The organism is Frigoribacterium sp. AC512 (genome assembly GCF_979258295.1).
In genome coordinates this window covers 513,695-570,187 of sequence record NZ_OZ409850.1, presented here as the reverse complement: position 1 = coordinate 570,187, position 56,493 = coordinate 513,695, and the positions used below count along the sequence as shown (strand labels likewise).

Here is a 56,493-nt window from a genome sequence, read left to right as displayed (position 1 = left end):
GACGCGCCCGCGTCGGTCGGCTACCGCGACTGACCGGCCGGGCGGACTCGTACCTCGGCCGGGACGGACCGGCGCGGCGCCAGGACGGGGGCTACGGCCGTTCGTCGACGATGGCCACGAAACGGCTGCCCACACCGGCGACCTCGCTGCGCGCCGTGCCCTGCTCGGGCTCGGGCAGCTCGTCCACGCCGTGGTCGTCGCAGCTGAGGTGCGTCCACGAGGGCCACCACTTCTTCGGCCGGGCGGCCTCGTGGTAGCCGCACACCACGCAGGCGAGATCGACCCAGACGGGCTTGCCCGTGCGGTTCGCCCGGGACTGCAGCAGCCACGCGGGCGGGGACTTCTCGAGCGCGAGCAGCTCGTCGAGCGTGAGCCTCGCGGGGATGCCGTGCCGCACCGCCATCTCGATCGGGATGTCGAGCTGCAGGGCAGCGTCTCGTCGCGTGATCATCGCGCCCAGCCTAGAGGGCGACCAGCACCTTCTCGAAGCAGATCGAGTTCGGGAGCGCCTCGACATAGGGCTCGTAGGTCGGGATCGGCCGGTAGCCGACCCGCTCGTAGAGGCGGACGGCCTCCGGCTGGCGGTCGCCGGTCTGGAGGATCAGCCGCGGTGCCCCGCCTGCCCGGGCGACGGCCTCGACCTCGGCCATCAGCACGCGGCCGAGGCCACGGCCGCGCTCGGCGGAGTCGACGATGACGCGCTTGACCTCCCACTCGCCGTCGAGGTCGCGCAGCACGGCGTGCGCGACGGCACGGCCCGCGTCATCGGTGACGAGCACGGTGGCGTGGACCTGTTCGGGGTGCACGCGCAGGGCGTCGTCACGGGCGGCCGTGACCGCCGGGTCCTCCACGACGTGGGGGTCGGAGTAGCGCTCGTTCATCTCGGCGTCCATGCGCGCCCGGAGCTCGAGGGCCCGAGGGTCGTCCCACGCGACGTGCTGCACGTGCAGCGCTGCCCCGGACGAGGCGGCGGGGACGCCGGCCTCGTGGGCTGAGGGCTGAGGGGAGACCGGGGCAGGAGGAGCGGCGTTCGTCACCGAGACATCCTGCCATCGCTGCCCGGACGCCACCTGCACGACGTGCACGACGTGCAGGTCGTGCCGGGGCCGGGGCCGGTCGACCGGCGCGCGTGAGCCGGGGCCCGCTAGCGCAGGCTGACGCCCCGGGCGGCCATGAACGGCACCGGGTCGGTCGAGGCACCGTTGACGCGCGTCTCGAAGTGGAGGTGGCAGCCGGTCGAGTTGCCGGTGGAGCCGACGAGGGCGATGAGCTGGCCCGCGACCACCGACTGGCCGTTGCGCACCTTGATGCCGCCGTTGACGATGTGGCCGTAGGCCGTGCTGAGGCCGCCGCTGTGGGCGATGCGCACGTAGTTGCCGTAGCCGCCGTAGGCACCGGCGTAGTTGACCGTGCCGGAGGCCGCCGCGTAGATCGGCGTGGAGCAGCCGGGCGCCAGGTCGATGCCGTCGTGCAGCTTCCACTGGCCCGAGACGGGGTTCACGCGGTAGCCGTAGCCGCTCGAGATGCCGCCGCCGCTGGGCCGGACCCAGCCGGAGCCGGATCCCGACCCGCCGCCTCCGCCGGACGACACCGGGGGCGCCGCCGGAGCAGGGGCAGGGGCGCCGGCGCTCGGGGCAGGGCGCGCGGCGGCAGCCGCCGCAGCCGCGGCCGCCGCGGCGGCACGCTGCTGACGGAGCTCCTCCGCCTGGCGAGCGGCCTCGGCCGCAGCGGCGGCCTGCTCGGCGGCGATGCGCTGGCGCTCCGCCTCGACGCCGGCCTCGTACTGCTCCTGGGTCTGTGCGGTCGTGTCCTGCAGCACGGCCAGCTGGGCCTGGAGGCGCGACTCGTTCTCCTGCTGCGCGGTCACCGCGGCCGTGGCGGCGTCGGCCGCCGCCTGCGCCTCGTCCATCGAGACCTGCGCCGTGTCGCGGAGGCCGACCAGCGCCTCCTTCGCGACCGCAGCCTGGTCGCCGAGCGACTGGGCCACGTTGCGGTCGGAGACGGCCTGCTCACGGATGCCGTCGGCCTGCTCGGTGATCTTGCTCATGGCGCCGAGACGGTAGAGCAGGTCGTCGGCGGCCTCGCCGTCGCCGACCAGCTGCGTCGAGACGTCGCCGCCGCCGGTGCGGGCGAGCTGGGCCGAGACCTGACCGGCGCGCTTCTCGCTCTCGTCCGCGATGGCGTTCTTCTCGTCGACCTGCGCCTGCAGCTCGGCGAGCTTCGCGGCGCCCTGGTCGGCGAGGTCCTGTGCAGCCTGGAACGCGGCGCCCAGGCGCTCGGCCTCGGCCTGTGCGTTCACCGCGTCGGACTGGAGCTGGTCGAGCAGCCCCTGCAGCTCGGAGATCTGTACCTGCTTGGACGACTCGTTCGCCTGGGCGGCCTTGACGTCGTCCCAGGTGGGGTAGGTCGCCGCGCGTGCGGGCGAGCCGCCGACCACGACACCTGCGACCACGAAGACGAGCGCGAGGAGCATCGTCGAGACGACGGTGAACGCGCTGCGCGAACGCAGGGCCGGGAGCAGCGGTGCAGGCGGCAGAGAACTCACGTGGTCGTGTCCTGACTCGAGGGGGGCGACCTGCGGGGAGCTGCCGGTCGGCAGCTCGTCACCGAGGTCGGATGCGTGACCACCCTACGGCGGAAGAGGGCGAGGGTAAACCCGAGGTAGAAGGTTCGCGTGTCACCCAGCGACCCCCAGAGCTGGGGCCACACGACTTCACTCGAGTCACACGAGTCACAGGAGCCCCCGTTCTTGTCCCCCGTCCAGGCCCGACCGACTGCCTCCGATCAGGCGGCGTCGCCGGTCGGGTCGGACGCGGACGGGTCGGCGAGCAGGACGCCGCCGACCGGCTCGTCCGCCCACTCGACGATCACCCAGCCGTCGGACGGCGCACCCTCGAGCACCACCACGCCGGTGTTCGCCAGCTGGTGGGCGCGCACGAACGCCGCGTCGACGTTGGACGCCCGTCGCCCGGCCCAGCCCCGGATCGCGGCACCGTGGCTGACGACGGCCGCGACGTCGTGGCCGCCCGCGACGGCCTCGTCGACCGCCCCGTCGAAGCGGGCGAAGAACGCGTGGCCGTCCTCGGCGCCGGGGACGCGGGCGTCGAGGTCGCCGTCGACCCAGCGCAGCACGGTGCCGAGGTAGGTGGACACGGCCTGCTGGTCGGAGCGGAGCTCGAGCTCGCCCGCCTCGACCTCGCGGAGGCCGTCACGGACGGTCGGCACGAGGCCGAGGGAGGCGGCGAGCGGCGCGGCGGTCAGCTGCGTCCGCACCATGGTGCTGGTCGACAGCGCGCCGATGCCCGCCGCGGCGAGTGCCTCGGGCAGCGCGGCGGCCTGCTCGAGGCCGAGGTCGGTGAGGCCGGGGCCGGGCACGGTGGTGCCGAGCTCTCCGCGGACGTTGTCGGGGGTCTGACCGTGTCTGATGAGGTAGAGGCGCATGGCTCACCACCTTACGGACGGCCGCCGACGCCGCCCCGGGCGCGGGTCAGCCGGCGAGCACCGCGTCGGCGCGCTCGCGGGCGGCACGGACCAGCGCGGCCGAGCGCTCGTCGGGCCCGGTCGCCCAGGCGAGCGCCGCCTCCTCGGCCATGCCGTGCCGCACGTGCCGCGCGACGAGCCGCCGCAGCCTCTCGGGCTGCGGCACCTCCACCCACCAGGCGAGGTCGAGCTCGGCGCGGGCGCTCCGCCACGGCTCGTCGTCGACGAGCAGGTAGTTGCCCTCCACGACGACGACCTCGACGTCGGGGCCGACCTCGATCGAGCCGGCGACCGCCTCCTCGAGGCCCCTGACGTAGTCGGGCGCCCAGACCGTCTCGCCGGGCTCGACCTGTCGGATGCGACGGAGGAGCGCGAGCCAGCCCGTCCCGTCGAACGTGTCGATCGCGCCCTTGCGGTCGAGCCGGCCTAGGCGCGCCAGGGTCGCGCCGGCGAGGTGGAAGCCGTCCATCGGGACGACGACGGCCGGGGTGCCGGCCGCGACGAGCGCCTCGACGAGCAGCGTGGCGGTCGTGCTCTTGCCGCTGCCCGGCTCGCCCGCGAGGCCGACCACGACGCGACGACCTGTCTCGGCCCGGAGACCGACGACCATCTCGACGGCGGCGTCGACGGCGAGCGGCTCAGGACCCGGGGCCGGCAGGCCGGTCGGCGACGTCACGGCGGCCCGGCTCGGCTCAGGCGCCGGGCGTGGGCGTCGCGCGCCGCGCCGAGATCGCCTTGCGGAGCACGGTGATCAGGATCGGCAGCACCGAGACGAGCACGATCACGATCGCCCAGACGTCGATGTGGTCGGCGATGATCGGCACGCCGCCGAGCAGCGAGCCGAGCACCGTGAGGCCCACGGCCCAGAGGAACGCGCCGATGACGTTGAACGCGAGGAACGCCGGGTAGCGGTAGCCGGCCGTGCCCGCGGCGAGCGGCACGTAGGTGCGGACGATGGGCACGAAGCGGCCGAGGATGAGCGAGAGGCCGCCGTACTTGGCGAAGAACGCCTCGGCCTTGGCGAGGTGGGCCGTCTTCAGCACGCGCGCGTCGGGTCTGAACCAGCGCCGGCCGAAGCGGTTGCCGAGGAAGTACCCCACCTGGTCGCCGAGGAACGCGGCGGCGAAGGCGCAGAGGGCGATCAGCCAGACCGGCAGCTCGAGGGCCTCGTGCAGCAGCCCGGCCGTGAACAGCAACGAGTCGCCCGGCAGGAACGGGAACAGCACGCCCGACTCGATGAACACCATCAGCGAGATGCCCGCGAGCGCCCAGGGGCCCAGCGCAGGCAGCAGCGCCTCGGGGTCGAAGAGCAGGAAGCCGCCGGAGGCGAGGGGCAGGGAGGCGAGGAGGGTGGCTGTCGTCACCGGGCGAGTGTAACGACAGCGCGCTCGCGGGTGCCTCCTCCCCCGGTGGTCGCAGGCCGCCGTCGGCGGGTGTCGTCCGGTCGGCGGATGTCGGCGGCCGTGCCCCTCTCCTAGTCTCGACGCAGGTCGGCAGCCCCCGGACGCGACGATGCATGCCCGGGGCGACGACACCCGCACGACGACGAGAGGCACCCACCCATGATCGAAGCTCGATCACTCACGAAGAGATACGGCTCGAAGGTGGCGCTCGACGACGTCAGCTTCACCGTGCGACCCGGCGTCGTCACGGGGTTCCTCGGCCCCAACGGCGCGGGCAAGTCGACCACCATGCGCATGATCGTCGGGCTCGACCGGCCCACCTCGGGCTCGGTGACGGTCAACGGCCGCCCCTACGCCGACCACCGGGCTCCGCTCCGCGAGGTCGGCGTGCTGCTCGACGCGAAGGCCGTGCACAGCGGCCGCAGCGCCCACGACCACCTCCTCGCGATGGCCGCCACGCACGGGATCGGCAAGGCCCGTGTCCGCGAGGTCATCGCCCTGACCGGCCTCGAGTCCGTCGCGAAGAAGCGCGTCGGCGGCTTCTCGCTCGGCATGGGCCAGCGCCTCGGCATCGCCGCCGCGCTGCTCGGCGACCCGGCGACCCTCATCTTCGACGAGCCCGTCAACGGCCTCGACCCCGAGGGCGTGGTGTGGGTGCGGACGCTCGCCCGCCACCTCGCCAGCGAGGGCCGCACCGTCTTCCTCTCGTCCCACCTGATGAGCGAGATGGCGCAGACCGCCGACCACCTCATCGTCCTCGGCCGCGGCCGGGTCCTGGCCGACGCCCCCGTCAGCAGCGTCATCGCCCAGGCGTCGGGCGACGGCGTGCGCGTGCGCAGCCCGCACCTCGCCCAGCTGTCCGACCTGCTCCGCAGCCGCACCGAGGTCGTCGTGACGACGACCGAGGACGGCGCGCTCGACCTCCGGGGCGTCACCGCCGCACAGGTCGGCGAGGCCGCAGCCGCCCAGGGCATCGTGCTGCACGAGCTCACCCCGATGGTCCGATCGCTGGAGGAGGCCTACATGACCCTCACCCAGGACTCGGTCGAGTACCACGCGGGAGGCACAGCCCACGCGGGAGGCACAGCCCACGCGGGAGGCACAGCCCACGCAGGAGGCGCCCCCGCGGCCGCCGACGACGCATCCGCCACGACGTCGGGAGCGACGCGATGACCACGACCACCACGCCCCGCCCGACGTCCCACGCCCACACGGCGGGCTCAGGCGTCTCGTTCGCCCACGTGCTCCGCTCGGAGTGGATCAAGCTCCGCAGCCTCCGCTCGACCGCCTGGTGCTTCGCCGTCATCGCCGTCCTGCTGATCGGCTTCGCCGCCCTCGGCGCCGCGCTGTCGTCGGTCTTCACCGGCTCGGAGGCGACGCCCGACCAGCAGCAGTCCGTCGCGGTCACGATCATCACCTTCGGGTCGCCCTTCGCCCAGCTGGTCGCCGCCGTGCTCGGCGCCCTCGTCATCACGGGCGAGTACGGCACCGGCATGGTCCGGTCGACGTTCACGGCGGTGCCCCGTCGCACCCCTGCGCTCGTCGCCAAGGTCGTGCTCGTCGGCGCGAGCACCTTCGTCGTCTCGCTCGTCGCGCTGGCGATCGCTCTCCTGGTCGCGACGCCGCTCCTCGCGGGGCAGGGCGTCGACGTCGACCTCGCCGACGGCCGACTGTGGGTCTCCGTCGTGGGCGCCGCCGCGGCCGTGGCCTTCACCGCGATGATCTCGTTCGGCCTCGGCGCGATCATCCGGAACGGAGCCGCCGGCATCGCCGCCGCCATCGGGGTCGTCTTCGTGCTGCCCATCATCTTCGGCATCGCACAGGGCCTCATCGCCAAGGGCTGGGTCTACACGCTGAACGAGTTCACGCCGCCCCAGGCCGCGACCCGCCTCTACGATTACCCGCTCGACGGCACCTCGATGCTCACGATGCCGGGCGTCGACGGCTCGCTCGTGCTCGAGCCGTGGCAGGCGCTGCTCGTGCTGGTCGGCTGGGTCGTGGTGCTGTTCGCGATCGCGCTCGCCCTCGTGAAGCGACGCGACGTCTAGTCCGCAGCCGCGCCTCCTCGACGGCAGGGGCCGACGCGACCACCCGGTCGCGTCGGCCCCTCGCCTCGTGCCCGCCTGTCGTCAGCTCGGCCGGCTGCTCGGCCGGCTGCTCTGCCGTCCGGCCCCTGCCGTTCACCTCAGATCGGGAATGAACGACGCCTGTCGAGCGCTGCACCGGTGTCTCGACGGCGAGACACCGCCCCCGCGACCCGCCAGCCCCCCAGGGAGATCACATGACGAGCGACACCGCCGCGTCCACCGCCGCCGACACCGGCTCGGTCGGCGCGACCCCCGACGGGGACGACGCAGGCCTCGCGGCCCGCAACAAGCTCGTCATCGGCCTGCTGCTCGTCAGCGCCTTCGTCGTCATCCTCAACGAGACGATCATGGGCGTGGCCCTGCCGAGCCTCACCCGTGACCTCGACATCACCGTGACCGCCGGCCAGTGGCTGACGACCGGCTTCATGCTGACGATGGCGGTCGTCATCCCGATCACCGGGTTCCTGCTGCAGCGGTTCAACACGCGCCCGGTCTTCATCACCGCGATGAGCCTGTTCAGCCTCGGCACCGCCATCTCGGCGATCGCGCCCGGCTTCGGCGTGCTGCTGCTCGGCCGTGTCGTGCAGGCGTCCGGCACGGCGATCATGATGCCGCTGCTGATGACCACCGTGCTCACGCTCGTGCCCGCGGCGACCCGCGGCCGCACCATGGGCAACATCTCGATCGTCATCTCGGTGGCCCCGGCCATCGGGCCGACAATCTCGGGCCTCATCCTCAGCGTCTTCGAGTGGCGCTTCATGTTCATCCTCGTGCTGCCCATCGCGCTGGGCGCCCTCGCCCTCGGCGCCGCGCGCGTCAAGAACGTCACCACCCCCCGCGCGGTGCCGCTCGACGTCTTCTCGGTGATCCTGTCCGCCTTCGCGTTCGGCGGCATCGTGTTCGGGCTCAGCTCGATCGGTGAGGGCGCCGAGGCGGCCGTGCCGGCGTGGCTGCCGATCGGCGTCGGGGTCGTCGCCCTGCTCGCGTTCGTCCTGCGCCAGCGCGCGCTCCAGCGTGACGACAAGGCGCTGCTCGACCTCCGCACCTTCCTGTCGCGCACCTTCACCACGTCGGTCCTCGTGCTCGGCGTCGGCATGATCGCCCTCTTCGGCACCCTGATCGTGCTGCCGATCTACCTGCAGAACGTCCACGGCCTCGACCCGCTGGCGACCGGACTGCTCCTGCTGCCCGGCGGCCTGCTGCAGGGCGTGCTCTCGCCGATCGTCGGCCGGATCTTCGACAAGCACGGCCCGACCGTGCTGCTCGTGCCCGGCACGATGCTCGTCAGCGCGGTGCTGTGGTTCCTCTCGACCGTGTCCGAGTCGACGCCCATCCCGATGGTGCTCGGCGCGCACGTCGCCCTCAGCGTCGGCCTCGCGCTGATGTTCACGCCGCTCTTCACGTCGGGCCTCGGCTCGCTGCCCGGCCGCCTCTACTCGCACGGCTCGGCGATCGTCGGCACGGTGCAGCAGGTCGCGGGCGCGGCCGGCACCGCCGTGTTCGTGACCGTCATGACCCTGGCCACCGTGTCCGCGGCGAGCGGCGGGGCGGGCGACATCGCCGCCGCGAGCGCCGGCGTCCGCGCCGCGTTCCTGGTGGGCGCGATCATCTCGCTCTTCGCCGTGGTCGGGGCGTTCTTCGTCCGCAGGCCCCCGGTGACCGAGGGCGCCGAGTCGATCGTCGCGCACTAGCCGCACCTCCCACGACCGCCCTCCCCGACCACCGGGGAGGGCGGTCGTGCGTCCGGCGCCGGGAGTACCGTCACCGGTGTCCGTGCATCCTCTGCACGGATGCACACCGCGCACAGGGGAGATCACCATGAGCAGTTCGTCGTCGACCACGGCCCGAGGAGGTGGCGGCAGCGTCCGCAGCCTGGTCCCGGCCCGCATGGACCGCCTCCCCTGGACGAAGTTCCACTGGACGATCGTCGTGGGGCTCGGCTTCTCGTGGGTGCTGGACGGCCTCGAGATCCAGATCGTCGCCTCCGCCGGGTTCCAGGCCGACCTCGGCCTGTCCGCCGCACAGGTCGGCTACCTCGGCACGATCTACCTGCTCGGCCAGGTGGCCGGGGCCCTGATCTTCGGCCGGCTGAGCGACACGCTCGGCCGCAAGAAGCTCTTCATCCTCACGCTCGCGATCTACCTGGTCGCCAGCGGCCTGGCCGGGCTCTCGCCGAACTTCGCGTTCCTGGCCGTCTTCCGGTTCATCGCCGGCATGGGCATCGGCGGCGAGTACGCCGCGATCAACTCGGCCATCGACGAGATCATCCCGTCGCGCTACCGCGGCCGCGTCGACATCGCGATCAACGGCACCTACTGGGGCGGCGCGGCCCTCGGCTCGGCGGCCAACCTCTTCCTGCTGAACACCGACTACTTCGCCGAGAACGTCGGCTGGCGGATCGGCTTCTTCATCGGCCCGGTGCTCGGCCTGGTCATCATCTACCTGCGGCGGCACATCCCCGAGAGCCCGCGCTGGCTGATGACCCACGGCCGGGAAGAGGAGGCGGAGGCGACGGTCACCGACATCGAGCGCCGCGTCGAGGCCGAGGGACGCACCCTCGAGCCGGTCAGCGACGACCAGGCGCTCGAGGTGACCGACCAGGGACGGATCCCGTTCAGCGTCATCTTCCGCACCCTGATCAAGGACTACCCGAAGCGCACCCTCGTCGCCGCGACGATGATGATCACGCAGTCGTTCCTCTACAACGCGATCTTCTTCACCTACGCGCTCGTCCTGCAGAACTTCTACGGCACCGACCCGGCGTCGACGCAGTACTTCTTCTTCCCGTTCGCGATCGGGAACCTGCTCGGCCCGCTGCTGCTCGGCCACCTGTTCGACACGTGGGGCCGCCGTCAGATGATCTTCCTGACCTACGGGGTCTCGGCGGTCGTCCTCGCCGTGTCGGCCGTGCTGTTCCACATGGACGTCCTGAGCGCGACGACCCAGACCGTGTTCTGGTGCGTGTCGTTCTTCTTCGCGTCGGCGGGCGCCTCCTCGGCCTACCTCACGGTGAGCGAGATCTTCCCGCTCGAGCTGCGCGGCCAGGTGATCGGCTACTTCTTCGCCCTCGGCCAGATCGCCGGCGCGGTCGCCCCGACGCTCTACGGCTCGCTGATCGGCGACGGCACCGACCGTGGGCCGCTGACGGCGGGGTACTTCCTCGGCGCGGGCATCATGCTCGTGGGAGGCGTGATCGCCTTCGTCTTCGGGGTGTCGGCCGAGCGGAAGTCGCTCGAGTCGATCACGAGCCCGCTGTCGGTCGTGACGCCGGGGAAGTCCGGCGGCGGCGGGAAGTCGTAGCGGTCGAGACCTGACCCGCAGGGCCGCACCGTCCGGGACAGGCCGTCAGGGCCCGGCCGTCAGGGGGCGGGCTCCGGCACGCTGATCACGGGCGGCACCGCGGCGAGGTCGGGCAGCAGGCCGATGTCGACGAGCACCACCTCGCCGGCGAGCGCGGCGGCGGGGTCGATCAGGAGCCCGGCCTTGTGGGCGCCGAAGGTGACGGTCAGGGTCGCGGGCAGCACGATCGGGTCGGGCACGGAACCGTCGTCCGGGCCGATGCCGCTCGGCACGTCGACGGCGACGACGGGCAGGCCGTCCGCGGTCGTGACCCAGGGCAGCAGCGCCGCGACGACGTCACGAGCGGTGCCTCGCAGGGCCGGGTCGGCGCTCGTGCCGGTGCCGAGCACGCCGTCGAGGAGGACGGCCGCGCCCGACTCCCGGAGCCGGGCGCCCGCCTCCTCGACGGTCGACCACCGGGCCGGGTCGTCGACGACGGCACCGGAGGCGCGGGCCGCGGCCAGCCCCTCCTCGTGCAGCCGGGTGCCGGTCGGGACGACCGTGACGGCGCAGCCCGCGTCGGCCAGTGCGGCACCCGCGAAGAGCGCGTCGCCCCCGTTGCTGCCGCTGCCGACGAGCAGCACGACGGGCGCGGGCCACCGGTCACGGGCCTGCAGCAGCCGCTCCACCTCGTGCGCGAGCCCGGCGCTCGCCCGCTGCATCAGCGGCTCGCCCGCGTCGAGGTGCGGCTGCTCGGCCGCCTTCACCTGTGCGGCAGTCCACCCGTCGATCATCGCTCCATCGTGCCCGCCGCGCGTCCGTGCCGCCCGCCCGGCCGCCCGGCCGCCCGGCCGCCCCGACCGCACCGACCGCACCGACGGCGGATCATCGAGGCGGCGCCGGGGCGCGCGGGACGCGTCGAGGACTCAGGAGGCGCGCGCCGGCGGGCAGGAGCCGCGCCGTCGCCGAGCGACCTGGCGACGAGGACGCCTGAATCGTCGACGAGTCGCCGCGCTGCCAGACTGGTCCGATGCGCGACCACGTCCAGAACCCCGTCGACGGCACCGAGATCGCGTACGAGGTCGCAGGCGAGGGGCCGCCCCTGCTGCTCGTGCACGGCTCCGGCCTGTCGCGCGGCGCGTGGCGCGGTCTCGGGTACCTGCGCGACCTCGAGCGCGACTTCACCGTCGTCGCCCTCGACCTGCGCGGCCACGGCCGGAGCGGCGCACCGCACGACGCGGCCTCGTACGACATGGCCCTGCACCGCGGCGACGTGGCGGCGGTCCTCGCCGTGACGGGCCTCGCGCCCGTCCACTTCGTCGGCTACTCGTTCGGCGCCCGCGTCGGCCTGTCGATCGCCGCCCACGAGCCCGAGCTGCTCCGCACCCTGACCACGATCGGCGGCAGCTGGGCACCGATGAACGGCAACATCGGCGCCACCTTCGCCCCGGACTGGGAGGAGGCGCTCCTGACCGGGGGCATGTCCGCCTTCGTCGAGCGCTGGGAACGCACCATGGGCCGTCGCCTGGACCCGGCGACGCGCCTCGCCTTCATGAGCGACGACCCGCTCGCCCTGGCGGCGTTCTTCCGGGCGGCCGAGACGGGCGGCGGGCTGACGGCGAAGCAGCTCGACGACGTGTCCGTGCCCACCCTGCTGATCGCGGGCACCCGCGACGAGGCACGGCACCGCGAATCGCAGGACGCGGCCCGCCGGATGCCGACCGCGGCGTTCTTCGAGCTCGTCGGGCAGGACCACGCGTCGTCGCTGATGCCCGTCGACCAGGTCACCGACCTGCTCCGCACCTGGCTGGAGGCCGTCGACGCCTGAGGTGCGCCCCCGTGGCGGTCCGCCCCGCCGCGCGCGTCGCGGTGCGCCCCTCCGCGCGCGCCGAAGCGCACATCGCGGCGCACGTCGCGGCGCACGTCGCCGCACGCGGCCCCGTCCTGCGATGATGGACGCACCATGGGCATCAGTCGTCGAGCGTTCCTGACGGGGTCGGCATCCGGGGCCGCCGTGCTGCTCCTCGCGGCCTGCACGACCGACGGCCCCTCCCCCGCGCCGACGACCCCGACCAGCACGCCGACGCCCACGCCGACCCCGGCCGCCACCCCCTCGGCCGGGCCGACGCCGTCCGCGTTCCGCCGCAGCAGCTGGGCCGACGACCCGTTCGCGCGGGGCTCGGGCAGCTACCTCACCACCTCGTCGTCCGACGACGACCGCGCGGCGCTCCGCCGCCCGGTCGACGACCGGCTCTTCTTCGCCGGCGAGGCCACCGCGAGCACGGCTCCGGGCACCCTCGGCGGAGCCCGCGCCAGCGGCTTCGACGTCGCGGACGCCGTCGCCGGGGTCGCCGAGCAGGGCGAGCGCATCGCCGTCGTCGGCGCCGGGATGTCCGGTGCCACCGCGGCGCGGAGCCTCGCGGCACGGGGCTACGACGTCGTCGTCGTCGAGGCCCGCGACCGCGTGGGCGGCCGGGTCGCCTCGTACACCGGGGGCGACTGGCCGTTCCCCGTCCAGCTGGGCGCCGCCTCCCTCGACGGCGAGGCGGCCACAGCCCTCGTCGCCGCGCTCGCCCTCGACCGGGTCGACACCGTGCGCCTCGGCGAGGTGCTCGAGGTGCGGTCCTCCGGCGGGCAGGCGACCTCGCTCGCCGGCGTCCCCGAGCGTTCCTTCGCGTCGGCCGCCGGGTGGGCCGACGACCAGGCCGCGTCCGTCACGGTCGCGCAGGCCGTCACCGGCGCCGGCGCGGGGCCCGAGCAGCAGTCGCTCGAGCCCGACGCCACGGGCGTCTCCGACGCCGCCCGCCTCCAGTTCGTGATCGACGAGGCGCTGCCCGTCCGCTGGGGCGCCGGGCCCGACGACCTCGCCGAGCGACAGGACCCGGGCGACGTCGGCGAGCTCGTCGCCGCCGACCTCGGCAGCCTGTTCCCGCTCGGCGAGCCCTTCGTCACCGGTGACCTGTCCGCGTTCGTCGAGGCCGAGCTCGACGGCCTCGACGTGCTGCGGGGCAGCACGGTGGCCCGGATCCAGTACGGCGACCGCGGCGTCGGCCTCCGCCTCGCCACCGGCGAGAGCCTGTCGGTCGACCGTGTCGTGGTCACCCTGCCGCTGGGCGTCCTGAAGGAGGGGACGACCGAGTTCGCCCCGGAGCTGCCGACCACGCACACTGCGGCGATCGAGACGCTCGGCGTCGCCCAGCAGGAGGTGCTCTGGCTGCGCTTCGACGAGCGCGCCTGGAGCACGGAGGCGACGGTGCTGACGACCGTCGACGGCGCCTCGGGCTTCCGCGTCTTCGTCAACCTGATGCCCTCGACGGGCGAGCCGGTGCTCGTCGCGCTGGCGGGTGGGGACGACGCGGTCGCGAGCCTCGAGCTCGGCGACGACGAGGCCGTCGCCGACGCCCTGGCGGGCCTCGCGCCCTACTTCGACCTCGTGCCCGAGGAGACGCCGGCGCCGGACGACCCGGCCTCCGCCGAGCCGGGCGCCGCAGGCTCGACGCCCCCCGCGGGCTGAGCGCCCGGCGGCCGTGCCCCGGCCGCCCTTCCTCCTGGGGGCGGCACCGACCCGCCGTCGCCCGCCACGAGGGCCGCGCCTTCTCCACGCCGCAGCAGCACGCCCGGCCGCGGCCCCGGCCGCAGGTGGCTGAGCGCGATCAACGCCGACATGACCCCCACGATGACGCCCAGGGCGATCGCGTTGTACATCACGAACTCGTCCGGCCAGCGCACCTGCGCGGGGTCGAGGAAGAAGTACGGGTACCAGCCGACGTCCGCGCCGCGCACGATGGTCGCGATGCCCCAGACGACGGGGAACACGAGGACGACCGAGAGCATCGCCCAGCTGACGCGGGTGCGCCCGGGGGCGAGCACCCAGTCGACGACGAGGAACCCGGGGATCCAGAAGTGCAGCACCTGGGTCGACCAGGGCACGCCGATCGCGAAGTCGTTGCTCAGCGACTCGATCAGGATGATGCCGTAGACGATGCCCGACACGACGACGTAGGTCGTGACCAGGGCGTGCACCGCGGCGAAGGCGCGGCCCTCGGGTCGGCCCCGGAGCGAGAGCGCCCCCGAGACGGCGAGGACGAGCACGTTCGCCATGTTGCTCTGCTGCGTGAAGTACGCGAAGTAGTTGACCGTCGAGAAGGTCGAGAAGCCGAGCGTGTAGAAGAAGTACGACACGAGGGCGGCCGTGCCCACGGCGGCGACGACGAGGCGCAGCACGCCGACGACTGTTCGCACCCTGTTCACTCGCTCCCGGTAGCGCGGGGACGCCTCGGGTAGGCCTCCCGTGCAGACGACGACCCTACTAGGACGGGCCGGTCTCCCCCTGTGGGGAGACCGGCCCGTCGGCACAGCCTGGTCCGGCCCGCGGGCCGGACGATGCAGGTCGGTCCGCTCGACCTGACCGCGGCTCAGCTGGGGATGTAGTCGAACGTGTCGGGGTCGGGACCCGTGCGCTCGCCCTTGTCGAGGTCGGTGATCGCCGTGACGTCGGCGTCGGACAGCTCGAAGTCGAAGAGGTCGAAGTTCTCCTCGACGCGCGAGCGCGTGACCGACTTGGGGAACACGATGTCGCCGCGCTGCACGTGCCAGCGCAGGGTCACCTGGGCGGTCGACTTGCCGACGCGCTCCGCGATCTCGACGAGGGTCGGGTCCTCGAGGACCTTGCCCTGGGCGATGGGCGACCACGCCTCGGTGTGGATGCCGTGCTCGACGCCGAAGAGGCGCAGCGAGTCGTTGGTGAGGTAGGGGTGGACCTCGATCTGGTTGACCGCGGGCACCACGTCGGCCTCGTCCAGGAGGCGCTGCAGGTGCGCCTGCTGGAAGTTCGAGACGCCGATGGCCTTGGCACGCCCCGTGGCGTAGATCTCCTCGAGCGCCTTCCAGGTCTCGAGGTAGTCGACGTCCGTGGTCGGCAGCGGCCAGTGGATGAGGAACAGGTCGACGTAGTCGGCCTTCAGGGCGTCGAGCGTGCCGTCGAACGCCTTGAGCGCGTCGTCGCGACGGTGGAAGCCGTTGTTGAGCTTGGAGGTGACGAAGATCTCGGAGCGGTCGATGCCCGACTCGCGCAGCGCCTCGCCGACGCCTGCCTCGTTGCCGTACATCTGCGCCGTGTCGATGTGGCGGTAGCCCACCTCGAGGGCGGTGAGCGTCGCGTCCTTCGTCTGGTCGGGCTCGACCTGGTAGACGCCGAAGCCGAGCTGGGGGATCTCGACGCCGTTGTTCAGGGTGATGGTGGGGATCGATGTCATGCACCCATCGAACCACCGCCTCCCCCGGCGTTCTCAGCGACGTCACGGGTCAGCCCTGGCGCATCCGGCCCTACCGTGTTATCGTTGCAGGTCGCTTGGCAACGATCCTCTCAGATCGCTCCCGACTCACGGCCTTGTCGTCCACACGCAGGCCGAGTCGAACAGCCTGCAGATCATGTCTGTAAATCTTGGGACCCCCGGTCCGAGCCTCACCCGCTCGCCTACTCACCGGTCGTCGCCCGAGACGAGGCCCGACCAGGCTCCCCGAGCCTGAGGACATCCGTCCGCCCCACCGCCGAGAACGGCGGTTCACGCATGCCCCGCGCTGCGTGCCACGACGCTGAGCAACACAGCACACATCGAAGAAGAGAACACGCATGAACGAGAACATCACCACCCTGAGCGGCACGGTCACCACCGAGCCCGTCCTGTCCACCGCCCGCCTCGCCGAGTTCGTCGTCGTCGACGCCTCCGGCGCCGAGTTCGTCGTCCGCGCCTGGAGCGACGTCGTCACCGACGACGTCCGTGTCGGCGCGACCGTCACGGTCGAGGGTGCCCAGGGCTGGGTCATCCCCGGCCGCAGCTGGCGCCGCGAGCCCAGCCGCACCATCGTGCAGGCCTACGCCGTGAGCGCCCACGCGCTCGCGCTGGCTGCGTAGGCAGTCCCGAGGAGGCGCGACCCGCCTCCTCGACGCCCGTCCCGCCCTGCGGGTCGACGACACGACGGCACGACCGACGAGAGGCCCCGGTGCACACGCACCGGGGCCTCTCGTCGTGGTCACGCCGTCGGCAGCTCCGCTAGGCCGTGGCCAGTCCCGTGGCGCGCACGAGGATCGGCCGGTGGTCGCTGATGCCGGCGGGCAGCGTGACGACGTCCTCGATGGTGAGGTCGTAGCTCGTCGCGAAGTCGAAGTGGCCCTTGACGTACTTGTAGCCGAGGTAGGTCGGCGTGCTGCTGCGCGTCAGCACGAAGCCGTCGCGCTCGATGCGCTTCTTGAGCCCGCCGTGGAACCACGGGTAGTTGAAGTCGCCGACCATGAGCATCGGCACGCCGGGCGCGAGCGCGCGCATCAGCTGGTGCGCCGACTCGACCTGCTTCTTGCGCAGGCCGTTCGTCGCGGTGAGCGGCGCGGCGTGGAACGACCCGATCAGCACGTCGGCGCCCGAGATGCGGTCGTGCAGGTGCATCGCCAGCAGGCGCTCGTGCGCGGGCGACATGACGCGGTCGTGCATGCTCTTCTTCAGCGCATAGACGTTGGTGCCCAGCAGCTCGAAGCGGGAGCGGCGGTAGTACGCCGCGAGCCCGAGCCGGTTGTTCCGGGTCGACGCCGCGAGCGAGAACTCGCCGAACTCGTCGGGGATGTCCTTCGTGTCGGCCTCCTGCAGGCACAGCACGTCGGCGCTGTGGTCCTCTGCGAGGGCCCGGATCTCGCCCTTGGCCGTGTGCTCGCGCAGGTTGTAGCTCACCACGCGCATGGTGTTGCCGCTCTGTCCAGTCACGAGTGACGAACCTAGTCCCTTCGTGTTTCGCGGAGCCGCAGGGTCGCGCTCAGCGGCCATGCGGCGCGTCGCGGCCGACGCACGAGGAGGCGGTCCGCACCCTCCTGGGGAAGGTGCGGACCGCCTCCTGCGTGATCAGACCGCCGCGGCGTCAGCCGCCCGGCTGCTGCGGGTCAGCTCCGGCTCAGCGCCAGGGCAGCCCCGGGAACCAGCGGTGGAAGAGATCGCCGATGGCGCCCCAGATCCAGCCGATCAGGCCGGGCAGGTCGAACCCGCCGTGCCCCGGGCCGCCGTGGCCGGGGCCGCCGGGCTCTCCCGGGCCGGGGCCCGGGTCGACCGGCGTCTCGGGCTCCTCGCCCGTGGTGACGGTGAGGTAGCTCGCCGTGCCCGTGTCGCCGTAGACGACGCGTCCGAGGTAGCTGCTCTCGTACGCGAGGTCCGACCAGGAGGCGGTGACCGTCGTGGTCTCGCCGAGCGACGCCTCCAGCACGGTCGGGTCGACGGCCAGTCCGCCCTGGGCCGCGGCCGGGTCGAGCAGGTACGACGTCAACGTCCAGCCGAGGTCGCCCGCGCCCGAGTAGAAGTCGACGAGCAGCACGTACTGTCCTGCCGCCGGCGTCTCCACGTCGAGCTGCTCGTCGGCCGAGCCGGTGGCCGCGGCCCCCACCAGCTCGTCGGGCTGGCCCGACGCGTCGGCCGTGTAGAGCAGCAGGTCGAGGTCGGCCGTGTCCTCGGCCGAGTCGAGCACGAAGCGGGCGTGCGTCGTGCCCTCGGCGACCGTGAGCGGCACCTGCGCGGCGTCGGCACCGGCGGTGCCGGAGCCCGACGCGACCTGGCCGAGGGCGAGGCCCTCGGCGGCCAGCGGCAGCGACAGGGCGTCGCCGGCGGTCACGTCGACCGTCGCCTCGCCCGTCACGCCGGAGCCTGCGAACTCCGCGGCGACGTCCAGCTGGACGGGCCGCACCGCGAGCGGGCTGCGCGCGTCCCGGGTGCCGTCGGTCCACGTCAGGTAGCCGGTGGCGAACTCGTCGAGCGCGGCGGTGGTGCGGGTGAAGGTGACCGTGTAGTCCTGCGTCTCGCCTGCCTCCGAGAAGGTCAGCGTCGAGGGCGAGACCGCGGCCGTGACGCCGGCCATGGTGACCGGCTCGGCCGTCCAGCTGCCGGGGCCCGTCGCGGTGACCGACCGGGTGACCGTCGTCGTGCCCGCGAGCGAGCCGACGCTGATCGAGGGGAGGTTCAGCGACGAGTCGGTGCCCTCGACGGTGTCGATCGAGTCGACGTACGCCTGCCAGTCGGCCGTGCCGCTGCGGTAGAGCAGGCCCGGGTCGAGGAAGGCCGTGGGGTCGACGTGGCCGGCGCCCTGGGCGAAGACGTCCTGGGTCGGGGCGCCGTCGGCTCCCACGAGGTCGTAGGCGGTGGTCATCATCGCCGACTTCACCTCGGCCGGGGTCCAGTCGGGGTGCACGGTGCGCGACAGGTAGAGCGCTGCGAGGCCCGCGACGTGCGGCGACGACATCGACGTGCCCGAGAGGAACTCGTAGGTGCCGGGCTCGCCGGCGGCGTTGGCGCCGTCGGCCAGGATCGCGACGCCGGGCGCGGAGATGTCGGGCTTGAGCAGGTTGCCGCCGTCGGCCGTCACCGGGCCGCGCGACGAGAAGCCGGCGATCTGGGGCGTGGCGGGCTCGGGCAGGCCGGCGGGGTTGCCGTCGACGAGGGTGACCGTCGCGCCCTCGGTGGCCGCGTAGGCGTGCAGGGCGTCGTAGGACGCCGCGTCGACGTGGACCGTGGGGACGCTGTGCTCGTCGAGGTCGACCGAGCTGGGCGCGGGGTTCACGAGCAGCATGCCGACGCCGCCGATGCGCTCGACCTCGGCGCTCTTGGCCGTGCGGTCGTAGACGCCGCGGTCGCAGAGCACGATCGCGCCGGAGGCGGCGGCCGCGTCGGCGTCGAGCGAGTCGGGACGGCAGAGGGCCGCGTCGGCCGCCGTCGCCCCGTCGACCGCGAGGGTCGCCGCGTCGACGAGGGGGCCGCTGACGCCCTCGGTGCCGGTCGGCACGGTGATCGAGCCGCCGAGGTACGAGGCGCCGTCGCCGGTCAGGGCCGTGGCCGCGTAGCTCGGGACGGTGCTCGCCGCGACCGTGGTGATCCAGGGCGCCGCGTTGTCCGCGGTCGTGGGCGCGGGGCCGTCGTTGCCGGCCGAGGCCGCGACGAAGACGCCCGCCGAGGCCGCGCCGAGGAACGCCTGGTCGGTGGCCGAGAAGGTGCTCGTCGCGCCGCCTCCGCCGATCGAGTAGTTGATGACGTCGACGCCGTCGGTCACCGCGGCCTCGATGGCCGCGACGAGGTCGAGCGTGGCGCAGCCGTCGTCGTCGGTGGCGACCCGGTCGGGGCCGTCCCAGCAGACCTTGTAGGCCGCGATCTTCGCGGCCGGTGCGACACCGGAGACGGTGCCGAAGTCGCGGTCGCCGATGGTCACCTCGACGTCGGCGTTGCCCGCCGCGGTCGAGGCCGTGTGCGAGCCGTGGCCGTTGCCGTCACGGGGCGAGAGGTACTCGCCCTGCTCCTCCGTGCCGATGTTGTCGACGCCGAAGCCGTCGACGAAGTAGCGCGCGCCGACCAGCTTCGTGTTGCAGTCGGATGCGGTGAACTGGACGCCCGTCTGGCAGACGCCGGTGAAGGTGCCGCCGTCGCCCTTGTCGTAGACGATCGAGTCGCCCTCGAGGTGAGGCTCGGCGCTGTCCTGCTCGCCCAGCGGGTCGCCCGCGAACGAGGCGTTGCCCGCGGCGATTCCCGAGTCGATGATCCCGACGACCACGCCGTCGCCCGCGGCGTCACGACCGCCGATCGCGTCCCACACGCCGCCGTTCCCCTCGGCGTCGCCGAGCCCGAGGAACTCGGTCGACGGCGTCGCCTGGAGCTTCAGCAGCTCGTTCTTCGAGACGGCCGCGACCGACGGGTCGGCGGCGAGCGCCCGCGCCTGGTCGGCGCTGAGGTCGGCGGCGAACGCGTTCGTCGTCACCGAGAAGTGCGCGTCGACCGTGGCGCCGACCGCCCCGGCCACGTCGACCTGGGTCTGCTCGAGGTGCTCGGACCACTCCTGCACCGGCGCAGCCGACGCGTCGAGGCGCACGCCCTCGGGCGCGGCCGTGGCGGCGAAGCCGGCTTTGCCGCCCTCGTAGGTCGCGGCCGCGGGCTCGCGCAGCGTGACGATGTACGACCCGCTCGCGAACTGGGAGTCGCCGACCACGGCAGGGCCGTCGGCCGCCAGGGCCGAGGTGGCCGGCAGCGCGACGACGCCGGCGGCGACGAGTCCCGAGATGAGCAGTGCGGAGAGTGGAGCCTTCGGCCGTCGTCGGCCGGACGATGTGATCACAGGGTGCCTTCCGGGTGCCGCACCCGGTCGGGCACGGTCGATCCGTAAGAACTACCTGAGAATGCGACGCCCCTCAACCGGGGGCCATGGCCGATCCCGGCCACTGTCCTCGACCGGCCACGGAATTTACACGGCCGCAGCCGAACGGGGTACGCCCGGTCCCCCACGATGCCCACTGGACAAGCCTGCCCGTCGACCAGCGCCTCCTCGTCGGGGTACGGGCCGAGGAGGCGCGGGTCGACTGGTCGACGGACGCGTCAGCCGACCGGGGCGTGCGTCAGACCCAGCCGCGTCGCGCCGCCTCGACTCCCGCGTGGAAGCGGTTGCTCGCGCCGAGCTCGTCGAAGAGGTCGTGCAGGCGACGGCGCAGGGTGCGGGGCGAGATCCCGAGCTGACGGGCGATGACGTCGTCGGTGGCGCCCGCGGCTACGAACGCGAGCAGGTCGCGTTCGTCGACGGTCGGCGCGCGGAGGCCGGTGGCCGGGTCGGGCGGACCGTCGGCGGAGACACGTCCGCCCGCCGCCCCGAGCACGTCGGACGGGACGCCGGGGCTCGAGCCCTGCGTGGCCGCCGCGAGCCGGGCCGCGACCTCGGACCAGTCGACGGCGGCGCCTGTCCCGTCGCCCGCGGCGCCGGCCGTCTCGGCCAGGGCGGGCACGGGGACGGCCGTCCGCCAGCGCGACTCGAACAGGTCGCAGAGGGCGGCGATCAGCGCGGGCGACTCCGTGAGGAGGGCCTCGGGGGCGGCCGTCGGGTCGTCGAGCGGCCCGACCGACACGAGTGCGACCTGGCGGTCGGCGATCGCGAGCTTGACCGGCAGGTCGTGGGTGACCCGCGCCTCCTCGCCGTCCGCCCCCAGGCGGTGGACGCCCTGCAGGCTGCCGTCGACCGTGAAGCTCGCGACCGTGTAGATCGCGCGCCAGTGCACGCCGCGGTTGAGCGCGCCGCGCTCGACCGACTCGTTCGTGGCGACCACGTACGGCGGCCGGTCGAACGCGAGGAACTCGCCCCTCGCCCGGTGCTGCAGCCGGGAGTACCAGTCGCCCACCGCCGCGTGGCCGGTGAGCACCGTCGTCGTGCCCGACGGGTCGGCGACCCGGCGGCCGTCGTCGAAGAGGGCGCCGAGGCCCGAGACCGCGGTGCGGGCGTCAGCGAGCTGCTCGTCGTGGGCGGCGACGAGGGCGGACACCGCGACGCGGGGGTCGACGGCCCCGTAGCCGGGAGCCTGTCGGCCGTGGCCCTCGGCGGTGCGGTGCACGAGGCCGATGTTGCGCAGCTGCTCGAGGGCGGTGACGACGACGGCGTCGTCCAGCTCGCGGGCCGAGGAGATGGCGGCGACGTCGACGGTGTCGCCGCAGGTGAGCACGAACTCGTAGACCGCGGCGGTGACCGGGTCGATGCCGAGCGCGGCGAGGGAGGGCAGGGTCATCTGGCCATCGTGCCCTGCCGGGGCGCCCCGTGGCGACCCGGCAGGCCCGGCAGGCCCGGCTGGCCCCAGGGCGACCCCGGCGTGCCCCGGGGCCGCACCGCCCGCCGTCGCGGGGTAACGTCTTCCGGATGACCAGTTTCGGGGACGCTCCGTGAGCGACGGGGCGACCACCGCCTCCTCGCTGCGCCCCGCCGTCCGTCGGCGCCGGTCGCCGGACCTCGCGTCGTGGCTGCCCGCCCGCTGGTCGACGGTGCTGACCGTCTACCTGGCGTCGCGGGTCTTCTCCCTGGTGCTGCTCGCCGTGGTGTGGGAGGTCGCCCGCCTCGCCGGCGTCGAGTTCCGCACGCCGGGCGCAGAGCTCTCGCTGCTCGACTTCACCACGTCGTGGGACGCCGACCGCTACCGGACGATCGCCCTGCACGGCTACCCGGCGGTGCTGCCGACCGACGCGGCGGGCAACGTGCTGCCGAACGAGTGGGCGTTCCTGCCGGTGTTCCCGACGCTCTGCCACCTGCTGATGGTGGCGACGGGCATGCCGTTCAGCGGCGCCGCCCTGCTGTTGTCGACCGCCTTCGGCGCGGGCGCCGCGCTCGTGCTCTACCGGCTCGTCGACCGGGCCGTGGGGCACCGAGGCGCGATCTGGGCCGTGCTGCTGCTCTGCTTCGGGCCGCTCGGGTTCCTGTTCTCCGTCGGGTACGCGGAGGGGCTGATGCTCTTCCTGCTCTTCGGAGGCGTGCTCGCGATGCAGCAGCGGCGGTACGGGCTCGTGCTCGCGTGCGGCGTGGTCGCGGCGTTCACGCGGCCGGGAGCGCTGGCGCTGGCGCTGGCCCTCGCCGTGCACCTCGTGGTGCGCTGGCGGACGGAGCGGGCTGCGGGCCCGTCGTCGGGTCACGAGCCTGCTGCCGGGGCCTCGTGGGCGTCGTCGCCGTCGGCGTCGTCGTCGCCCCGGTTGCGGCCGTGGCCGTGGCCGTGGCAGGTGCTGCCCCGGCGCGACCTCGTGCAGATCGTCACGGCGGGAGCGGCCGTCGCCGCCGCCGGGCTCGCCTGGCCCGTCGTGGCGCACCTCGCCACCGGGCAGCACGACGCCTACCTGCAGACGGAGATGGCCTGGTGGGTCGACTACGTCGGTCGCCCGGGCTTCGTCCCCCTGACGCCGTGGTTCCTGCTCGCCGGGCGCTGGCTCGGCATCGGCGGCATCGCCCTCGTGCTCGCGCTGCTCGTGCTCGCCGCCGTGTGGTTCACCCGCCGGTCGACGTTGCGCCTGGGCCACGAGACGGTCGCGTTCACCGCCAGCTTCGCGCTCTACCTCGTCGCCGTGTTCCTGCCGCAGCAGAGCCTGTTCCGGCTGCTGCTGCCGCTGACGCCGCTGCTCGGCGCACCGGCCGTCTCCGAGCGGCCCGTCGTGCGCCGGACGCTGCTCGTCGGCGGGATCGTCCTGCAGCCGGTGGCTGTCGTGCTGCTCTGGCTGTACGTCGCGCCGTAGACGCGGCGCGCTCGCACCGTAGCCGCAGTCGCCTCACGTGCCCCGTCCGGGGGTGTTCACCTGCCGCACCGCGTCCGTTCACCGGGCGGACACGACCGCGGGTTCTGCTGGGCTCGGACGTGCAGGGAGTGCACGCCCACTCGCGACCACGATCACTGGAGCAGACACGTGACCCCCACGAACACCCGCCGCCGCCGCGCGGCACTGGCCACGGGGGCGGTGGCGACCCTCGCCTCCGTCGCCCTCGTCCTCAGCCCGGCCGTCGCCCTCGCGGCGACTCCGGCCGACGTCGCCGACAACGGCGGGGCCGCCCGCAGCGCGGACGACAGCACGGCCGCCCTGCTCGAGTCGGTGAAGGCGGGACCGGCGAAGAACGTCATCCTGCTGATCGGCGACGGCATGGGCGACAGCGAGATCACGTCGGCCCGCAACTACGCCTACGGCGCCGGCGGGACGCTGCCCGGCATCGACGCCCTGCCCCTCACCGGCCAGTACACGACGTACTCGCTCGGCAAGGACGGCAAGCCCGACTACGTGCCCGACTCGGCCGCGACCGGCTCGGCCTGGGCCACCGGCACGAAGACCTACGACAACGCGATCTCGGTCGACATCGCGGGCACCCCGCAGGACACCCTCGTCGAGATCGCCAAGGCCAACGGCCTCAAGACCGGCAACGTCTCGACCGCCGAGCTGCAGGACGCGACGCCGGCCGTCCAGGCGGCCCACGTCGCGGCGCGCAGCTGCTACGGCCCCGACTCGGTGACCCAGTGCGGCGCGGACGCCCTCGACCAGGGCGGCCTCGGCTCGATCAGCGAGCAGATCATCGGCACCCGCGCCGACCTCACCCTCGGCGGAGGCGCGGCGTCGTTCCGCCAGACGGCTCGCGCCGGCCAGTGGACCGGCCAGACCCTCGACGCCCAGGCGACCGACCGCGGCTACCAGCGGATCACCGACCGGGCCGGCCTCGACGCCCTGACGGCCGCCGACCAGACCGCGCCGGTGCTCGGCACCTTCGCGGACGGCAACTTCCCCACGCGCTTCGCCTCGACGACGGCGACCGTGGGAGGCGCCGACCTCGCACCGCAGGCCTGCCAGCCGAACCCGGCACGCCTCAGCACCGACCTGTCGCTCGCCTCGCTCACCGAGAAGTCGATCGACCTGCTCGACGGCGACGACGGCTTCTTCCTGCAGGTCGAGGGCGCCTCCATCGACAAGCGCGACCACAGCGCCGACGCGTGCGGCCAGATCGGCGAGGTGCTCGACCTCGACGAGGCGGTCCGCTCGGCCCTCGACTTCGCCGAGGCCGACGGCGAGACGCTGGTCATCGTCACGGCCGACCACGCCCACACCAGCCAGATCGTCGACTCGACTCCCCCGGCCACGCTCAGCACGGCCCTGACCACCGTCGACGGCAGCACCATGAAGATCGCCTACGGCACCGCCGCGGCCGGCGGGTCGCAGCAGCACACCGGAACGCAGCTGCGCGTCGCCGGCTACGGCCCGGGAGCCGCGAACGTCGTCGGCCTGATCGACCAGACCGACAACTTCTTCACCATCGCGAACGCGCTGCAGCTCGACCGCGACCTGGTCGCGCTGAGCGCCGACGCGACGATCGCCGCGCCGACGCAGGTCGCGCCGGGCGCCACGTTCGACGTGGTCGTCTCGGGTCTCGACGGCGACCGCCAGGCGTCGGGCACCCTCGACGGAGCCAGCCTCGGCACGGTCGACGTGATCGACGGTGTCGCGACGTTCACGGTGACGGCACCGGCCGGGCTGGGCGACCGGACGGTCACGGTCACGGGCGTGCAGACGCGCACCGTGCGGAGCGCCGCGGTCTCGGTCGTGGCCGACCCCGTCGCCTCGCCGTCGCCCTCGGCTCCCGCCACCGGCGGGGCCGGCGGCACGGGCGCCGGCGTCGGCGGCTCGGGCTCCGGCACGGCCGCGGGGTCCGGCCCGCTCGCCTTCACCGGCTCGGACGCGCTCCCTGCTCTCGTGCTCGCCCTGCTGCTCGCGGGCGCCGGCACGGTGCTCGTGGCACGTCGGCGACGCCGCACCCTGATCGACCACTCGGGGCTGTAGCCCCGGCGGGAGATCGACGGGAGGCGCGGGGCCGACAGGGCCCGCGCCTCCTGCACGTCCCGGTCCCTGCGGTGGACCGCCTCGACACGTCCCGGCCGGACCGGCTGCGACGAGGACTCAGGCGACGGCGGTCGATCGCGGTCGCGACGCCCCCCGTCGGGACCGCGAACGACGCCGTCTCCTGAACGCTCGACGCCCGGTGACATCGGGCCGGCGGGCAGGTCGGCCCGCGGGGGCCTACGCGGCGACGCGGGCGTGCGCGTCGGCCAGCAGCTCGACGGAGCGCAGGCGAGCCGACGTGGCGAGCGACGAGTGCGCGACGATGACCTCGTCCGCGTCGGCGCTGCGGGCGAACTCGGCGACGTAGTCCGCCACCTCCTCGCCCGTGCCGACGCCGGTGAAGGTCGTCATGCTGGCGACGTGCGCACCGACGGGCGTGCGCAGGAGATGATCGAGCTCGTCGTCGCCGAAGGTCCGGTCGACCGTGATCTGCCCGCTCTGGCGCAGCAGCATGAGCAGGCGGGCGCGCTTGACGTCCGCGAGCTGCCGGTGGGCGTCGTCCGAGTCGTCCGACGCGATGGCGTTGACGCCGGCGATGACGTACGGGGCGTCGAGCTGGGTCGACGGCTGGAACTCGCGGCGGTAGATCGCCACGGCGTCGTGCAGCATGTCCGGCGCGAAGTGCGACGCGAACGCGAACGGCAGGCCGAGCGCGGCGGCGAGCTGCGCCCCGAAGGTCGACGAGCCGAGGATGTACAGCGGCACGTTCGTCCCGGCGCCGGGCGTGGCGCTGACGCCGGGGATGCGCGACTGGCCGGCGAGGAAGGCCTGCAGCTCGACGACGTCCTGCGGGAACCGCTCGGACGACGCCGGGTCGCGGCGCAGCGCACGGAACGTCGCCTGGTCGCTGCCGGGCGCACGGCCGAGGCCGAGGTCGATCCGCCCCGGGTGCAGGGTCTCGAGGGTGCCGAACTGCTCGGCGATGGTCAGCGGCGAGTGGTTCGGCAGCATCACGCCGCCCGATCCGAGCCGGATCGTCGACGTCTGGCTCGCCACGTGGGCGATCAGCACCGACGTCGCGCTCGACGCGATCGTCGCCATGTTGTGGTGCTCGGCGTACCAGACGCGTCGGTACCCGCTCTTCTCGGCCTGCTGCGCGAGGGCGACGGACGCCGCGAAGCTGTCGCGCGCCGTCTCTCCGGGTGCGATGGGGGCGAGGTCCAGGATCGAGAGGGGAACGGTCATGGGGACTGCAACCACGGAGGCGCGGGCGGTGTTCCCACGGGTGCTGTCCCGACGACGGAGGAGGCGGCCCGTGCCGTCCCTCGGGACCGCGCGGACCGCCTCCTCGGCTGGCTCTGCCGGCTGCTACAGGCCGCGCGCCAGGCGGTGGTACGCCGCGTTCCAACGCACCTCGCGCGTGAACTCGCGCATGGTGGTGTGCTCGTCGATGATGAGCAGCTCGGTCTCGAGGATGCGCGCCAGGTCCTCGAAGGCCTCGAGGCCGACGGCCGTCGACATCACGGTGTGGTGGGCGGCGCCGGCCGTGAGCCAGGCCTCGGCCGAGACGGCGAACGACGGGCGGGGCTCCCAGACGGCACGGCCGACCGGCAGGTTCGGCAGGTCGGCGTCGGGCTCGACCACGTCGACGACGTTGACCGTGAGGCGGAAGCGGTCGCGCACGTCGCTCATCGCCACGACGACGGCCTCGCCGGGGTCGGCCGTGAAGACCAGGCGGACCGGGTCGTCCTTGCCGCCGATGCCGAGCTCGTGCACCTCGAGCGACGCGCGGGCCGAGCTCAGCGACGGGCTGACCTCGAGCATGTGCGCGCCGAGGATCTTCTCGGCGCCGGGCACGAGGTGGTAGGTGTAGTCCTCCATCAAGGAGGCGCCCCCCGGCAGGCCGGCGCCCATCACGGCGGCGGCACGCACCAGCACCGAGGTCTTCCAGTCGCCCTCGGCGCCGAAGCCGTAGCCCTCGGCCATCAGGCGCTGCACCGCGAGGCCGGGGAGCTGCTTCAGCGCCCCCAGGTCCTCGAAGTTGGTCGTGAAGGCGCCGAAGCCGCCCGCCTCGAGGAACGAGCGCAGCCCGATCTCGATCGCCGCGCCGTCGCGCAGCGACTGGTGGCGCTCGCCTCCCGCACGCAGCTCGGGGACGACGTCGTACTCGCGCTCGTACAGGGCGACGAGGTCGTCGACCGCGGACTCGGGGGCCGCGGCCACCGCCTCCGCCAGCTCGTTGACGCCCCAGGTGTTGACCTGCACGCCGAACGCGAGCTCGGCCTCGGTCTTGTCGCCCTCGGTGACCGCGACGAAGCGCATGTTGTCGCCGAAGCGAGCGAGCTTCAGCGAGCGCATGGCGGCGGCGCCGGCGGCGGCACGCATCCAGGTGCCGACCTGCTGCTGCACGCGCGGGTCGCTGACGTGGCCGACGACGGTCTTGCGCGGCGCGCCCAGGCGGGTCTGGACGTAGCCGAACTCGCGGTCGCCGTGCGCGGCCTGGTTCAGGTTCATGAAGTCGAAGTCGATCTCGGCCCAGGGCAGCTCGACGTTCGCCTGCGTGTGCAGGTGCAGCAGGGGCTTGCGGAGGGCGTCGATGCCGCCGATCCACATCTTGGCCGGGCTGAAGGTGTGCATCCAGGCGGTGACGCCGATCACGGAGTCGTCGAGGTTGGCCTCGAGCATGGTGCGCTTGATCGTCTCGGCGTCGGTGAGGACGGGCTTCCAGACGAGCTCGACGGGCACGTCGGAGGCGGCGGCGAGCTCGTCGGCGATGGCCTTCGACTGCTCGGCGACCTGGCGGAGCGTCTCCTCGCCGTAGAGGCCCTGGCTGCCGGTGAGGAACCAGACCTGCTTCGAGGCGAGGAAGGCCTCGGGGTCGACGGGGGTGGCGGGGGTCGTGCTGGTGCTCATGCGAGTGCTCCTGAGGGCTTCTGGCCGTAGACGTTCTGGTAGCGGTCGAAGAGAGCGTCGATGCTCTCGACCGGGATGGGGATCGGCTCGCCGAGCTGGCGGCTGAGATGGACGGTGCGCGCGACGTCCTCGGTCATGACGGCCGCCTTGACGGCGTCGCGGGCGTCCTTGCCGATGGTGAAGACGCCGTGGTTCTGCATCAGGACGGCGCGGCTGCGGTGGCCCTCGAGCGTGCCGACGATGCCCTCGCCGATCGACTCGTCGCCGATGATCGCGAACGGGCCGATCGGGATCTCCCCGCCGAACTCGTCGGCCATGGCGGTGATCACGCACGGGATCGCCTCGCCGCGGGCGGCCCAGGCCGTGGCGTAGGTGGAGTGCGTGTGCACGACTCCCCCGACCTTCGGCATGTGCCGGTACACGTAGGCGTGCGCCGCGGTGTCGCTCGAGGGGCTGCGCTCGCTGCCGGGACTGCCTTCGACGACGCTGCCGTCGAGGTGGCAGAGGATCTGGTTCTCGGGCGTCAGGTCGTCGTAGTCGACGCCGCTCGGCTTGATCACGAACAGGTTCGTGCCGGGCACGCGCTGCGAGACGTTGCCGCCCGTCCAGACCACGAGGCCGTACCGGGTCAGCTGGGCGTGCAGGTCGCAGACGGCACGGCGCGTCTCGTCGATGGCGGTCTCGGTGGCGCGGTCGATGAAGCTCACGCGGTCACCTCCGCAGCGGTGTCGGCGGCAGCGTCGGCGCCTGCCGAGCCGCCGGAGGCGGCGGGCGCCTCGGGCTCGGCGGCCGGTGCGCGCGAGCCGCCCCGCGCCTCCCTGCTGATCGCCTTGAGGCGGTGCATCACGTCGTTGCCGCCGCGCCCGAACCAGTCGTGCAGCAGCAGGTACTCGGCGTAGAGCGCGTCGTACGCGTCGGCGGCGGCAGGGTCGGGCGTGTAGGAGGCGCGGTCCAGGCTGCCCATCGCGTCGCTGGCCACGCGGGTGTCCGGGTAGGCACCCGCGGCGACGGCGGCGTGGATCGCGGAGCCGAGCGCGGGGCCCTGCTCGCTCCGGATCGTGGAGATCGGCATGCGAAGGACGTCGCTGTAGGTCTGCATCAGGTGGCGGTTCTTGAGCAGGCCGCCGGCGGCGATGAACTCGGTGACGGGGACGCCGGAGTCGTTGAAGGCCTCGACGATGCGTCGCGTGCCGAACGCCGTGGCCTCGAGCAGCGCCCGGTAGCCGTCCTCGGGGGTCGTGCCGAGCGTCTGGCCGACGATCACGCCGCTCAGCTCGTGGTCGACGAGCACCGACCGGTTGCCGCTGTGCCAGTCGAGCGCGACGAGGCCGTGGGCGCCGACGGGCTGCTCGTAGGCGAGGTCGGTCAGGTACTGGTGCACGCTGGTGCCTGCCGCCTCCGCCGCGTCGACCGAGGACTGCGGCACCTGGTTGCGGACGTACCAGGCGAAGATGTCCCCGACGCCCGACTGACCGGCCTCGTAGCCGTAGAAGCCCTCCGTGATGCCGCCGTCGACGACGCCGCACATGCCGGGGACCTCGGCCAGCTCGGCGCCGTTCATGACGTGGCAGGTGCTCGTGCCCATGATCGCGACCATCTGGCCGGGCTGCGTGGCCTTGGCGGCGGGGGCCGTGACGTGCGCGTCGACGTTGCCGACGGCGACGGCGATGCCCTCGGGCAGGCCGGTCCAGCCGGCCGCCTCCGCCGTCAGCGTCCCGGCGGCGTCGCCGAGGGCGCCGATCTCGTGCACGACCTTCGTCTCGGCGAAGTCGGCGAAGTCGGGGTTGAGCGCGGCGAGGAACTCGCGGCTCGGGTACTCGCCGTCCTGCAGGATGCCCTTGTAGCCGGCCGTGCAGGCGTTGCGGACGTACCGGCCGCTGAGCTGCCAGATGATCCAGTCGGCGGCCTCGACCCAGTGCTCGGTCGCGGCGTAGACCTCGGGGTCCTCCTCGAGCAGCTGGAGCCCCTTGGCGAACTCCCACTCGCTCGAGATGAGACCGCCGTAGCGCGGCAGCCACGACTCGCCGCGTTCGCGGGCGAGCTCGTTGATGCGGTCGGCCTGGCCCTGGGCGGCGTGGTGACGCCACAGCTTGACGTAGGCGTGCGGCCGGTCGGCGAACTGCTCGAGCTCGTTGAGGGGCGTGCCGTCGGCCGTCGTGGGGACCATCGTGCAGGCGGTGAAGTCGGTGCCGATGCCGATGACGGAGGCCGGGTCGACGCCGGACTCGGCGAGGGCACGGGGCACGGCCTGCTTGAGCACGTCGACGTAGTCGCTCGGCACCTGCAGCGCCCAGTCGGCGGGCAGACGGGCCCCGCCGACGGGCAGGGTGCGATCGACCACGGCGTGCGAGTACTCGTGGGTGGCGGTGCCGAGCTCGGCCCCGTCGGACACGCGGACGACGACCGCCCGTCCGCTCAGCGTGCCGAAGTCGACGCCGACGACGTGTGCGTCGGGCGCGGCGGTGGTGTCTGCCATGGAACGTCCTTGTCCTGGTGGTGCGAGCCCCGGAGGGGCAGGTCTGGTGGTCTGCCCACGCGAAAGTGAGCGCTCACATTCTCACACGTCGCGGGTGGTGCGTGCAACGCGGGAGGGCCCCGGAGAGGACCGGACGAGGCCGGCCCGGCGACGGCTCAGCGCCGAGGCGGCGCCGTCGAGCGCCGGACGACCAGCTCGGGCAGCACGGCGTCGACGGCCTCGTCGTCGCCCGCGAGCACGGCCTCGACCGTGTCCATGATGCGGCGGCCGAGGGCCTCGAAGTCCTGCCTGACGGTCGTGAGCGGGGGCAGGAAGTGCGCCGCCTCCGGCACGTCGTCGAAGCCGACGATGCTCACGTCGCGGGGCACCTCGAGGCCCGCGTCGCAGAACGCGTGCACGGCGCCCAGGGCCATCTGGTCGTTGGCGCAGAACACCGCGGTGACGTCTCCGCGCTCGGCGAGCTCGAGACCCAGCCTGTGCCCGGAGGCGGGCGTCCAGTCGCCCCGCAGCAGCGGCCCCGCGTCGAGGCCGAGCCGCCCGCACGCGTCGCGCCAGCCGCGCTCGCGGTCGCGCCCGTCCATCCACGCCTCGGGCCCCGCCACGTGGGCGACGGATCGGTGGCCGAGCGAGGCGAGGTGCTCGACGGCGAGCTCGGCACCGGCGGCCTGGTCGATCGACACGGCGTGGTGGCCGTCCTCGGCGACGCTGTCGGCGGTGACGAGGGGAACGGCCACCCGGGAGGAGCGCAGCACCTCGAGAGCCTCGGCATCCGGCGCGATGAGCACGATGGCGGCCACCGCCTGGCCGACGAAGGCGTCGACGGCCTGCTGGACGGCCCGGGCGTCGTCGCCGTCGAGGGTGGCCATCGACACCTGGTAGCCGGCACGGCGAGCGGCGCCGTTGAAGCCGTGCATCGTGCTCGACGGGCCGTAGAAGGGGAACCCGGTGCTGATGAGCCCGATCGAGCGGGTCTTGCGGCTGGCGAGCGCCCGCGCGGTGAGGCTCGGGCGGTAGCTCAGCTTCTCGACGGCCGCGTCGACCTTCGCCTTGGTGGCCGGGCGCACGGTGGGGTCGCCGTTGACGACGCGCGACACCGTCTGGTGCGAGACGCCGGCCTCGGCCGCGACGTCGAAGAGGGTTGCCACTGTCTGATCCTAAAGGTCGTACGATTCCGGGCCGCGTCGAGGGATCAGGCACGAGCGGCGGCACCGCCGCCGGACGACGGAGGCGCGGTCCCCCCTGGGCCGCGCCTCCTGATCCGTCGACCGACCGACCGGTCGACGAGCCTCGTGGTGCCGAGCTGGTGCTCGCTCGCTGCTGCTACTTGCCGCTGGAGGCGGCCCGGCGCTTGTTGAAGACGTCGAACGCGACCGCGGCGAGCAGCACGAGCCCCTTGATGAGGGACTGGTACTCGGTGCCGACGCCGAGGATCGACATGCCGTTGTTCAGGATGCCGATGATCAGGCCTCCGACGATGGCGCCGGTGACCGTGCCGATGCCGCCCGTGACCGCCGCGCCGCCGATGAAGACGGCTGCGATGGCGTCGAGCTCGAACCCGTTGCCGGCGCTGGGGCTGGCGAGGTTCAGCTGGCCGGTGAAGACCAGGCCGGCCAGGGCGGAGATGACGCCCATGTTGACGAACAGCAGGAACGTGACGCGCTTCGTCTTGATGCCCGACAGCTCGGCGGCGTGCAGGTTGCCGCCGATCGCGTAGACGTGACGGCCGAAGACCGAGTTCTTCATGACGGTCGAGTACACGACGACGAGCACCGCGAGCACGACCAGGACGATCGGGGTGCCCGAGTAGCTGGCGAGGAGGAACCCGATGTACATGACGAGCGCGACCGTGAAGACCATCTTCGTGATGAACCACAGGAACGGCTCGTCCTCGAGCTGGTACTTGCGGCGCGTGGCACGGCCGCGCAGGCCGGTGCCGATGAGGGCCACGGAGGCGATGGCGCCGAGGACGAGCGTCAACGGCTCGTACCCGGTGGAGCCGAACGCGGGGAGGAAGCCCGAGCCGATGTCGCGGAAGCCCTGGGGGAAGGGCGAGATCTGCTGGCCCTGCAGCGCGATCTGCGCGGCGCCGCGGAAGGCGAGCATGCCCGCCAGGGTGACGATGAAGGCGGGGATGCCGAAGTAGGCGATCCAGAAGCCCTGCCAGGCGCCGACCAGGCCGCCCAGCACGAGGCAGAGGACGACCGCGACGGGCCAGGGCAGGCCCCACTGCGTGATCATGACGCCGGCCATGGCGCCCGTGAAGGCCACGATCGAGCCCACGGAGAGGTCGATGTGCCCCGCGATGATCACCATCACCATGCCGATGGCGAGGATCAGGATGTAGCTGTTCTGGACGACCAGGTTCGACACGTTGATCGGCGCGAGCGTGATGCCGTTGGTCGTGACCTGGAAGAACAGCACGATCACGATCAGCGCGATGAAGAGGCCGATCTGGCGCAGCTGCCCGCCGAGGTACGAGACCGCACCGACGATCGGGTTGCCGCCGGAGCCGCTCTGCGGCTGACGGGAGGTGGGCGACCCGCCCGTGGGCTTCGGGTCGGTGGCCTGGGTGGGGCTAGGCGCGCTCATTGACGGGGCTCTCTCGTTCGAGGGTCATGTACTTCAGGAGGAACTCGGGGGTCGCCTCGGCGATCGGCACGTCGGCCGTGATGCGTCCCTCCGAGAGCGTGTAGACGCGGTCGCAGATGCCGAGGATCTCGGGGAGCTCGCTCGAGATGACGATCACTCCCTTGCCGGCGTCCGCGAGCTGGTTGATGATCGTGTAGATCTCGTACTTCGCGCCGACGTCGATGCCGCGGGTGGGCTCGTCGAGGATCAGCACGTCGGGGTCGGTGTACATCCACTTCGAGAGCACGACCTTCTGCTGATTGCCGCCCGAGAGCTTGCCCGTCAGGGCGGCCACGCTCGGCGCCTTGATGTTCATGCTCTTGCGGTACCCCTCGGCGACCGTGCTCTCCTCGGAGCCGTTGACGAAGCCCGCCTTGGCCAGCTTGCGGAGGGCCGAGCCCGAGACGTTCCGGGTGATGTCGTCGATGAGGTTCAGGCCGTACTTCTTGCGGTCCTCGGTCGCGTAGGCGATGCCGGCCGCGATGGCCTTGCTCACCGTGCTGGTGTCGATCTTCTCGCCCCGCTTGTAGACGGTGCCCGAGATCCCGGTGCCGTAGCTCTTGCCGAAGACGCTCATGGCGAGCTCCGTCCGCCCGGCGCCCATGAGGCCCGCGATGCCGACGATCTCGCCGGCCTTCACGTGCAGGTTCGCCTGGTGGATGATCTCGCGGGTCGCGTCGAGCGGGTGGTGGACGGTCCAGTCCTCGATGCGGAGGAGCTCCTCGCCCACGACGCTCTCGTGAGCCGGGTACCGGCTCTCGAGGTCGCGGCCGACCATGCCCTTGATGATGCGGTCCTCGGTGACCTCGCCGGCGTGCATGTCGAGCGTCTCGATCGTCTTGCCGTCGCGGATGATGGTGACCTTGTCGGCGATCGCCTTGATCTCGTTCAGCTTGTGGCTGATGATGATCGACGTGATCCCCTGCCCCTGCAGGCTCTTGATGAGGTCGAGCAGGTGGGCCGAGTCGTCGTCGTTCAGCGCCGCCGTCGGCTCGTCGAGGATCAACAGCTTGACCTTCTTCGAGAGCGCCTTGGCGATCTCGACGAGCTGCTGCTTGCCCACCCCGATGTCGGTGACCTTGGTCACCGGGTTGTCGCGAAGGCCGACGCGGGCCAGGAGGCCGGCGGCGTCGAGGTTCGTCTTGTTCCAGTCGATGAAGCCGCCCTTGGACTGCTCGTTGCCGAGGAAGATGTTCTCGGCGATCGACAGGAAGGGGCTGAGCGCCAGTTCTTGGTGGATGATGACGACGCCCGCGGCCTCGGAGTCGTTGATGTTCTTGAAGTCGACGGGCTGGCCGTCGAGCAGGATCTGGCCGTCGAAGGAACCCGAGGGGTAGACCCCCGACAGCACCTTCATGAGCGTCGACTTGCCGGCGCCGTTCTCGCCGCAGATCGCGTGGACCTGGCCGCGCTCGACCTCCAGCGTGACGTCCTGCAGGGCCTTGACGCCGGGGAACGTCTTCGTGATGTCGCGCATCTCGAGGATCGTGTTCGCCACGTGTTCCTTCTCTCGTGCATGGGGTGGGGCGGAGCTGTGGGGCGCAGGAGGTGCGGGGCAGGTGCACCGCACCTCCTGCGCCCCGGGGAGGGGAGACCTACTTCAGGTCGGCCTCGGTGAAGTAGCCGCTGTCGACGAGGACCTCCTTGTAGTTGTCCTTCGTCACGATCGTCGGCTGGAAGAGGTACGTCGGCACGACCTTCTCGCCGTTGTCGTACGTCTCGTCGTCGTTCGTCTCAGGCGTCTCGCCCTTGAGGATGTCGTCGGCCATCACGACGGACTGGTCGGCGAGCTGACGGGTGTCCTTGTAGATGGTCGAGTACTGCTGGCCGGCGATGATCGACTTGACCGAGGCGGCCTCGGCGTCCTGGCCCGTGACGACGGGGAGCGCGTCGGAGCTGTAGCCGGCACCCTCGAGCGCGGAGATGATGCCGATCGAGATGCCGTCGTAGGGCGACAGCACGCCGTCGAGCTTCGTGCCGCCCGAGTAGGTCGACGCGATGAGGTTCTGCATGCGGGCCTTGGCGGTCGCCGGGTCCCACTGCTGCGTCGCGACCTGCGTGAAGTCGGTCTGGCCGGAGCCGACCGTGATCGAGCCGTCCTCGATGTAGGGCTTGAGGGTGTCCATCGCGCCGTTGAAGAAGAACGTGGCGTTGTTGTCGTCGGGGCTGCCGGCGAAGAGCTCGATGGTCTTGGGGTCGGCGCCCTCCACCTTCGCACCGTCGGCGTCGGCGAGGCCGAGACCGGTGAGGAGGCTGGTCGCCTGGTCGACGCCCACCTTGTAGTTGTCGAACGACACGTAGTAGTCGACGTTCTCGTTGCCGGTCAGGAGGCGGTCGTACGAGATGACCTCGATGCCGGCCGCGGCCGCGGAGTCGAGCTGGTCGCTGAGCGAGCCGCCGTCGATCGAGGCGACGATCAGGACCTTGGCGCCCTTGGTGATCATGTTGCTGACCTGCTGCACCTGCTGCGGGATCTTGTTGTCGGCGTACTCGAGGTCGACCTTGTAGCCCTTCTTCTCGAGGGCGCTCTTGACGGCGTCGCCGTCCTTGATCCAGCGCTCGGAGACCTTGGTGGGCATCGCGACGCCGACGAGGGCGCCCGCGTTGTCTCCGCCGCTGTCGCCGCTGCCGCTGTCGGCGCCACGGCCGCCGCCGCCGGCGCAGCCTGCGAGGGAGACGGCGAGACCGGCGGCGACGATGCCGACCATGAGCTTCTTGTTGTTCACGGGGATTCCTTCGTGTCCGTGTCATCTCGACGGCGTCGTCGATGACGGATGGTGTGCTGCGGGGGTGGTGCAGGGATCGGCGGGGCCGGGCGGCGGGACGTCGCGGGGCCGGGCCGGGAGCGGCGGGACGCGACCGGGGGTCGCGTCGAGCCGGCCGGCGCACGGGGAGGTGCGCCGGAGCTGAGGGGCCTAGGCGGAGGAGGAGGCGCGGAGGGCCGAGGAGGCGGCGGCGACGCGAGCGGTCGGCGCGGTCGCCCAGGAGGCGGCGCGAGCGGCCGAGAAGTCGGCTGCGGCCCGGCGCGGGGCCGAGGCGGCGGTGGCGGGGGTGGTGCGAGCGGTGCGGTTCACAGGTGACCTCTTCGTCAGGTGGTGTGTCGCTGGTGCGCGGGACGGTGCGGGGGTGTGTGGCTGGCGGTGCTGAGCGGCTCCGATGCCGGGGCCGTGCGTCGCCGGTGCGGCTGCTGTGCCGACCCGACGAGGCGGATGTGACCGTTTCATGTGAGCGCTCACATCTGCGGTCCGGGGCAACTATGAGGCAGGCCGCGACCGATGTCAAGTCGCGCGCACGGGGGCCAGGGTTCACACGCCGGATACACGCCGTTCACGGGCCTGAGCGGAACGCGGGGCACGATGTGCGCATGATCACCGTCACGGCCACCGTCCACACAGCGCACGACAGCGCCGGGTTGTTCTGGCTGTCGCGGCGCCTCCTGGCCGAGCACACGACGGCGAGGGTCGACGAAGGGCAGTACCTCGTGCAGCTCGCCGACGCGGGGACGGTGCTGCTCACCGAGCTGCCCGAGATGCTGCGCTTCGACGTCGTCGTGCGCGACGAGCTGGCCGCCCGGCGCACCCGCCGCGCCCTCGACAGCGTGCTCGACCGATGGTCGCTCGGCGCCGTGTCGGCGGTCACCTGGCAGACGGCGCCGCTCGGGGCGGAGCCGATCGGCGCGTAGACGAGCCGACCCCAGGGGGCGCGACCCGGCCGCTCAGCCGGCTCGCGCCTCCTGCGAGGCCCTGTCGCGCCTCCTGCGGTCTCGGTCAGGCGATCGCGGCGATCGTCCACGAGGCGGTGTGCGACTCCCCCGGCGCGAGGCGGACGAGGTCGACGCCGCTCGTGAAGGCGTCGGGCGGGCAGGTCATCGGCTCGACGGCGAGGCCGAGCCGGTCGAGCTCGGGCTCGGGGCGGTCGCCGGTGTGCACCTGGACCCAGGGCAGCTCGGAGACGGCCCACGACATCGCGACGCCGTGGCCGTCGCGGGCGACGACCTCGACCGTGGCGCGCCCCTCGGCGTCCGCGTCGATCTCGGTGAAGGCGTGGTCGACGAACAGGTCGCCGACGGTGCGGGCCTCGCGGAAGTCGAAGCCCTCGCGCTCGGTGACGCCGTGGACGCCGGTCGGGACGAGGCGATCCTCGGTGACCTCGAGGTAGCTCGCCGCGGGCAGCAGCAGCGACCAGTCGTCGACCCGGCCCTCGCCGGCGACGAGGTACGGGTGCGGGGCGACGCCGTACGGCGCCGTGCCCTGCCCGACGTTCGTCGCCGTGACGGTGGTGACGAGGCCGGCGTCGCCGAGCTCGTACACGGCCCGGAGCTCGAGACGGTAGGGGTAGCCGTCGCTCGGTGCGAGCTGGGTCACGAGGGAGGCGCGGCGCGGGTCGGCCTCGTCGGCCGGGTCGGACGCCCAGTCCGCCCACTGCACCAGGCCGTGCAGGGCGTGGCCGCGCTCGACCTCGGTGAGCGGCAGCTGCCGCTCGACCCCGTCGTCGTCCCACGAGCCGTCGACGACCCGGTTCGGCCACGGCGCGAGCAGCGCGCCGCGGTACAGGGGGCGCACCTCGTCGACGCCGAACGGGACGACGAGGTCGCGACCGTCGTGCCTGAGCGAGCGGAGCGTCGCACCGACCCCGGCGATCTCGGCCCGGTACGGGCCGTGCTCGAGCACGGTGCGGATGCCGCTGACGGGCACGGCGGCAGGCGTCGCCGGATCGGTGACGGCGGTGGTGGTGGTGGTGGTCTCAGGCACGGGCGGCTCCTCCGAAGACGGTGTGGTCGAGGTGCGCGTTGCGGAACCGGCCCTCGGGGTCGACGGCGGCGGCGTGGGCCGCGAAGTCGTCCAGTCGAGGGTAGCGACGACGCAGGACCCCGTGGTCGAGGCCGGCCACCTTGCCCCAGTGGGGGCGGGCGTCGAACGGGGCCAGCGCCTCCTCGACGCTCGGGAGCACCGCGAGCACCGCCTCCGTGTCGCGCCGCCAGGTGAAGTGGAACGCGATGCTGTCACGGCCGCCGCTCGGGCTGAGCCAGGCGTCGTCGGCGGCGACGCTGCGGATCTCGCTGACGAAGATCACGTCGGCCAGGCTCTCGCCGAGGGCACGGAGGGCGGCGGCGGCGGCGGGCGCGTGCTCGGCGGGGACGAGGTACTCGCTCTGGATCTCCTCCCCCGCGCTCGGCGTGAACTCGGCGCGGAAGTGCGGCAGCCGGTCGAGCCAGGGGCCGGGGACGCCGAGCTGCGGGGTGACGGCGTCGGCCGCCGTGTCGGGCAGCATGTGCACGGCCTCGGAGGCGGGGCGGGCGCCGAGCGCGACGAGGTCGAGCGGCGTCGCGAGCGGAGCGTCGCCGACCCGCGCCTTCGCCCAGACCTGTCCGACGACGTCTCCGGTCCACCGGGTGAAGAGGCTGACGCTGTAGGCGTGCGCCATCAGTGCCTCGAAGTTCTCGAGGGCCGCCTCCCACGGGAGGTCGTGGTGCACGGTCTGCACGACGTCGAACGTCGGCACGGTGTCGAGCACCAGCGCGGTGACGATGCCGAGGGCACCGAGCCCCACGACGGAGGCGCCGAACGCGTCGTCGCCCCGGCGGACGACGTCGAGCGTCCCGTCGGCCCGCACGATCTCGACCGCGGCGACGCTGGCCGAGAGCGCGGGGTTGCGCACCCCGGAGCCGTGCGTGCCGGTCTGGACGGCGCCGGCCACGCTGATGTGCGGCAGCGAGGCGAGGTTCGGCAGGGCGCGGCCCCGGGCCTGCAGCTCGCGGGCGAGGACGGCGTGCGTGGTGCCGGCCCCGACGCGGACGGTTCCCGCGGCCTGGTCGAGCTCGATCGGCAGCCCGAGCGCCTCGGTCGAGACGAGCACCCCGTCGGTGTCGGCCACCCGGTTGAACGAGTGCCGCGAGCCGATGGCCTTGACCCGACGGCTGGAGGCGACCACGTCGCGCAGCTCGTCGACCGAGGTGGGGGTGCGGAGGTCGGTCGTCGTGTACTCGACGTTCTCGGCCCAGTTGTGCATGAGACTCCTTCGACTCGGTGGCGTGGCCGAGTCTAGTGAGCGCTCACTCGACGCGCGCCGAGTCCGCGCCGGCGCTCGTGTCCCCCTCACTGGGGACCGCCGACCCCCCGGACCGGGGCCGCGTCCCCCGTTGTCCCCCGGGCCAGGACGCGGTTCGCTGGGTACAGGCCCCGGGAGACCGTCGCCGACCGACCACGACCCAGGGGAACACCACGATGGACTCGACCGCACACGGCACCGACGCCGTCCGCGCCTCCGCTCCGCAGCAGCTCCGGCACGACCGCCGGGTGCGCCCCGAACGCGTCGTCCGACTGCGCCGTGCACCCTCGTTCTTCCTCACCTGGCTCGACGTCCCGAACGACGGCAGCGATCCGGCCCTGCCCCTCGGCGCCTGCCTCGTGCTCCGCCGCGTCGGCGGCCAGACCCCCCGCGACGTCGTCGTCGAGCTCCCCGGCGGAGTCGCCCGCCGTGCCGACGCGCTGCGTCGCCGATCGACGATGGGGATCGCGACGCCGACCGAGATCGGCGCCCTCGCCGAGCTCGGCACGGTCTTCGTCGAGTGGACCTCGTCCGACGGCGTCCGCCGCACCACCTGGCTGCGCGTGCCCTCGGTGCCCGCGCGCTACCGCGTCCGCCGCGCCGCCTAGGCAGCTCTCGCGGCGTCCGGGCGGAGCGCCGCCCAGCGCCGGAGCGTCGCCTAGCGCCGGTACGTCGCCGCCGGGTGCGACGCCGGGAGGCGCGGCCCGCCCCCCGTGCAGCGCTCGCGCAGCGTCTCGCCCGGCACGTACGCCTGGCGCACGCGGCCGCGACGGCGCAGCTCGGGCACGACCAGCTCGACGAAGTCGCGCAGCGTGTCGTAGGAGTGGTACTGCCGCAGGTTGATGCCGTCGATCCCCTCCTCGTCGAGCCAGCGCTCGATCTCGTCGGCGACGACCGTGGGTGTGCCTGCGACGAAGAACGCGCCGCCCCAGGCCTCGTCCACGCTCGCGATCAGCTCGCCGACGGTGATGTCGAGGGGCAAGGAGGCGGCCCCCGGGTGCTCGAGGCGCCCCTCCGCTACGAGGGCCTCGCGCACCGTTGTCGCGGGGTCGTGCGACGGCGCGTCGAAGGGCACGCTGCGGTGGACGAGCGCGCCCTGCTCGCTGGCGAACGACCGGTAGAGGGCCAGCTTCTCCGCCACCGCTTCCTCGGTCTCGGCCGTGATCACGCCGGCCTGCACGATGAAGCGGACGTCCTCGGCCGCCCGTCCCGCCTCGACGGCCGCGGCGCGGGTGGCCTCGGCGACACGGGCCACGGCACGTCCGCCGGTGAAGACCACCTCGGCGTTGCGGGCGGCCTGCTCGACACCCGTCGGCGACGCGGTCGCGAGGAACAGCACGGGCGTGCGCTGGGGCGACGGCTCGCTGAGGTGCGGCCCGGCGACCTTGTAGAAGCGGCCCTCGTGGTCGATGGTGTGCACCTTCGACGGATCGGTGTACACGCCCGAGCCGGGCACGAGGCCGTCGGCGGACGGGTCGGCGACGACGGCGTCGTCCTCCCACGAGCCCTCCCAGAGCTTGTAGAGCACGTCCAGGTACTCGGCCGCCCGGGCGTAGCGCTCCTCCTTCGGGATCTGGTCGTCGAGCCCGAAGTTGCGCGCGGCCGACGGCAGGTACGAGGTGACGACGTTCCAGCCGACGCGGCCGCCCGTCAGGTGGTCGAGCGTCGACATGCGGCGCGCGAACGCGAAGGGCGGCTCGTAGCTCGTCGACGCGGTGACGCCGAAGCCCAGGTGCTCGGTCACCGCGGCCATCGCCGGCACGACGAGCATCGGGTCGTTCGCAGGCGCCTGGATCCCCTCGAGCAGGGCCGGCGCCGGGCTGTCGCCGTAGACGTCGTAGGTGCCGAGCACGTCGGCGAGGAACACGGCGTCGAAGCCGCCCTGCTCGGCCAGCCGCGCGAGCTCGGTCCAGTAGCGGATGTCGGTGTACTCGCGACGGTGGTTGCCGGGGAGCCGCCAGAGGCCGTGCGTGATGTGGCCGACGCAGTTCATCTCGAAGAGGTTGAGGATCAGCCTCTTCTTCGGGGCGGCGGCGGTCTCGGGCGGGGGCGTCGGGGCGGTGTCGGCGGTCACCTGCTCGACACTGCCACAGGCCGGAGGCGCGGGCCGAGCCCGATGACTCCCCGCGACGGGCGGCACTGCGGTACCACGACGACGGCACCGTGCTCCGACGAGGGCGACGAGACTGCTCCGTAGCGTCGTGACCATGATCGAAGCCAGCCACCTCACCAAGCGCCACGGCGCCTCCCTCGCCGTCGACGACGTCTCGTTCACCGTCGCCCCGGGGGCCGTCACCGGGTTCCTCGGGCCGAACGGCGCCGGAAAGTCGACCACCATGCGGATGATCGTCGGCCTCGACCGACCGACCTCGGGCACGGTCACCGTGAACGGGAAGCGGTACGCCGACAGCCCGGCTCCCCTGCAGGAGGTGGGGGTCCTCCTCGACGCCGGAGCCGTCCACCCCGGGCGCACGGCCCGCGACCACCTGCGGACCGTGGCCCGCACCCACGGCATCCCCGAGCGCCGCGTCGACGAGGTCATCGGCCTCGCCGGCCTCGAGTCCGTCGCCCGGCGGCGCGCCGGCACCTTCTCGCTCGGCATGGGCCAGCGGCTCGGCATCGCGACCGCCCTGCTCGGCGACCCCGACACGCTCGTGCTCGACGAGCCCGTGAACGGACTCGACCCCGAGGGCGTCATCTGGGTGCGGCAGCTCTGCCGCTCCCTCGCCGCCGAGGGCCGCGCCGTGCTGCTCTCCAGCCACCTGATGAGCGAGATGGCCCAGACGGCCGACCACCTCGTCGTCCTCGGCCGGGGCCGGGTCATCGCCGACGCCTCCGTCGCCGACGTGCTCGCCGGCCAGGGAGGCGGCAGGGTCGCCGTCAGGACCGACTCGGCCGGCCACCTCGAGGCCCTGCTCCGCCCGCTCGGCGGCACCGTGACGCACCTGTCCGCCGACCGTGTCGAGGTCGCGGGGCTGACCGCCGAGCAGATCGCCCGGGCGGCCGCGCCGGCGGGCGTGCTGCTGTTCGAGCTGACGCCCACCCAGACGTCGCTCGAGGACGCCTTCTTCGGCCTCACCCACGACTCGGTCGAGTACCGGTCCGGGTCGAGGACTCAGGCGTGATCGACGGGGGCGCCTCGGGGACGGGCGCTGCCGGGTCCTCGTGACCGGCGCCTCCTGAGTCCTCGACCGGACTCGGCCCCGCAGCTCCGACCTGCGCCCGCTCCTCCCCCTCCTCTCCCCCACCTCCTTCCTCGTTCCTCGCCCCTCCCTCCCGATCGGAGACACCTCGTGACCACCACCACCGCACCCCTCCTCAGCCCGCTCGACCGAGCACCACGCCTGACCTTCGCCCGCGTTGCCTGGTCGGAGCGGACCAAGCTGACGAGCGTCCGCTCGACCTGGCTGATCGCCGCCCTGACCGTCGTCCTGTCCGCTGCGGCGAGCGCCGCCGTCGCCCTCACCGACGCCTCCGACCCTGCCGGCGCGCTGGCGGGCGGGGTGGCGACCACCCTCCGCACGATGGCGCCGGCGACGACGGTCGGTGAGCTGTTCGTCGCCGTGCTGGTCGTGCTCTTCGTCACCCAGGAGTTCGCGACGGGCCAGAAGCGGACCACCTACTCCGCCGTGCCCCGGCGACTTCCGGTGCTCGCGGCGAAGACCCTCGTCGCGGCCGGCGCCGCCGTCGCGCTGTCGGTCGCGTCGTCGGCCGCGGCGTGGGCCGCGTCGAGCCTCGTGCTGCGGGGCACGGGCCTGCGGACGTCGCTCGTCGACCCCGCCGTGCTCCAGGCCGTCGGTGCCGCGGCGGCCTGGCTGGCCGTGCTCACCGTGTTCACCGTGATGGTCGCCACCCTCGTCCGCAGCTCGGCCGGGGCGATCGCCATCGTCCTCGGCGTGCTGCTCGTGCTCCCCGTCGCGGTGGTGCTGCTGACCGCCGGCCAGGACGTCGACTTCTACGCCCTGCTCCTCACGTACGCTGAGACGACCATGAGCCACGTCTTCTCCGGCACGGAGCCCGCCGCCGACCTGGGCCGCGACCTCGCCGTCCTCGCCACGTGGCTCGTCGTGCCGACCGCTGCAGCGACGTGGGCGACTGCGCGTCGCGACATCTGAGATGAGGTCACGGCGCGCCTCCTCGCCGTCCGGGCCTGACGACGTGCACGGGCCTGCCAGGGCGCCGGCACCGGGCGCCGGGTCGCGCGCGACGGCGGCCGCGGCGGCCCTGCGCCCGCCCGGGGCCCTGCGGCGGCGCGTCGCCGCGCACCCGGTGGCGACCGACGTCGTGGTCGCCCTCGCGGCCGGCGCGCTCGGGATCCTCGGGGGCATCTCGAAGATCGCCCCCTGGGTCGTCGTGCTGTCCGCGGCGTGGCCCTGGTACGTGTTCTGGGCCCTGGCCTACGGCTCCCTCCTGCTGCGCCGCCGGCGGCCGGTCACCGTGGTCGTCGTCGTGGTCGCGTCCCTCGTGGGCCAGGCCGCCCTCGACGAGACGGCCCTGCCCTGGGCAGTCACCATCGCGTTCTACTCGGTGGCGGCCTACCGCGGGGCACGCTGGGCCTGGGGCTGCGCCGTGGCCGTCGTGCTGCTGTTCTGGGCCCTGTCGGCCACGCTGGTGCCGGAGCTGGGCTCGGCGCTGGGGGCAGGAGTCGGCATCGTCGTCGTCGTGCTCGTCGGGCTCAACGTGCGCGGCCGCCGCCAGTACCTCGCCGCGCTCATCGAGCGGGCCGGGCAGCTCGAGCGCGAGCGGGACCAGGAGGCGCGCCTAGCCGCCGGTGCGGAACGAGCGCGGATCGCCCGTGAGCTCCACGACGTCGTCGCCCACGGCATGTCGGTCATGATCAGCCTCTCCGACGGGGCCGAGGCCGTCGCCGACGCCGACCCGGCGCGCAGCCGCGACGCGGTGCGGCAGATCGGCACCGTCGGACGGGAGGCGCTGGCCGACATGCGCCGCCTGCTCGGCGTGCTGCACGACGACGACGACGAGGCGGCGCTCGCTCCCCAGCCGGGACTCGACGGCCTCGACGACCTGGTGCAGACCTACCGCTCGGCCGGGCTCCCCGTCTCGCTCACCCGCGTGGGCGAGCTGCCGACCGCTCCCGCCCTGCAGGTGGTCCTGTACCGGACCGTCCAGGAGGGGCTGACGAACGCCCTGAGGTACGCCGAGAGACCCGCCCGGGTCGCGGTCGTCCTGCGGGGTGCCGTGGGGCCGGGCGTCGAGGCGGCGGGCGTCGTGGCGCCGGGCGTCGAGGCGGGCGTCGTGGCGCCGGGCGTCGTGGCGGGCCGCGACCTCGACGGACGAGGGCTCGGCGAGCTGACCGTCGAGGTCGTCGACGACGGCGAGGGCACGGTCCCCGCCGCCTCCGTCGGGACGGAGCGTGGGCTCGTCGGGCTCCGGGAGCGCGCAGCGCTCTACGGGGGCAGACTCGAGGCCGGGCCGCGAGACGAGCTGGGCGGTCGCGGCTGGCGGCTGCGGCTCGTCGTGCCCGACCCGGGTGCCGCAGCAGCTGCTCCGTCCGTCACGACCACGAACACGACCGACGCTGCCGCGGCCGCCGACGCCGACCACTTGCCCGAGGAGGCACCGTGACCGACATCACCGTCATGCTCGTCGACGACCAGGACCTGCTGCGCGCCGGCATGGCCATGGTGCTCGGCGCCCAGCCCGGCCTCCGGATCGTGGGCGAGGCCGCCGACGGCCTGTCCGCCGTCGAGCGCGACGCCGAGCTGCGGCCCGACGTCGTCCTGATGGACGTGCGCATGCCCGCCCTCGACGGGATCGAGGCCACTCGCCGCATCGTCGCGGCGCGCCCGGAGGCGCGCGTCCTCGTGCTGACGACGTTCGACCTCGACGAATACGCCTTCGGCGGCCTGAACGCGGGCGCGAGCGGCTTCCTGCTCAAGGACGCTCCCCCGGCCGAGCTGGTCGCCGCGATCCGCACCGTGGCGGCGGGCGACGCCATCGTGTCGCCGCGCGTCACCCGCGCGATGATCGACCTGTACCGGGGGCGGTTGCCCGATCCTGCGGGCGTGCGCCGCGCCTCCTCGATCGACCTGCTCTCCGAGCGCGAGCGCGAGGTGCTCGTCGCCATCGGACGGGGGCTCAGCAACTCCGAGATCGCCCGCGAGCTCTTCCTGTCCGAGTCGACCGTCAAGACGCACGTCGGACGGGTGCTGGCCAAGCTCGACGCGCGCGACCGGGTGCACGCGGTGATCTTCGCCTACGAGAACGGGCTCGCCGGGGGCTGACTCCGGGCGGCGGGCGCCCTTCGCGGTCGACCGCGTCGAGCGATCAGGAGGCGACGACGCCGAGGGAGCGCGAGCCGCCGGTCGGAGCCCGTCGAGGGCGCTGCTGCCTGAGTCCTCGACACGAGGGCCGCTCCGCTCGACCGCGTCGATCCTTCAGGAGACGACGCCGTGCGCGTCGTGCTCGCCGCCGACGAGGCACGCTCGAGGGCGCTGCTGCCTGAGTCCTCGACACGAGGGCGCCCCGCTCGACCGCGTCGATCCTTCAGGAGACGACGCCGTGCGCGTCGCACTCGCCGCCGATCAGGCACGCTCGAGGGCGCGCTGCCTGAGTCCTCGACACGGCACCGTTCCGCGGTGGCGCCGAGCACGGGAGGCCTGGGCAGGCGACCGTCGGACCCCGACCGGGGCTAGCTGCTCCGACGCCCGCCGCGCACCGCGGGCCCGGTCGGCACCGAGCCCGTGCGGGCCGCCTGCACGGTCGCGATCGACGCCGTCACCACCGAGACGGACGACGTGATGGTGCGGAGGCTCGACGTCGACAGGGTCGACTGCGTGTGTCCCGAGACCGGGAAGCCCCGACGACCGAGGACGACGACCACGAGGCTCGCCCCGACCACGACGGCGGCGACGAACGGCAGCGCGCCGAGGCCGAGCCCGGCCGTGCCGAACACCTGTGCTCCGAGGGCGGCCCCGGCCGCGATGCCGACGTTGGAGCCTGCGTTGACGAGAGCTCCGGCGATGTCCGGGCTGACGCCTCCGGTGCGGATCGCCGCGGCCATGAACAAGGTCCCGGTGGTGCCGTTCGCCGCGACCCAGAGCCCGGCGACCACGAAGGTCCCGACGAGCGAGCCGTGCACGAGGGGCAGGGCGGCGAGGGCCAGCGCCATGACGGCCACGGCGGCGATGAGCGTCTGTCGCGGCGCCCGGTCGACGAAGGCCCCGGCGGTGAGCAGCCCCACGATGCCCGTGACCCCGAGCACGAGGAGGGCAGGCGCGACCGCGTCGTCGCCCAGTCCGGCCGTCATGAGGTACGGGCCGACGTAGGTGTAGACCACGTAGTGCCCGGCGAACAGGAGGAGGTCGGCGACGACGACGGCGAGCAGGCCGGAACGAGCCCAGGCCGCGCCCGAGCCGAGGTGCGGCGACGACTCGCCCCGGACCGCGGGCAGGAACGCCAGCGCCACGACGGCGAGGACGGCGGAGGCGACCGCCACGGCGAAGACCGCGGAGCGCCAGCCGAGGTGGTCGCCGACCGCCGTGGCCAGGGGCACGCCGAGCACGAAGCCGAGCGAGCTGCCCGAGTAGACGAACGCGATGGCCCGGCCCGCGAGGCGGGGCGGGACGATGCGCGTGGCGTACGCCGAGGCCACCGAGAAGAAGAGGGCGTGGGCGACGCCGCCCACGACGCGTCCCACGCAGACCGTCTCGAAGTTCGGGGCGAGCGCGACGATCAGGTTCGACGCGGTGTAGCCGCCGAGTGTCGCGACGAGGACGGCCTTCCGCGGTACACGCGCCGTCACCCACGTCAGCGGCAGCGCGAGCAGGGCGACCGCGAGGGCGTAGACCGTGATGACGACGCCCATGCGCGACTCGGTGACCCCGAGGTCCTCGCTCATCGTCGACAGCAGGCCGACGGGCATCAGCTCGGTCGTGATGGCGAAGAAGGTGGCCAGACCGAGCACGGCGATCCCGACGATCGCCGAGGGGGTGAGGACGTGCGGGGTGCCGTCGTGGCCGTGGGTCGGACGGGGGGCGGGGGTGTCGATGCCGCTCACCCGCATGGACCCGGTGTAGGTCGAGGCCGGGGCCGGGGTCTGCATGCCGGGCTCGGGCTCGGGGGCGAGGGCCACGGAGCCGGTGCGGGTGTCGTCGGGACGCGGGGAGTTCTGGGGCACGGTCAGGCCTTCCTGGACGGGCCGGCCGGGCGCGCACGACGATCAGCTCGTCGAGGGACCGCTCAGCCGACAGGACCCGGCGTGATGACGCGGGCGGTGTCGGGAGGCGGAGCGCGCACGTCGCGGCGGAGGGGCGGGCGTTCGGGGATGGGCCACTCCACGACGAGGGCGTCCGTCCAGTGTCGCACGGCCCCCCGGTCCCTCCGCAAGATCGCGGTCGGCGAGCGGTCCCGCAGTGCCGGAGGCCCAGTGCCGGAGGCGCAGGGCCGGGAGGTTCGGGGCCACGAGCCCCAGAGCCAGGAGGTGCGCCGTCAGCGAGCGCGGCGAGCGGCCAGCGCCGCCTCCAGCAGGTCGGTGAGCACGGTGCCGCGCGACCCCGCGTCCTCCGGGTGCCACTGGACGCACCAGACGGGCGCCTCCTCGTGCTCGACCGCCTCGACCGTGCCGTCGTCGGCGCGGGCGACGACCCTGAGCCCCGCGGCGACCCGGCCGACGGCCTGGTGGTGGGAGCTCCGCACGTCGAGCTCGGTCGCGCCGAGCGCCTTCGCCAGCTCGCTGCCGGGCTCGACGAGCACGCGGTGGTCGACCATGCTGTCGACGGTGTCGTCTCCGACGTGTCCACCGTCGTGGAGGTGCTGCACCAGGTCGCCGCCGAGCGCGACGTTGACGAGCTGCATGCCCCGGCAGATGCCGACGAGCGGGGTGCGTTCCTCGACGGCGCGACGGACGATCGCGACCTGGGCCCGGTCCGCCGCGGGGAACGTCTGGCCGAGGTGCGGCTCGCCCGGGTCGCCACCGTAGAGGGACGGGTCGACGTCCTCTCCCCCGGTGACGATGACCGCGTCCGCCGCAGACAGGCGCTCGTCGAGCTCGGCCTGGGGCGTCTGCGCCGCCGGCACGCGGTCGACGACGAAGCCGACGGCGGTCGCCGCGGCGACGACGCTGGCGGTGAGGCGCCGCAGCTCGGCCTCGAAGGCGGGGTCGTCGCGTCCGCCGTCGGCGACGTCGACGACGAGCAGGACGGGCGTCGACGCAGGGTCGCGTCGAGGATTCAGGTGGGACATGCCGCCATCGTGCCAGGAGCCCGCCGGCGGGGCCGGTCGCGACGCGCACGCCTGAGTCCTCGACGGCGCGGCGAGGACCGGAGCCGCACGGGTCGGAACGGCGCGCCCGCGCGCCCTGCCCGGCCAGCGCACACGCCGGGCTACTACCGTCGACCACACGCGTGCCGGCCCTGATCCGTGCAGCAGAGAGGGATGTCATGTTCGAAGCGGAGAACCTGCGCGACTGGATCGGCCTGCCGGTCGTCGACCCGGCCGGCGACAAGATCGGGCAGCTCGAGAGCGTCTACTTCGACACGTCGTCGGACAGCCCGTCCTTCGCGACGGTGCAGGCCGGCCTGGTCGGCAAGAAGCTGCTCTTCGTGCCGCTCGACGGCGCGGTCGTCGCGCCCAAGCACGTCAAGGTGCAGTTCGACAAGAAGCTCGTCAAGGACGCCCCGTCCATCGACACCGACGGCGAGCTCGAGGCCTCGCAGGAGGCGGACGTCTTCGCCCACTATGGCCTCCCCTACGCGCTGGGCGCCGGCGGAGAGCGCCGGCTCGGCCGCCGCTGACGCAGGCTGCGGGACACGAGGAGGCGCGGTGCGACAGGCACCGCGCCTCCTGTCGTCCCCGACGCCGCGTCGCGCAGCCCGATGCCGGATCTCGGCCCCCGAGCCGCGTTCCGGGCACCGACCGGCTGATCCGTGCTCCGGTGCCCCGCTAGGCCAGCACTCCGAGGTGCTCGAGCAGGATGCTCGTGCCGATGAGGATCAGCACGACGCCGCCCGCGATCTCGGCCGGCTTGCCGAAGCGAGCTCCGACCCGGTGGCCGACCAGCACGCCGGCGAAGGTGAGGACGGTCGTGGTCACGCCGATCAGGAGCACGGCCCCGCCGATGGACACCGGCAGGAACGCGAGCGTCACGCCGACGGCGAGGGCGTCGATGCTCGTGGCCACCGCGAGCAGCAGCAGTTCGCGGGTGGAGATCCGGTCGACGTCCTCGTCGTCGTCCGCGCCCTTCGTGAAGGCCTCCCAGAGCATCTTCGCGCCGATGAGCGCGAGGAGCCCGAAGGCGATCCAGTGGTCGAAGTCGGCGATGTAGCTGGCGAAGGCGGTGCCGAGCAGCCATCCCGCCAGGGGCATCGCCGCCTGGAAGAGACCGAAGGTCACGGCGATGACCGCCGCCCCGCGCACCGAGAACCGGCGCATGTGCAGGCCCTTGCCGAGCGCGACGGCGAAGGCGTCGGCAGAGACGCCGAGGGCGATGAAGAGGAGGGCCCAGAAGCTCACGTCGGGTCCTTTCGGTGGCGGCGACGGCGGGCGTCGTCGCCCCGGAACCCGTCGATCTTGGCACGCAGGAGGCGGTGCTCACGTCCAAAAAGGCCTGATCAGACAACTTCGGGACGCCGAATTCGGGGTGTCGGGCCACCGCGCGCGGAAGCGGGCGAGACCGCGTCGGTCTCGCCCGCCTCCTGTTGGCTCGTCGCGCCTGCGACGACGCTCGCGAGGAGTCGACTACGCGGCGTCGCTGCGCGTCGACGCCACGACCGCGGACACGACCTCGCCGAGCTTCTCGACGACCTCGGCGTCGTCCTTGGGGTGCACCTCGGCGAAGCGGACGACCGAGCCGGGGATGGCCAGGGTCACGTCCTCGAGGACCTTCGCCCCGGCGATGCCGAACGACTTGCGGGTCTCGTCCTGCGCCCACACGCCGCCGAACTGGCCAAACGCGCTGCCGATGACGGCGACCGGCTTGCCCGAGATCTGGCTCTCGCCGTAGGGGCGCGACGCCCAGTCGATCGCGTTCTTGAGCACGGCCGGGATCGTACCGTTGTGCTCGGGCGTGACGACGAGCACGGCGTCGGCGCCGCTGAGGGCGCTGCGGAACGCGACGGCCGCCTCCGGACGGGCGCCGTCGACGTCGATGTCCTCGTTGTAGAACGGCAGGTGCGCGATGCCGTCGTAGACGCTCAGGGTGACGCCCTCGGGGGCGTTCAGCACCGCGGTCTCGGCGATCTGCCTGTTGGTGGATCCGGCGCGCAGGCTGCCGACGAGGACGAGGACGGTGGTCATGGGGTCTCCTTGCTGAGGTGGTGCGGTGGGTGCAGCGGGGTCCGACGCGGGTAGGTGACGCGTCATGCACGTGCACGGAAGGAGACCTGCGGGAGGCGCGGGATATTCCCGAGGACCGCTGCGGGACGCACGCCGACCCTCACCTCGCACGTCGTCGCAGGGCTGCCGCGCGCCTCCTCGGCTCAGGCCCGGCGGCGGATCGTGCTCACGACGTCGACCAGGCTGGGCCGCGCGGGCGCCGAGCCGAACCCGAAGCGCACGGGCGGCGACAGCGGCGCCAGCGAGCCGAGGTCGACGCCGCCGCGGACGGCCGTGACGGCGGCCAGGTCGCGCACGAGGGTGACGCCGTAGTACTCGCGGCGGCCCCCGCCCGCGGTGCCGGCCGTGCGGGCACCACGGACGAGCACGCGCGCGACGGGGTCGACGAGGGTGAGCCATGCCGGCCGGGTCGCGAGGCCGCGCGGGACCAGCCGCAGCAGGACGCCGAGCCACGAGATCGGCCCGACGGCGAGCGTCACCTCGAGGTCGCCGGCCGTCACGGCGATGCCGCCGTCGACCCCACGGCGGGCGACCGGGACGACCCGCACCTCGTCGAACGAGTAGGTCGACGAGACGTACTCGGCGACCTCGGGCGAGGGTGCCAGCAGGAGGCGGTGGCCCGCCGCGTCCTCGATCATCACGTCGGCGAAACGGCCGAGCGGCGACTCGTCCCACATGCCGATCACCACACGGGTCCCGGAGGCCGTGCCGAAGCCCGCGATGCGACCGCAGAAACGGTCGTCGGGGGCGCGCGGCGGGCGGTGCCGGCCGAGAGCGGGCAGAACGGAACGGGGACGGCGCATGGGGGCGACGGTACGCGGACCCAGGCGTCGAGGATTCAGGCGGCGGGGGCCGGACGGCCGTGCCCACCTGTACGCCGACGTCGTGGACGTGCCCGCCTCCTGAGCCCTCGACAGGGTCGCTCCCGGCGGGGCGGCAGGCCTGCGGGCCCACGGCCTTGCAGGCAGGGGTCAGTATCCGGCGTCGACGTCCACGACGCCGACGAGCTGGCCGCCGTCGGCGAGCGCCCGGATGTTCTCCTCGACCCGGGCCTGGAACAGCGGCTCGGTCATCGCGTTCGTGTTCGCCTGGTGCGGGGTGATCAGCGCCAGCGGCTCGTCCCAGAGAGGATGCCCGTCGGGCAGCGGCTCGGGGTCGACCACGTCGAGGCCGGCTCCGCCGATCGAGCCCGCGGCGAGCGCCGCCACGAGCGCGTCGGTGTCGACGAGGGGCCCTCGGGCGATGTTCACGAGCACGGCGGTCGGCTTCATCGCCTCCAGCTCGGCGCGGCCCACGATCTTGGCCGTGCCGTCGGTGAGGGCCGCCGCGACCACGACGACGTCCATGTCGGGCAGCACCTCCGCGAGACGCTCGGAGGTGATGCTGCGCACGGCACCCGGGACCTCGCGGGGCGTCCGCACGACCATCGTCACCTCGACGTCGAAGACCCCCAGGAGCCGCAGCAGCTCGGTGCCGATGCCGCCCGCCCCGATGATCAGCACTCTCGACCCGTTCAGCGAGATGCCGCGCTGCTCCTGCTCCCAGGAGGCCGCACGGGCTCGGAGGGGCAGCGAACGCAGCGTCGCCAGGGTCAGGGCGAGCGCGTGCTCGGCCACCGGCGCGCTGTAGGCCCCCTTCGCGCTGGTGAAGACGAGGCCGTCGCGGCGGGTGGCCCTCATCGTCTCGACGTACGAGTCCACGCCCGCGCTCGGCAGCTGCACGACCGAGACGTCGGGGTGCTCGTCGATCGCCCGCCGGAGCTCGGCCTGGTCGACGCGGCCGCCGACCACGATCATCCGTGTCTCGTCGCCGAGCTCGACCGCCCTGGCTCCGGTCGCCTCGACGGCACGCATCGCGGGGTCGACGCCCCAGACGTCGCCGCCGCCTCCGGACGAGTCACGGGCGGGGAGGACGGTCACGGCGATGTCTGTCATCGGCCCAACCTACCGATGCGCCCGGGAGTCGCCCGGGCAGAGCAGGCCGGGCCGGGTGGGGCCGGGCCGACGCCGGCACGGCGGCGCCGGCACATCGGCGCCGGCACGGCGGTGCCGGCCCAGGGCCGTCGAGGACTCAGGCGACGACGACCGCGCACCGGCCCCCGGGCCGGTCCGGCGACGCCGACCGCCTCGGGTGCCTGAGTCCTCGACGCGACCGGGCCCGCGCCTCCTCGTCTCAGCCCTTGACCGCCCCCGACGTCAGTCCGGAGACGATCGACCGGCGGAAGATCAGCACCAGGATCACGATGGGCACGGTCGCCGAGACCGACGCCGCGAAGATCGCCCCGTACGGCACGGTGAACTGCGTGCCGAAGAGCGCGATGCCGACGGGGATCGTGCGGAACGACGTCTCGCTGTTGAAGGTGAGCGCCATGAGGAACTCGCTCCACGACGCGGTGAACGTGAAGACGCCGACCGTGAAGAGGCCCGGCTTCGACATGGGCAGGATGACGGAGAACACGGTGCGGAGGGGCGACGCGCCGTCGATCTCGCTCGCCTCCTCGATGGTGGTGGGGATGCCGGCGAGGTAGTTGCGCATGATCCAGATGGCGAACGGCAGGTTGAAGGCGACGTAGGGGATGATCAGGCCGGGGTAGCTGTTGAGCAGGCCGAGCTGCCGCTCGATCAGGTAGATCGGCGTCAGGACCGCGATCGCGGGGAACACGGACAGCATCAAGAGGGTCGTCATGATCGTGGTGCCGCCCTTGAGCTTGCGGCCGGTGAGCGCGTAGCCGGCGAAGAGCGCGAGCCCCAGGACGAGCACCGTGGTGCTGACGGCCACGATCACGCTGTTGAGCATGTAGACCGCGAGGTCGTTCGAGACGAACGCGGTGACGTAGTTCTCGAGCGTCCAGGTCCGGGGAACGACCGTGGGAGGCGACGCCGCGACCTCGGGAGCCGTCTTGAACGACGACACCACGAGCCAGTAGAGCGGGATCGCCGTCACGAGGGCGATGAGCACGCCGCCGATGTTGACCACGTTGACCCAGCGGCGCCAGCCGCGGCGGATCTTGGTGCGGGCCATCAGTCGCCTCCCTTCGCCTGGTTGCGGAACGCCCGGAGGAACAGCAGGCAGCCGAGCCCGACGATCAGGGCGGTCGACGTGGCGATCGCGGCTCCCGGGCCGATGTTGATGTCCTGAAAGAGCACCTTGTAGCCCATGATCGCGAGGGTCTGGGTCGAGGTGCCGGGGCCTCCCTGGGTGAGGACGAACGGGAGGTCGAAGACGCCGAACGCCTGCAGCACACGGAACAGGACGGCGATCGTGAACGTCGGCAGCAGCTGCGGCATCACGACGCGCCAGAAGGTCGACCACGCGCTCGAGCCGTCGAGCTCGGCGGCCTCGTACTGCTCGTCGGGGATCATCACGAGGCCCGCGAGCAGGATGATCGCGACGAACGGCGTGGTCTTCCAGATGTCGGCGACCATGAGCGCGGCCGCTGCGCTGACCGGTTCGCCGAGGATCACGGGCGGGCTGTCCGTGACCAGGGCGATCCCCCACGTGGCGATGCCGTAGGTCGAGTCGTAGATGTACTTCCAGAGCTGCGCGGAGACGATCGTGACGAGCGACCACGGGATCAGCAGAAGGGCGAGCATCCAGCCCCGCGTCACGCCGAGCCGCTCGAGCACGAGCGCCGACAGCATGCCGAGCACGAGCTCGATCGTCACCGTGACGACCGTGTAGAGGATCGTGAAGCCGAGGGCTCGGTACCAGTCCTGGCTCTGCAGCAGCGCGCCGTAGTTGGCGAGCGTGTACTCCTCGACCTGGAACCCGTCGTAGTCGATGGTGACCCGCGCGAAGCTGAGCACGACCGAGTAGATCACCGGGAACACGGTCACCAGCAGGATGACGAGCAGAGCCGGGCTCGCGAAGAGCCACGCGGCGCGGTTGCGGGTGCGGGCGAGCGAGGTGCGCGCTGAGCGTTCAGGCGTCGGCGGCCCCGTGGTCGTCGAGAGCGCGGCGTCCGGGCGGGTCGTCGTCGTCTCCTCCTGAACGCTCATCACAGTGCCTGCCCGGCGAGTGCCACGTCCATCTGCCGCTGCATCCGACTGGTGCCCGTCTCGACGGCCGACTGCCCGGCGGCGATCGAGTTCGCGTTGACGTAGATGCCCTGCGAGACCTTCGGGTAGAAGGCGGTCGCGGTCGGCCTCGGCACGAGCGTGTAGTCGGCCGCGATCGCGTACTGCGGCTTGGCCGCGGCCTTCGCGTCGGGGCTCGTCAGCGACGCGGTCCGCGCCGGGATCACGCCGCCCTCGCGCACGATCAGCTGCTGGGCGTCCTCGTCGGCCAGCCACCGCGCCCACGCCAGGGCCGCGGCCGGCTTCGCGGTGTGCGGGTTGATGTAGCTGCCCCAGCCGCCGATCGTCGTGTGCGTCTCGTCCGTGCCGTCGAACCCGGGTCGCGAGCGGATGCCGATTCTGCCCGCGACGCTCGACGCCTCGGGGCTGTTCGCGGTGTCGTACGCGTACGACCAGTTGCGGAGGAACGCCGCCCGCCCCGTCGTGAAGGCGTCCAAGCTCGCTTGCTCGATGTACGTCAAGGAGGCGCGGGGCGTCACGCCCTCGGAGACCAGCGAGGCCATGAACTCCAGCCCGCGTCGCGCCTCCGAGCTCGTCGCCGTGGACTCGGTCACGTCCTCGTCGGTGAAGCGGCCGCCGGCGTCGGCCACGAACTCGACCGCGTTGCACGTCATGCCCTCGTAGACGTTGCCCTGGAAGACGAAGCCGTAGTCGACGTCCCCCGTGTCGATCAGCGCCTTGCTCGTCTCGACCACCTCCTCCCACGACCCCGGCACCTGGAGGCCGTGCTTGTCGAGGAGGTCCTGCCGGTAGACCAGGAACGAGTTGTCGATGTAGACGGGGAACATGTAGTACTCGCCGTCGACGCTCGCGGCGGAACGGAGGCCCTCGGGGTACTGGTCCCAGAAGTCGTCCGGGACGAGCGTGCTGAGGGGCGTGGCGAGGGAATTCTCGGCGAACTGGCCGGGCCAGGCGATGTCGCCGTGGATGACGTCGGGGCTCTGCGAGCCGGCCGCGATCTGGGTGGTCAGGGTCGTGCGGTTCGTGTCGGTGTCGGCAGGCGCCGCGACGAGGTTGATCCGCACGTTCGGGTACTGCCTGTTGAACTCCTCGATCAGGCGGGGGCGGAGGTCGCCGCCCTCGTTGGTGGCGATGTTGGCGCTCCACCAGTCGATCGTGACGGGCTCGTCGCCCACCTCGGTCGGCCAGTCGCCGATCTCGGTCCGCTCTGCGCGGGGCGCGCAGCCCGCGAGCGCCGTGACGCCTGCCAGCCCCGCCGCCCCGACGAGCAGCCCCCTGCGGTCGATCTGCATGCGTCCTCCTCGACGTGTGGATCGTGCGCGACGGCCGCTGGTCTCCCGTGACCGCGCCCTTCCACCCTAGGAACGGGCTCGACGGGGAGTCAAGGGCGCGGAGGGCGCCGAGGGCGCCCCCGCGCTCGTGAGGTCCGCTCGGCGGGTCCCTCGGACGCCGTCGCCGCCGGGGTGCGGTCGACGGATCAGGACACGCAGTCGGTCACCGGGTCACGACGCGCCGAGCCGGGGTCGGGCGGGCGCCAGGACCTGACTCGTCGACAGCACGGCCGCACCGGCACGTCGGGTCGGCGATCCCTCCTCAGCCCCCCGACGAACCACGGCCGTCCCCAGCGGCCCGCCGGCCCTCGGCGGCGAGAGCGGACGCCGCGCGACAGTGTCGGCATGCACACCAGCACCCTCACCGACATCGTCGGCGACGCCGGGGGCTTCGCCA

At 73.1% G+C, this 56,493-nt stretch carries 51 protein-coding genes (2 of these 51 only partly in view); 18 read left to right on the top strand and 33 right to left on the bottom strand.

From position 1 onward, the window contains the following. Positions 1-33: the end of a hypothetical protein gene (locus ACZZ97_RS02530; protein WP_463472197.1), read on the top strand. The gene continues 918 nt to the left of window position 1, outside the view; the window shows 33 of its 951 coding nt (coding positions 919-951); the start codon falls outside the window, past its left edge; it ends in the stop codon at positions 31-33. A 58-nt stretch (positions 34-91) separates the two neighbouring features. Here ACZZ97_RS02530 and ACZZ97_RS02525 read toward each other — a convergent pair whose 3' ends face one another. The 6 genes from ACZZ97_RS02525 to ACZZ97_RS02500 all read right to left on the bottom strand — a co-directional run bounded on the left by ACZZ97_RS02525 (position 92) and on the right by ACZZ97_RS02500 (position 4,844). Then, the gene (locus ACZZ97_RS02525) at positions 92-451 is read right to left on the bottom strand and encodes a hypothetical protein (protein ID WP_314104616.1); all 360 of its coding nucleotides are present in this window, start codon (positions 449-451) and stop codon (positions 92-94) included. Between the two features lie 10 nt (positions 452-461). Then, positions 462-1,037: a GNAT family N-acetyltransferase gene (locus ACZZ97_RS02520; RefSeq protein ID WP_463472196.1), complete on the bottom strand. Its 576-nt coding sequence runs from the start codon at positions 1,035-1,037 to the stop codon at positions 462-464. A gap of 107 nt (positions 1,038-1,144) precedes the next feature. Further along, positions 1,145-2,545, bottom strand: a complete 1,401-nt coding sequence (locus ACZZ97_RS02515; RefSeq protein ID WP_463472195.1) for a peptidoglycan DD-metalloendopeptidase family protein — start codon at positions 2,543-2,545, stop codon at positions 1,145-1,147. A gap of 239 nt (positions 2,546-2,784) precedes the next feature. Further along, on the bottom strand, positions 2,785-3,441 hold the full coding sequence (locus tag ACZZ97_RS02510) for a histidine phosphatase family protein (protein WP_463472194.1): 657 nt from the start codon (positions 3,439-3,441) through the stop codon (positions 2,785-2,787). Positions 3,442-3,487: 46 nt separating this feature from the next. Continuing rightward, the gene (locus ACZZ97_RS02505; RefSeq protein ID WP_463472193.1) at positions 3,488-4,156 is read right to left on the bottom strand and encodes a nucleoside/nucleotide kinase family protein; all 669 of its coding nucleotides are present in this window, start codon (positions 4,154-4,156) and stop codon (positions 3,488-3,490) included. Positions 4,157-4,172: 16 nt separating this feature from the next. After that, entirely contained in the window at positions 4,173-4,844 is a 672-nt protein-coding gene (locus ACZZ97_RS02500; RefSeq protein ID WP_146898931.1) for a DedA family protein, read from the bottom strand. A gap of 198 nt (positions 4,845-5,042) precedes the next feature. On the opposite strand from ACZZ97_RS02500, the gene ACZZ97_RS02495 reads away from it, so the two are divergent. From ACZZ97_RS02495 to ACZZ97_RS02480, 4 genes are all read left to right on the top strand, one after another. After that, positions 5,043-6,056, top strand: a complete 1,014-nt coding sequence (locus tag ACZZ97_RS02495) for an ABC transporter ATP-binding protein (protein WP_314103483.1) — start codon at positions 5,043-5,045, stop codon at positions 6,054-6,056. Next, the gene (locus ACZZ97_RS02490) at positions 6,053-6,931 is read left to right on the top strand and encodes an ABC transporter permease subunit (RefSeq protein WP_314103485.1); all 879 of its coding nucleotides are present in this window, start codon (positions 6,053-6,055) and stop codon (positions 6,929-6,931) included. The genes ACZZ97_RS02495 and ACZZ97_RS02490 overlap by 4 nt, the downstream gene beginning before the upstream one ends. Positions 6,932-7,164: 233 nt before the next feature. Then, positions 7,165-8,661: a DHA2 family efflux MFS transporter permease subunit gene (locus ACZZ97_RS02485; RefSeq protein ID WP_463472192.1), complete on the top strand. Its 1,497-nt coding sequence runs from the start codon at positions 7,165-7,167 to the stop codon at positions 8,659-8,661. A gap of 127 nt (positions 8,662-8,788) precedes the next feature. After that, positions 8,789-10,270: an MFS transporter gene (locus tag ACZZ97_RS02480; protein WP_463472191.1), complete on the top strand. Its 1,482-nt coding sequence runs from the start codon at positions 8,789-8,791 to the stop codon at positions 10,268-10,270. A gap of 59 nt (positions 10,271-10,329) precedes the next feature. On the opposite strand, the gene ACZZ97_RS02475 is transcribed toward ACZZ97_RS02480, so the two are convergent. Next, positions 10,330-11,043, bottom strand: coding sequence for an NAD(P)H-hydrate epimerase (locus tag ACZZ97_RS02475; protein WP_463472190.1), 714 nt, complete (start codon positions 11,041-11,043; stop codon positions 10,330-10,332). Positions 11,044-11,279: 236 nt separating this feature from the next. Between ACZZ97_RS02475 and ACZZ97_RS02470 the strand changes: the two genes are divergently transcribed. Together ACZZ97_RS02470 and ACZZ97_RS02465 are read left to right on the top strand one after the other, a co-directional pair. Then, positions 11,280-12,077: an alpha/beta fold hydrolase gene (locus ACZZ97_RS02470; protein WP_463472189.1), complete on the top strand. Its 798-nt coding sequence runs from the start codon at positions 11,280-11,282 to the stop codon at positions 12,075-12,077. A 135-nt stretch (positions 12,078-12,212) separates the two neighbouring features. Further along, positions 12,213-13,763: a flavin monoamine oxidase family protein gene (locus tag ACZZ97_RS02465; protein WP_463472188.1), complete on the top strand. Its 1,551-nt coding sequence runs from the start codon at positions 12,213-12,215 to the stop codon at positions 13,761-13,763. Here ACZZ97_RS02465 and ACZZ97_RS02460 read toward each other — a convergent pair. Beyond that, positions 13,670-14,491: a Pr6Pr family membrane protein gene (locus tag ACZZ97_RS02460; RefSeq protein ID WP_463472187.1), complete on the bottom strand. Its 822-nt coding sequence runs from the start codon at positions 14,489-14,491 to the stop codon at positions 13,670-13,672. The two genes, ACZZ97_RS02465 and ACZZ97_RS02460, sit on opposite strands and share 94 nt — an antisense overlap. A 173-nt stretch (positions 14,492-14,664) precedes the next feature. After that, positions 14,665-15,504 (bottom strand): aldo/keto reductase, encoded by an 840-nt coding sequence (locus tag ACZZ97_RS02455; RefSeq protein WP_314103503.1) that lies wholly within the window; start codon positions 15,502-15,504, stop codon positions 14,665-14,667. Between the two features lie 377 nt (positions 15,505-15,881). On the opposite strand from ACZZ97_RS02455, the gene ACZZ97_RS02450 reads away from it, so the two are divergent. After that, positions 15,882-16,163 (top strand): hypothetical protein, encoded by a 282-nt coding sequence (locus ACZZ97_RS02450; RefSeq protein ID WP_123546785.1) that lies wholly within the window; start codon positions 15,882-15,884, stop codon positions 16,161-16,163. Between the two features lie 139 nt (positions 16,164-16,302). Here ACZZ97_RS02450 and ACZZ97_RS02445 read toward each other — a convergent pair whose 3' ends face one another. The 3 genes from ACZZ97_RS02445 to ACZZ97_RS02435 form a co-directional block, all read right to left on the bottom strand. Further along, entirely contained in the window at positions 16,303-17,004 is a 702-nt protein-coding gene (locus ACZZ97_RS02445) for an endonuclease/exonuclease/phosphatase family protein (protein WP_314103501.1), read from the bottom strand. Between the two features lie 184 nt (positions 17,005-17,188). Then, the gene (locus ACZZ97_RS02440) at positions 17,189-20,377 is read right to left on the bottom strand and encodes a S8 family serine peptidase (RefSeq protein WP_463472186.1); all 3,189 of its coding nucleotides are present in this window, start codon (positions 20,375-20,377) and stop codon (positions 17,189-17,191) included. Between the two features lie 277 nt (positions 20,378-20,654). Next, positions 20,655-21,806, bottom strand: a complete 1,152-nt coding sequence (locus tag ACZZ97_RS02435) for a hypothetical protein (protein ID WP_463472185.1) — start codon at positions 21,804-21,806, stop codon at positions 20,655-20,657. A gap of 151 nt (positions 21,807-21,957) precedes the next feature. Here ACZZ97_RS02435 and ACZZ97_RS02430 point away from each other — a divergent pair, with 151 nt between their 5' ends. Continuing rightward, positions 21,958-23,289 carry a hypothetical protein gene (locus ACZZ97_RS02430; protein WP_314104211.1) on the top strand — a complete coding sequence of 444 codons (1,332 nt, stop codon included), beginning with the start codon at positions 21,958-21,960 and terminating at the stop codon, positions 23,287-23,289. Between the two features lie 168 nt (positions 23,290-23,457). After that, positions 23,458-25,368, top strand: a complete 1,911-nt coding sequence (gene phoA / locus ACZZ97_RS02425; protein WP_463472184.1) for an alkaline phosphatase — start codon at positions 23,458-23,460, stop codon at positions 25,366-25,368. A 237-nt stretch (positions 25,369-25,605) separates the two neighbouring features. Here the strand turns inward: phoA and ACZZ97_RS02420 are convergent, their stop codons facing one another. The 9 genes from ACZZ97_RS02420 to ACZZ97_RS02380 all read right to left on the bottom strand — a co-directional run bounded on the left by ACZZ97_RS02420 (position 25,606) and on the right by ACZZ97_RS02380 (position 36,459). Next, positions 25,606-26,613, bottom strand: coding sequence for an LLM class flavin-dependent oxidoreductase (locus tag ACZZ97_RS02420; protein ID WP_463472183.1), 1,008 nt, complete (start codon positions 26,611-26,613; stop codon positions 25,606-25,608). A gap of 123 nt (positions 26,614-26,736) precedes the next feature. Beyond that, positions 26,737-28,281, bottom strand: a complete 1,545-nt coding sequence (gene araA, locus ACZZ97_RS02415; protein ID WP_463472182.1) for an L-arabinose isomerase — start codon at positions 28,279-28,281, stop codon at positions 26,737-26,739. After that, entirely contained in the window at positions 28,278-28,988 is a 711-nt protein-coding gene (locus ACZZ97_RS02410; RefSeq protein WP_463472181.1) for an L-ribulose-5-phosphate 4-epimerase, read from the bottom strand. Before ACZZ97_RS02410 ends, araA begins: the two co-directional genes overlap by 4 nt. After that, positions 28,985-30,757 carry a ribulokinase gene (gene araB / locus ACZZ97_RS02405; protein WP_463472180.1) on the bottom strand — a complete coding sequence of 591 codons (1,773 nt, stop codon included), beginning with the start codon at positions 30,755-30,757 and terminating at the stop codon, positions 28,985-28,987. The genes ACZZ97_RS02410 and araB overlap by 4 nt, the downstream gene beginning before the upstream one ends. A gap of 155 nt (positions 30,758-30,912) precedes the next feature. Further along, complete coding sequence (locus tag ACZZ97_RS02400; protein ID WP_463472179.1) at positions 30,913-31,902, bottom strand: LacI family DNA-binding transcriptional regulator; 990 nt, start codon at positions 31,900-31,902, stop codon at positions 30,913-30,915. Positions 31,903-32,077: 175 nt separating this feature from the next. Then, entirely contained in the window at positions 32,078-33,346 is a 1,269-nt protein-coding gene (mmsB, locus tag ACZZ97_RS02395) for a multiple monosaccharide ABC transporter permease (RefSeq protein ID WP_314103788.1), read from the bottom strand. After that, a complete protein-coding gene (gene mmsA / locus ACZZ97_RS02390; RefSeq protein WP_463473747.1) occupies positions 33,333-34,862 on the bottom strand; it encodes a multiple monosaccharide ABC transporter ATP-binding protein in 1,530 nt (509 codons plus the stop codon). The genes mmsB and mmsA overlap by 14 nt, the downstream gene beginning before the upstream one ends. Before the next feature lie 118 nt (positions 34,863-34,980). Then, the gene (chvE, locus tag ACZZ97_RS02385) at positions 34,981-36,093 is read right to left on the bottom strand and encodes a multiple monosaccharide ABC transporter substrate-binding protein (RefSeq protein ID WP_463473746.1); all 1,113 of its coding nucleotides are present in this window, start codon (positions 36,091-36,093) and stop codon (positions 34,981-34,983) included. A gap of 207 nt (positions 36,094-36,300) precedes the next feature. Next, entirely contained in the window at positions 36,301-36,459 is a 159-nt protein-coding gene (locus ACZZ97_RS02380; protein WP_463472178.1) for a hypothetical protein, read from the bottom strand. 290 nt (positions 36,460-36,749) lie between these two features. Here ACZZ97_RS02380 and ACZZ97_RS02375 point away from each other — a divergent pair, with 290 nt between their 5' ends. Then, complete coding sequence (locus ACZZ97_RS02375; RefSeq protein WP_463472177.1) at positions 36,750-37,067, top strand: hypothetical protein; 318 nt, start codon at positions 36,750-36,752, stop codon at positions 37,065-37,067. 85 nt (positions 37,068-37,152) lie between these two features. Here ACZZ97_RS02375 and ACZZ97_RS02370 read toward each other — a convergent pair whose 3' ends face one another. Both ACZZ97_RS02370 and ACZZ97_RS02365 read right to left on the bottom strand, forming a co-directional pair. Continuing rightward, positions 37,153-38,136 carry an aldose 1-epimerase family protein gene (locus ACZZ97_RS02370; protein ID WP_463472176.1) on the bottom strand — a complete coding sequence of 328 codons (984 nt, stop codon included), beginning with the start codon at positions 38,134-38,136 and terminating at the stop codon, positions 37,153-37,155. Further along, entirely contained in the window at positions 38,129-39,394 is a 1,266-nt protein-coding gene (locus ACZZ97_RS02365; RefSeq protein WP_463472175.1) for an FAD-binding protein, read from the bottom strand. The genes ACZZ97_RS02370 and ACZZ97_RS02365 overlap by 8 nt, the downstream gene beginning before the upstream one ends. A 215-nt stretch (positions 39,395-39,609) precedes the next feature. Between ACZZ97_RS02365 and ACZZ97_RS02360 the strand changes: the two genes are divergently transcribed. After that, positions 39,610-40,041, top strand: a complete 432-nt coding sequence (locus ACZZ97_RS02360; RefSeq protein WP_314104319.1) for a hypothetical protein — start codon at positions 39,610-39,612, stop codon at positions 40,039-40,041. Between the two features lie 50 nt (positions 40,042-40,091). Here the strand turns inward: ACZZ97_RS02360 and ACZZ97_RS02355 are convergent, their stop codons facing one another. Next, positions 40,092-41,507 carry an NtaA/DmoA family FMN-dependent monooxygenase gene (locus tag ACZZ97_RS02355; RefSeq protein ID WP_463472174.1) on the bottom strand — a complete coding sequence of 472 codons (1,416 nt, stop codon included), beginning with the start codon at positions 41,505-41,507 and terminating at the stop codon, positions 40,092-40,094. A 133-nt stretch (positions 41,508-41,640) separates the two neighbouring features. Between ACZZ97_RS02355 and ACZZ97_RS02350 the strand changes: the two genes are divergently transcribed. The 4 genes from ACZZ97_RS02350 to ACZZ97_RS02335 all read left to right on the top strand — a co-directional run bounded on the left by ACZZ97_RS02350 (position 41,641) and on the right by ACZZ97_RS02335 (position 45,678). Continuing rightward, positions 41,641-42,558 (top strand): ABC transporter ATP-binding protein, encoded by a 918-nt coding sequence (locus tag ACZZ97_RS02350; RefSeq protein WP_463472173.1) that lies wholly within the window; start codon positions 41,641-41,643, stop codon positions 42,556-42,558. A 168-nt stretch (positions 42,559-42,726) separates the two neighbouring features. Beyond that, entirely contained in the window at positions 42,727-43,548 is an 822-nt protein-coding gene (locus tag ACZZ97_RS02345; protein ID WP_463472172.1) for a hypothetical protein, read from the top strand. Position 43,549: 1 nt separating this feature from the next. Continuing rightward, entirely contained in the window at positions 43,550-45,019 is a 1,470-nt protein-coding gene (locus tag ACZZ97_RS02340) for a sensor histidine kinase (protein ID WP_463472171.1), read from the top strand. Continuing rightward, positions 45,016-45,678, top strand: coding sequence for a response regulator (locus tag ACZZ97_RS02335; RefSeq protein ID WP_233568996.1), 663 nt, complete (start codon positions 45,016-45,018; stop codon positions 45,676-45,678). Before ACZZ97_RS02340 ends, ACZZ97_RS02335 begins: the two co-directional genes overlap by 4 nt. Positions 45,679-46,085: 407 nt before the next feature. Here ACZZ97_RS02335 and ACZZ97_RS02330 read toward each other — a convergent pair whose 3' ends face one another. Continuing rightward, positions 46,086-47,573, bottom strand: coding sequence for an MFS transporter (locus ACZZ97_RS02330; RefSeq protein WP_463472170.1), 1,488 nt, complete (start codon positions 47,571-47,573; stop codon positions 46,086-46,088). A gap of 311 nt (positions 47,574-47,884) precedes the next feature. Further along, positions 47,885-48,637, bottom strand: a complete 753-nt coding sequence (locus tag ACZZ97_RS02325) for a gamma-glutamyl-gamma-aminobutyrate hydrolase family protein (protein WP_463472169.1) — start codon at positions 48,635-48,637, stop codon at positions 47,885-47,887. Positions 48,638-48,834: 197 nt separating this feature from the next. Between ACZZ97_RS02325 and ACZZ97_RS02320 the strand changes: the two genes are divergently transcribed. Continuing rightward, positions 48,835-49,188 carry a PRC-barrel domain-containing protein gene (locus ACZZ97_RS02320; RefSeq protein WP_209560134.1) on the top strand — a complete coding sequence of 118 codons (354 nt, stop codon included), beginning with the start codon at positions 48,835-48,837 and terminating at the stop codon, positions 49,186-49,188. Positions 49,189-49,336: 148 nt separating this feature from the next. On the opposite strand, the gene ACZZ97_RS02315 is transcribed toward ACZZ97_RS02320, so the two are convergent. The 7 genes from ACZZ97_RS02315 to ACZZ97_RS02285 all read right to left on the bottom strand — a co-directional run bounded on the left by ACZZ97_RS02315 (position 49,337) and on the right by ACZZ97_RS02285 (position 56,057). Continuing rightward, a complete protein-coding gene (locus ACZZ97_RS02315) occupies positions 49,337-49,906 on the bottom strand; it encodes a manganese efflux pump MntP (RefSeq protein WP_314103688.1) in 570 nt (189 codons plus the stop codon). Between the two features lie 225 nt (positions 49,907-50,131). Next, positions 50,132-50,689, bottom strand: a complete 558-nt coding sequence (locus ACZZ97_RS02310; protein WP_314103691.1) for an NADPH-dependent FMN reductase — start codon at positions 50,687-50,689, stop codon at positions 50,132-50,134. A 182-nt stretch (positions 50,690-50,871) separates the two neighbouring features. Continuing rightward, positions 50,872-51,531: a hypothetical protein gene (locus ACZZ97_RS02305; protein ID WP_463472168.1), complete on the bottom strand. Its 660-nt coding sequence runs from the start codon at positions 51,529-51,531 to the stop codon at positions 50,872-50,874. Between the two features lie 168 nt (positions 51,532-51,699). After that, positions 51,700-52,662 (bottom strand): D-isomer specific 2-hydroxyacid dehydrogenase family protein, encoded by a 963-nt coding sequence (locus tag ACZZ97_RS02300; protein WP_463472167.1) that lies wholly within the window; start codon positions 52,660-52,662, stop codon positions 51,700-51,702. 238 nt (positions 52,663-52,900) lie between these two features. Then, a complete protein-coding gene (locus ACZZ97_RS02295) occupies positions 52,901-53,749 on the bottom strand; it encodes a carbohydrate ABC transporter permease (RefSeq protein ID WP_314102223.1) in 849 nt (282 codons plus the stop codon). After that, positions 53,749-54,726 (bottom strand): carbohydrate ABC transporter permease, encoded by a 978-nt coding sequence (locus ACZZ97_RS02290; RefSeq protein WP_463472166.1) that lies wholly within the window; start codon positions 54,724-54,726, stop codon positions 53,749-53,751. The genes ACZZ97_RS02295 and ACZZ97_RS02290 overlap by 1 nt, the downstream gene beginning before the upstream one ends. Then, positions 54,726-56,057 (bottom strand): extracellular solute-binding protein, encoded by a 1,332-nt coding sequence (locus ACZZ97_RS02285; protein WP_463472165.1) that lies wholly within the window; start codon positions 56,055-56,057, stop codon positions 54,726-54,728. Before ACZZ97_RS02285 ends, ACZZ97_RS02290 begins: the two co-directional genes overlap by 1 nt. A gap of 384 nt (positions 56,058-56,441) precedes the next feature. Between ACZZ97_RS02285 and ACZZ97_RS02280 the strand changes: the two genes are divergently transcribed. Beyond that, positions 56,442-56,493: the 5' end (the start) of a hypothetical protein gene (locus tag ACZZ97_RS02280; protein WP_463472164.1), read on the top strand. Its footprint extends 1,100 nt past the window's final position; the window shows 52 of its 1,152 coding nt (coding positions 1-52); its start codon is at positions 56,442-56,444; its stop codon lies beyond the right edge, outside the window.

Excerpts from the sequence above, each read along its gene's own strand:
- ACZZ97_RS02525 (WP_314104616.1), bottom strand. The coding sequence starts at position 451 with ATGATCACGCGACGAGACGCTGCCCTGCAGCTCGACATCCCGATCGAG.
- ACZZ97_RS02510 (WP_463472194.1), bottom strand. The coding sequence starts at position 3,441 with ATGCGCCTCTACCTCATCAGACACGGTCAGACCCCCGACAACGTCCGC.
- ACZZ97_RS02495 (WP_314103483.1), top strand. The coding sequence starts at position 5,043 with ATGATCGAAGCTCGATCACTCACGAAGAGATACGGCTCGAAGGTGGCG.
- ACZZ97_RS02490 (WP_314103485.1), top strand. The coding sequence starts at position 6,053 with ATGACCACGACCACCACGCCCCGCCCGACGTCCCACGCCCACACGGCG.
- ACZZ97_RS02485 (WP_463472192.1), top strand. The coding sequence starts at position 7,165 with ATGACGAGCGACACCGCCGCGTCCACCGCCGCCGACACCGGCTCGGTC.
- ACZZ97_RS02480 (WP_463472191.1), top strand. The coding sequence starts at position 8,789 with ATGAGCAGTTCGTCGTCGACCACGGCCCGAGGAGGTGGCGGCAGCGTC.
- ACZZ97_RS02475 (WP_463472190.1), bottom strand. The coding sequence starts at position 11,043 with ATGATCGACGGGTGGACTGCCGCACAGGTGAAGGCGGCCGAGCAGCCG.
- ACZZ97_RS02470 (WP_463472189.1), top strand. The coding sequence starts at position 11,280 with ATGCGCGACCACGTCCAGAACCCCGTCGACGGCACCGAGATCGCGTAC.
- ACZZ97_RS02465 (WP_463472188.1), top strand. The coding sequence starts at position 12,213 with ATGGGCATCAGTCGTCGAGCGTTCCTGACGGGGTCGGCATCCGGGGCC.
- ACZZ97_RS02455 (WP_314103503.1), bottom strand. The coding sequence starts at position 15,504 with ATGACATCGATCCCCACCATCACCCTGAACAACGGCGTCGAGATCCCC.
- ACZZ97_RS02450 (WP_123546785.1), top strand. The coding sequence starts at position 15,882 with ATGAACGAGAACATCACCACCCTGAGCGGCACGGTCACCACCGAGCCC.
- ACZZ97_RS02435 (WP_463472185.1), bottom strand. The coding sequence starts at position 21,806 with ATGACCCTGCCCTCCCTCGCCGCGCTCGGCATCGACCCGGTCACCGCC.
- ACZZ97_RS02420 (WP_463472183.1), bottom strand. The coding sequence starts at position 26,613 with ATGACCGTTCCCCTCTCGATCCTGGACCTCGCCCCCATCGCACCCGGA.
- araA (WP_463472182.1), bottom strand. The coding sequence starts at position 28,281 with ATGAGCACCAGCACGACCCCCGCCACCCCCGTCGACCCCGAGGCCTTC.
- araB (WP_463472180.1), bottom strand. The coding sequence starts at position 30,757 with ATGGCAGACACCACCGCCGCGCCCGACGCACACGTCGTCGGCGTCGAC.
- mmsB (WP_314103788.1), bottom strand. The coding sequence starts at position 33,346 with ATGAGCGCGCCTAGCCCCACCCAGGCCACCGACCCGAAGCCCACGGGC.
- mmsA (WP_463473747.1), bottom strand. The coding sequence starts at position 34,862 with ATGCGCGACATCACGAAGACGTTCCCCGGCGTCAAGGCCCTGCAGGAC.
- chvE (WP_463473746.1), bottom strand. The coding sequence starts at position 36,093 with ATGGTCGGCATCGTCGCCGCCGGTCTCGCCGTCTCCCTCGCAGGCTGC.
- ACZZ97_RS02375 (WP_463472177.1), top strand. The coding sequence starts at position 36,750 with ATGATCACCGTCACGGCCACCGTCCACACAGCGCACGACAGCGCCGGG.
- ACZZ97_RS02365 (WP_463472175.1), bottom strand. The coding sequence starts at position 39,394 with ATGCACAACTGGGCCGAGAACGTCGAGTACACGACGACCGACCTCCGC.
- ACZZ97_RS02360 (WP_314104319.1), top strand. The coding sequence starts at position 39,610 with ATGGACTCGACCGCACACGGCACCGACGCCGTCCGCGCCTCCGCTCCG.
- ACZZ97_RS02350 (WP_463472173.1), top strand. The coding sequence starts at position 41,641 with ATGATCGAAGCCAGCCACCTCACCAAGCGCCACGGCGCCTCCCTCGCC.
- ACZZ97_RS02340 (WP_463472171.1), top strand. The coding sequence starts at position 43,550 with ATGAGGTCACGGCGCGCCTCCTCGCCGTCCGGGCCTGACGACGTGCAC.
- ACZZ97_RS02325 (WP_463472169.1), bottom strand. The coding sequence starts at position 48,637 with ATGTCCCACCTGAATCCTCGACGCGACCCTGCGTCGACGCCCGTCCTG.
- ACZZ97_RS02320 (WP_209560134.1), top strand. The coding sequence starts at position 48,835 with ATGTTCGAAGCGGAGAACCTGCGCGACTGGATCGGCCTGCCGGTCGTC.
- ACZZ97_RS02310 (WP_314103691.1), bottom strand. The coding sequence starts at position 50,689 with ATGACCACCGTCCTCGTCCTCGTCGGCAGCCTGCGCGCCGGATCCACC.
- ACZZ97_RS02305 (WP_463472168.1), bottom strand. The coding sequence starts at position 51,531 with ATGCGCCGTCCCCGTTCCGTTCTGCCCGCTCTCGGCCGGCACCGCCCG.
- ACZZ97_RS02300 (WP_463472167.1), bottom strand. The coding sequence starts at position 52,662 with ATGACAGACATCGCCGTGACCGTCCTCCCCGCCCGTGACTCGTCCGGA.
- ACZZ97_RS02295 (WP_314102223.1), bottom strand. The coding sequence starts at position 53,749 with ATGGCCCGCACCAAGATCCGCCGCGGCTGGCGCCGCTGGGTCAACGTG.
- ACZZ97_RS02290 (WP_463472166.1), bottom strand. The coding sequence starts at position 54,726 with ATGAGCGTTCAGGAGGAGACGACGACGACCCGCCCGGACGCCGCGCTC.
- ACZZ97_RS02285 (WP_463472165.1), bottom strand. The coding sequence starts at position 56,057 with ATGCAGATCGACCGCAGGGGGCTGCTCGTCGGGGCGGCGGGGCTGGCA.